At 69.3% G+C, this 57214-nt stretch carries 47 protein-coding genes, 1 pseudogene and 1 riboswitch (1 of these 49 running past the window's edge); of the genes and pseudogenes, 28 read left to right on the top strand and 20 right to left on the bottom strand.

Features of this window, described 5'->3' with window-relative positions:
• Together rocF and M1D55_RS22245 are read right to left on the bottom strand one after the other, a co-directional pair.
• Positions 1-120, bottom strand: the start of a protein-coding gene (rocF, locus tag M1D55_RS22250) for an arginase (protein WP_064572657.1). 792 nt of this gene lie to the left of the window's left edge; 120 of the gene's 912 nt are visible here — the first part of the coding sequence; the start codon lies at positions 118-120; the stop codon falls past the left edge of the window.
• A 90-nt stretch (positions 121-210) separates the two neighbouring features.
• Positions 211-636 (bottom strand): VOC family protein, encoded by a 426-nt coding sequence (locus M1D55_RS22245; protein WP_043440026.1) that lies wholly within the window; start codon positions 634-636, stop codon positions 211-213.
• 122 nt (positions 637-758) lie between these two features.
• Between M1D55_RS22245 and M1D55_RS22240 the strand changes: the two genes are divergently transcribed.
• Positions 759-1340: a TetR/AcrR family transcriptional regulator gene (locus M1D55_RS22240; RefSeq protein WP_216599700.1), complete on the top strand. Its 582-nt coding sequence runs from the start codon at positions 759-761 to the stop codon at positions 1338-1340.
• 79 nt (positions 1341-1419) lie between these two features.
• On the opposite strand, the gene ilvD (M1D55_RS22235) is transcribed toward M1D55_RS22240, so the two are convergent.
• Positions 1420-3279: a dihydroxy-acid dehydratase gene (gene ilvD, locus M1D55_RS22235; protein ID WP_456281860.1), complete on the bottom strand. Its 1860-nt coding sequence runs from the start codon at positions 3277-3279 to the stop codon at positions 1420-1422.
• A 155-nt stretch (positions 3280-3434) separates the two neighbouring features.
• Positions 3435-5108 carry a dihydroxy-acid dehydratase gene (gene ilvD, locus M1D55_RS22230; protein WP_006578834.1) on the bottom strand — a complete coding sequence of 558 codons (1674 nt, stop codon included), beginning with the start codon at positions 5106-5108 and terminating at the stop codon, positions 3435-3437.
• A gap of 159 nt (positions 5109-5267) precedes the next feature.
• Between ilvD (M1D55_RS22230) and M1D55_RS22225 the strand changes: the two genes are divergently transcribed.
• Positions 5268-6299 carry a LysR substrate-binding domain-containing protein gene (locus M1D55_RS22225; protein WP_456281859.1) on the top strand — a complete coding sequence of 344 codons (1032 nt, stop codon included), beginning with the start codon at positions 5268-5270 and terminating at the stop codon, positions 6297-6299.
• Between the two features lie 51 nt (positions 6300-6350).
• A complete protein-coding gene (gene lgt, locus M1D55_RS22220) occupies positions 6351-7154 on the top strand; it encodes a prolipoprotein diacylglyceryl transferase (RefSeq protein ID WP_456281858.1) in 804 nt (267 codons plus the stop codon).
• A 44-nt stretch (positions 7155-7198) separates the two neighbouring features.
• Here lgt and M1D55_RS22215 read toward each other — a convergent pair whose 3' ends face one another.
• Entirely contained in the window at positions 7199-8923 is a 1725-nt protein-coding gene (locus M1D55_RS22215; protein ID WP_456281857.1) for a ShET2/EspL2 family type III secretion system effector toxin, read from the bottom strand.
• Between the two features lie 205 nt (positions 8924-9128).
• Here M1D55_RS22215 and M1D55_RS22210 point away from each other — a divergent pair, with 205 nt between their 5' ends.
• Positions 9129-11174, top strand: a complete 2046-nt coding sequence (locus M1D55_RS22210; protein ID WP_456281856.1) for a hypothetical protein — start codon at positions 9129-9131, stop codon at positions 11172-11174.
• Between the two features lie 7 nt (positions 11175-11181).
• Here the strand turns inward: M1D55_RS22210 and M1D55_RS22205 are convergent, their stop codons facing one another.
• Positions 11182-12132 carry a LysR substrate-binding domain-containing protein gene (locus M1D55_RS22205; protein WP_023263818.1) on the bottom strand — a complete coding sequence of 317 codons (951 nt, stop codon included), beginning with the start codon at positions 12130-12132 and terminating at the stop codon, positions 11182-11184.
• 159 nt (positions 12133-12291) lie between these two features.
• On the opposite strand from M1D55_RS22205, the gene M1D55_RS22200 reads away from it, so the two are divergent.
• The 7 genes from M1D55_RS22200 to M1D55_RS22170 all read left to right on the top strand — a co-directional run bounded on the left by M1D55_RS22200 (position 12292) and on the right by M1D55_RS22170 (position 20503).
• Entirely contained in the window at positions 12292-13464 is a 1173-nt protein-coding gene (locus tag M1D55_RS22200) for a CaiB/BaiF CoA transferase family protein (RefSeq protein WP_456281855.1), read from the top strand.
• Positions 13465-13490: 26 nt separating this feature from the next.
• Complete coding sequence (locus M1D55_RS22195; protein WP_456281854.1) at positions 13491-14321, top strand: HpcH/HpaI aldolase/citrate lyase family protein; 831 nt, start codon at positions 13491-13493, stop codon at positions 14319-14321.
• A gap of 239 nt (positions 14322-14560) precedes the next feature.
• Positions 14561-15295, top strand: a complete 735-nt coding sequence (locus tag M1D55_RS22190) for a GntR family transcriptional regulator (protein WP_064572677.1) — start codon at positions 14561-14563, stop codon at positions 15293-15295.
• A 73-nt stretch (positions 15296-15368) separates the two neighbouring features.
• The gene (locus M1D55_RS22185; protein WP_456281853.1) at positions 15369-16883 is read left to right on the top strand and encodes a malonyl-CoA decarboxylase domain-containing protein; all 1515 of its coding nucleotides are present in this window, start codon (positions 15369-15371) and stop codon (positions 16881-16883) included.
• Between the two features lie 172 nt (positions 16884-17055).
• The gene (locus M1D55_RS22180) at positions 17056-18048 is read left to right on the top strand and encodes a Bug family tripartite tricarboxylate transporter substrate binding protein (protein WP_456281852.1); all 993 of its coding nucleotides are present in this window, start codon (positions 17056-17058) and stop codon (positions 18046-18048) included.
• Between the two features lie 55 nt (positions 18049-18103).
• Positions 18104-18886 (top strand): enoyl-CoA hydratase/isomerase family protein, encoded by a 783-nt coding sequence (locus M1D55_RS22175; protein ID WP_064572683.1) that lies wholly within the window; start codon positions 18104-18106, stop codon positions 18884-18886.
• 66 nt (positions 18887-18952) lie between these two features.
• A complete protein-coding gene (locus M1D55_RS22170) occupies positions 18953-20503 on the top strand; it encodes a malonate--CoA ligase (RefSeq protein WP_456281851.1) in 1551 nt (516 codons plus the stop codon).
• A 173-nt stretch (positions 20504-20676) separates the two neighbouring features.
• Here the strand turns inward: M1D55_RS22170 and M1D55_RS22165 are convergent, their stop codons facing one another.
• The 5 genes and pseudogenes from M1D55_RS22165 to M1D55_RS22145 form a co-directional block, all read right to left on the bottom strand.
• Positions 20677-21387, bottom strand: a complete 711-nt coding sequence (locus tag M1D55_RS22165) for an SIMPL domain-containing protein (RefSeq protein ID WP_456281850.1) — start codon at positions 21385-21387, stop codon at positions 20677-20679.
• A 127-nt stretch (positions 21388-21514) separates the two neighbouring features.
• A complete protein-coding gene (locus tag M1D55_RS22160; protein ID WP_006577390.1) occupies positions 21515-22327 on the bottom strand; it encodes a sulfite exporter TauE/SafE family protein in 813 nt (270 codons plus the stop codon).
• 80 nt (positions 22328-22407) lie between these two features.
• Entirely contained in the window at positions 22408-22854 is a 447-nt protein-coding gene (locus M1D55_RS22155; RefSeq protein ID WP_043438401.1) for an EVE domain-containing protein, read from the bottom strand.
• A gap of 894 nt (positions 22855-23748) precedes the next feature.
• Positions 23749-24069: pseudogene (locus tag M1D55_RS22150) on the bottom strand (cell division protein ZapA); the annotation flags it as partial.
• Positions 24066-24401 carry a hypothetical protein gene (locus tag M1D55_RS22145; RefSeq protein ID WP_006577387.1) on the bottom strand — a complete coding sequence of 112 codons (336 nt, stop codon included), beginning with the start codon at positions 24399-24401 and terminating at the stop codon, positions 24066-24068. The gene M1D55_RS22145 and the pseudogene M1D55_RS22150, both read right to left, overlap by 4 nt.
• 223 nt (positions 24402-24624) lie before the next feature.
• A riboswitch (cobalamin riboswitch) is annotated at positions 24625-24893 on the top strand.
• Between the two features lie 80 nt (positions 24894-24973).
• On the opposite strand from M1D55_RS22145, the gene M1D55_RS22140 reads away from it, so the two are divergent.
• From M1D55_RS22140 to M1D55_RS22110, 7 genes are read left to right on the top strand one after another with little or no spacing between them, the layout of a single operon-like run.
• Complete coding sequence (locus tag M1D55_RS22140; RefSeq protein ID WP_456281849.1) at positions 24974-26935, top strand: TonB-dependent receptor domain-containing protein; 1962 nt, start codon at positions 24974-24976, stop codon at positions 26933-26935.
• 57 nt (positions 26936-26992) lie between these two features.
• On the top strand, positions 26993-28045 hold the full coding sequence (locus M1D55_RS22135) for a FecCD family ABC transporter permease (RefSeq protein ID WP_064572689.1): 1053 nt from the start codon (positions 26993-26995) through the stop codon (positions 28043-28045).
• Between the two features lie 10 nt (positions 28046-28055).
• A complete protein-coding gene (locus M1D55_RS22130) occupies positions 28056-28880 on the top strand; it encodes an ABC transporter ATP-binding protein (RefSeq protein WP_064572691.1) in 825 nt (274 codons plus the stop codon).
• A gap of 44 nt (positions 28881-28924) precedes the next feature.
• On the top strand, positions 28925-29587 hold the full coding sequence (cobO, locus tag M1D55_RS22125) for a cob(I)yrinic acid a,c-diamide adenosyltransferase (protein WP_064572693.1): 663 nt from the start codon (positions 28925-28927) through the stop codon (positions 29585-29587).
• A 3-nt stretch (positions 29588-29590) separates the two neighbouring features.
• Positions 29591-30670 (top strand): nicotinate-nucleotide--dimethylbenzimidazole phosphoribosyltransferase, encoded by a 1080-nt coding sequence (gene cobT / locus M1D55_RS22120; protein WP_456281848.1) that lies wholly within the window; start codon positions 29591-29593, stop codon positions 30668-30670.
• 38 nt (positions 30671-30708) lie between these two features.
• Complete coding sequence (locus M1D55_RS22115; protein ID WP_456281847.1) at positions 30709-31566, top strand: adenosylcobinamide-GDP ribazoletransferase; 858 nt, start codon at positions 30709-30711, stop codon at positions 31564-31566.
• Positions 31551-32192 (top strand): histidine phosphatase family protein, encoded by a 642-nt coding sequence (locus M1D55_RS22110; protein ID WP_456281846.1) that lies wholly within the window; start codon positions 31551-31553, stop codon positions 32190-32192. The genes M1D55_RS22115 and M1D55_RS22110 overlap by 16 nt, the downstream gene beginning before the upstream one ends.
• 78 nt (positions 32193-32270) lie before the next feature.
• On the opposite strand, the gene M1D55_RS22105 is transcribed toward M1D55_RS22110, so the two are convergent.
• The 4 genes from M1D55_RS22105 to cobU are packed head-to-tail and all read right to left on the bottom strand — an operon-like array spanning position 32271 to position 36014.
• The gene (locus tag M1D55_RS22105) at positions 32271-33227 is read right to left on the bottom strand and encodes a cobalamin-binding protein (RefSeq protein ID WP_456281845.1); all 957 of its coding nucleotides are present in this window, start codon (positions 33225-33227) and stop codon (positions 32271-32273) included.
• Between the two features lie 14 nt (positions 33228-33241).
• Positions 33242-34309: a threonine-phosphate decarboxylase CobD gene (cobD, locus tag M1D55_RS22100; protein ID WP_456281844.1), complete on the bottom strand. Its 1068-nt coding sequence runs from the start codon at positions 34307-34309 to the stop codon at positions 33242-33244.
• Positions 34306-35298, bottom strand: coding sequence for an adenosylcobinamide-phosphate synthase CbiB (gene cbiB, locus M1D55_RS22095; protein WP_456281843.1), 993 nt, complete (start codon positions 35296-35298; stop codon positions 34306-34308). The genes cobD and cbiB overlap by 4 nt, the downstream gene beginning before the upstream one ends.
• Complete coding sequence (cobU, locus tag M1D55_RS22090) at positions 35292-36014, bottom strand: bifunctional adenosylcobinamide kinase/adenosylcobinamide-phosphate guanylyltransferase (RefSeq protein ID WP_456281842.1); 723 nt, start codon at positions 36012-36014, stop codon at positions 35292-35294. The genes cbiB and cobU overlap by 7 nt, the downstream gene beginning before the upstream one ends.
• A gap of 212 nt (positions 36015-36226) precedes the next feature.
• Here cobU and M1D55_RS22085 point away from each other — a divergent pair, with 212 nt between their 5' ends.
• Both M1D55_RS22085 and M1D55_RS22080 read left to right on the top strand, forming a co-directional pair.
• Entirely contained in the window at positions 36227-37684 is a 1458-nt protein-coding gene (locus tag M1D55_RS22085; RefSeq protein ID WP_456282753.1) for a cobyric acid synthase, read from the top strand.
• Between the two features lie 118 nt (positions 37685-37802).
• On the top strand, positions 37803-39002 hold the full coding sequence (locus M1D55_RS22080; protein ID WP_006579312.1) for a PepSY-associated TM helix domain-containing protein: 1200 nt from the start codon (positions 37803-37805) through the stop codon (positions 39000-39002).
• Between the two features lie 46 nt (positions 39003-39048).
• Here M1D55_RS22080 and panC read toward each other — a convergent pair whose 3' ends face one another.
• From panC to M1D55_RS22065, 3 genes are all read right to left on the bottom strand, one after another.
• Positions 39049-39897, bottom strand: a complete 849-nt coding sequence (panC, locus tag M1D55_RS22075; protein WP_006579311.1) for a pantoate--beta-alanine ligase — start codon at positions 39895-39897, stop codon at positions 39049-39051.
• 46 nt (positions 39898-39943) lie between these two features.
• A complete protein-coding gene (locus M1D55_RS22070) occupies positions 39944-40822 on the bottom strand; it encodes a segregation and condensation protein A (RefSeq protein ID WP_053821142.1) in 879 nt (292 codons plus the stop codon).
• A 67-nt stretch (positions 40823-40889) separates the two neighbouring features.
• A complete protein-coding gene (locus M1D55_RS22065) occupies positions 40890-41078 on the bottom strand; it encodes a DUF3460 family protein (RefSeq protein WP_006579309.1) in 189 nt (62 codons plus the stop codon).
• 181 nt (positions 41079-41259) lie between these two features.
• Here M1D55_RS22065 and M1D55_RS22060 point away from each other — a divergent pair, with 181 nt between their 5' ends.
• The 3 genes from M1D55_RS22060 to bamE all read left to right on the top strand — a co-directional run bounded on the left by M1D55_RS22060 (position 41260) and on the right by bamE (position 48014).
• Entirely contained in the window at positions 41260-43110 is a 1851-nt protein-coding gene (locus M1D55_RS22060; protein WP_456281841.1) for an autotransporter assembly complex protein TamA, read from the top strand.
• A 100-nt stretch (positions 43111-43210) separates the two neighbouring features.
• Entirely contained in the window at positions 43211-47413 is a 4203-nt protein-coding gene (locus tag M1D55_RS22055) for a translocation/assembly module TamB domain-containing protein (RefSeq protein ID WP_456281840.1), read from the top strand.
• Positions 47414-47465: 52 nt separating this feature from the next.
• A complete protein-coding gene (gene bamE, locus M1D55_RS22050) occupies positions 47466-48014 on the top strand; it encodes an outer membrane protein assembly factor BamE domain-containing protein (RefSeq protein ID WP_006578135.1) in 549 nt (182 codons plus the stop codon).
• Positions 48015-48123: 109 nt separating this feature from the next.
• Here the strand turns inward: bamE and metG are convergent, their stop codons facing one another.
• Positions 48124-50208, bottom strand: a complete 2085-nt coding sequence (gene metG, locus M1D55_RS22045; RefSeq protein WP_456281839.1) for a methionine--tRNA ligase — start codon at positions 50206-50208, stop codon at positions 48124-48126.
• Positions 50209-50473: 265 nt separating this feature from the next.
• Entirely contained in the window at positions 50474-51106 is a 633-nt protein-coding gene (locus M1D55_RS22040; protein ID WP_023263915.1) for an OmpA family protein, read from the bottom strand.
• Between the two features lie 366 nt (positions 51107-51472).
• Here M1D55_RS22040 and apbC point away from each other — a divergent pair, with 366 nt between their 5' ends.
• From apbC to M1D55_RS22015, 5 genes are all read left to right on the top strand, one after another.
• A complete protein-coding gene (gene apbC / locus M1D55_RS22035; RefSeq protein WP_456281838.1) occupies positions 51473-52561 on the top strand; it encodes an iron-sulfur cluster carrier protein ApbC in 1089 nt (362 codons plus the stop codon).
• Positions 52562-52572: 11 nt separating this feature from the next.
• Positions 52573-53094 (top strand): DUF3305 domain-containing protein, encoded by a 522-nt coding sequence (locus tag M1D55_RS22030; RefSeq protein WP_043438296.1) that lies wholly within the window; start codon positions 52573-52575, stop codon positions 53092-53094.
• 76 nt (positions 53095-53170) lie between these two features.
• A complete protein-coding gene (locus M1D55_RS22025; protein ID WP_456281837.1) occupies positions 53171-53821 on the top strand; it encodes a DUF3306 domain-containing protein in 651 nt (216 codons plus the stop codon).
• A 102-nt stretch (positions 53822-53923) separates the two neighbouring features.
• Positions 53924-56089 (top strand): 4Fe-4S binding protein, encoded by a 2166-nt coding sequence (locus tag M1D55_RS22020; RefSeq protein ID WP_456281836.1) that lies wholly within the window; start codon positions 53924-53926, stop codon positions 56087-56089.
• A 287-nt stretch (positions 56090-56376) separates the two neighbouring features.
• Positions 56377-57012 carry a TorD/DmsD family molecular chaperone gene (locus M1D55_RS22015; RefSeq protein ID WP_006579350.1) on the top strand — a complete coding sequence of 212 codons (636 nt, stop codon included), beginning with the start codon at positions 56377-56379 and terminating at the stop codon, positions 57010-57012.
• The last annotated feature ends 202 nt before the right edge of the window (positions 57013-57214 follow it).

Genomic DNA, 57214 nt, shown 5'->3' with positions numbered 1-57214 from the left:
CCCATTGCGCAGCAGGGCGCCGGCGATATCGGCGACGCGCATCGCCTCCGGTCCCATCGACGCGCCCCGCGTGCTGGCGCCGACATCGGTAGGCGCGCCAATCAACATCACTGTCGTCATGATCCCTCCTTGCGGTTTCGAAGGCCGCCGGGGGCCGCGCATTGCTCGCGGCCGCCGATCACCGGGCCATGATACCGCCCGCCGGCGGAATCAGCCCGGCATCGCCTGCGGGTCGTATTGGGCCGCGAACTCGGGGGAGGGCGGAATCGGCTTGATGATGTCGATCAGCACGCCGTTGGGGTCGGCGGTGATGAAATGCCGTTGGCCGAAGGGCTCATCCCGAAGCGCCAGCCGGATCGGCAGGCCGGCCTGCTGGAGCTGGACGTACAACGTGTCGACGTCCTCGACCTCGAAGTTCAGGATCGTCCCGGCCACCGGCGCGCGGCTGCCCGCCGGGATGGTCTCGTGCCGGTAGTCGAGCACGGCCAGGTTGACGCCGGCATCGTCGGCCGACTGCAGATGCCAGTACCAGTCGCTGGAGAACAACGCCTTGAAACCGAAATGCGTCTGGTAGAAGGCGGCGGTGGCGGCCACATCGGCGGTCTGGATGACGGGGTAGAAGCTGGTGATCTTCATGACGGACTCCATTTCGGTGTGGCCGCGTCGGCAAATTGTCGGGTTGCGGCCGGATTGGATTAACATGCAGTCTGTATCTTTTCTGTCGTTATAACATACAGGCTGCATGTATGCAAAGAACAATGCCACGGACCAATCGTGAACGCACCGAGGCGACGCGGGGCGCCTTGCTGGCCGCCGCGCGCGCGCTGTTCATCGACAAGGGATATGCCGATACCTCGACCCCGGAGATCGTCGCCGCGGCCGGCATCACCCGCGGCGCGCTGTATCACCACTTCGACGACAAGCGCGCGCTGTTTCGCGCGGTGCTGGAAGAGGAGGCGAGGGCGGTGGCCGACGAGATCGAGCGCGCCGCGCCGGCCACGCGCTCGCCCCGCAAGGCGCTGATCGCCGGCAGCGAGGCCTATCTCGATGCGATGTCCGTGGCCGGACGCACGCGGCTGTTGCTGCTCGATGGTCCGGCGGTGCTGGGGGCCGGCGAGAGCCTGGCCCTGGATCAGGCCCACGCCGGCCGCACGTTGCGCGAGGGTCTGGCGGCGGCGCTGGGCCCGCGCATCGCGCCGCCGCTGACGGTGGACGCGCTGGCCACGCTGCTGTCGGCGGCCTTCGACCGTGCCGCGCTGGCGATCGACGCCGGGGACGACCCGGCCGCCATCCGCGCGGCGATGGTCAGGCTGATCGAGCGGACGGTATCCGGCGGCTGAAGCCTGCCGCTGCGCCGATCCTCGATGAATCAAAAAAAAGCCGCCCCGCAGGGCGGCCTTGCGGCGCGTCAGCTCCGGCTCAGTCGTCCAGCAGCGACAGGTCGCGCACCGCGCCCTTGTCGGCCGACATCACCAGCTTGGCATAAGCCTTCAGGGCCGCGGAGACCTTGCGGGGACGCGGCTTGGCCGGCTTCCAGCCCTTGGCGTCCTGCTCCTCGCGGCGGCGTGCCAGTTCCTCGTCCGACAGCAGCACGTCGATCCTGCGATTCGGGATGTCGATGCGGATCCGATCGCCGTCGCGCACCAGTCCGATCGCGCCGCCGGCCGCCGCCTCCGGCGAGCAGTGGCCGATCGACAGGCCCGAGGTGCCGCCCGAGAAGCGGCCGTCGGTCAGCAGCGCGCAGGCCTTGCCCAGGCCCTTGGACTTGATGTAGCTGGTCGGATACAGCATCTCCTGCATGCCAGGCCCGCCTTTCGGGCCCTCATAGCGGACGATGACCACGTCGCCGGCCTTGACCTTGTCGTTCAGGATGTTCTCGACCGCCTCGTCCTGCGATTCGGTGACGTGGGCCGTGCCTTCGAATACCAGGATGCTCTCGTCGACGCCGGCGGTCTTGACCACGCAGCCGTCGACCGCGATATTGCCGGTCAGCACCGCCAGCCCGCCTTCCTTCGAGAACGCATGCTCGTACGAGCGGATGCAGCCCTCGGCCCGGTCCAGATCGAGGCTCGGCCAGCGCGTGTTCTGGCTGAATGCCACCTGGGTCGGAATGCCGGCCGGTCCTGCCAGATAGAAGTTGCGGACCGCCTCGTCGCGGGTGCGGACGATATCCCATTGCTCGAGCGCGTCCTTCAGCGTCGGCGCATGCACGGTCGGCACGTCGGTATGCAGCTTGCCGGCGCGCTCGAGTTCGCCCAGGATGGCCATGATGCCGCCGGCGCGGTGCACATCCTCGATGTGGTACTTGTTGGTGTTGGGCGCGACCTTGCACAGCTGCGGCACGACCCGCGACAGACGGTCGATGTCGGCCATCGTGAAGTCGATCTCCGCTTCGCGCGCGATCGCCAGCAGATGCAGGATGGTGTTGGTCGAGCCGCCCATCGCGATGTCCAGCGTCATCGCGTTTTCGAAGGCCTTGAAGCCGACCGAGCGCGGCAGCACGCGCGCGTCGTCCTGCTCGTAGTACTGGCGGGCCAGTTCCACGATGCGGCGGCCGGCACGCTTGAACAGCTGCTCGCGGTCGGCATGGGTCGCCACCACCGTGCCATTGCCCGGCAGCGACAGGCCCAGCGCCTCGGTCAGGCAGTTCATCGAGTTGGCGGTGAACATGCCCGAGCAGGAGCCGCAGGTCGGGCAGGCCGAACGTTCGACCTCGGCCACGTCGGCGTCGGAGTAGGACGGGTCGGCCGCGATCACCATCGCATCGACCAGGTCCAGTTTCTTGAATTCGATGGCCTTGGTGACCGGGTTGGCCAGCCGCGTCTTGCCGGCCTCCATCGGACCGCCCGAGACGAAGATCACCGGGATGTTCAGCCGCATCGCGGCCATCAGCATGCCCGGGGTGATCTTGTCGCAGTTCGAGATGCAGACCATCGCGTCCGCGCAGTGCGCGTTGACCATGTACTCGACCGAGTCGGCGATGATGTCGCGGCTGGGCAGCGAGTACAGCATGCCGTCGTGGCCCATCGCGATGCCGTCATCGACCGCGATGGTGTTGAATTCCTTGGCGACGCCGCCCGCGGCCTCGATCTCGCGCGCGACCAGCTGGCCCAGGTCCTTCAGGTGCACGTGACCGGGCACGAATTGGGTGAACGAATTGACCACCGCGATGATCGGCTTGGAGAAGTCCTCGTCTTTCATGCCGGTCGCGCGCCACAGCGAGCGCGCGCCTGCCATGTTGCGGCCGGCGGTGGAGGTTTTGGAACGGTATGTGGGCATCGTGATGGCTGCGGTAATGAAATGGCGTGAAAACGCCGCGGCGCGAGCCGCAAAAAAGAAGCCCGCGGGCGCGCAGGCTTCGGATCGGATGGAATCGGACCGGTCGGGCCGATCAGGCGGGCCAGGCGGTGCTTGCCACCGCCCGCCGCCCGGGTTCAGTCGGTGACGGCCCCCTTGCTGGCCGTCGATGCCAGCCTGGAAAACTTGGCCAGCACGCCGCGCGTATAGCGCGGCGCCGGCTGCTTCCAGGCGGCGCGGCGGCGCGCCAGTTCGTCGTCGCTGACGTTCAGCTGCAGCAGCAGCCGGTGCGCATCGATCGTGATCGAGTCGCCTTCCTGGACCAGCGCGATGGTGCCGCCGACAAACGCTTCCGGTGCGACGTGGCCGACCACCATGCCCCAGGTACCGCCCGAGAAGCGGCCGTCGGTGATGAAGCCGACCGATTCGCCGAGCCCCTTGCCGATGATGGCGGAGGTCGGCGCCAGCATCTCCGGCATGCCGGGGCCGCCCTTCGGGCCCAGGTAGCGCAGCACCAGCACGTCTCCCGCCTGGATCCTGTCGGCCAGGATGGCATCCATCGCGCTCTGCTCGTCGTCGAACACGCGCGCCGGGCCGGTAATCACCGGGTTCTTCAGGCCGGTGATCTTGGCCACCGCGCCTTCCTCGGCGAGATTGCCCTTCAGGATGGCCAGATGGCCTTCCTTGTACAGCGCCTTGTCGATCGGCAGGATCACGTCCTGGTCGGCACGCGGCTGGTCGGGCACGTGCTCGAGTTCCTCGGCCAGCGTGCGGCCGGTGATCGTCAGGCAGTCGCCGTGCAGCAGGCCGGCGTTCAGCAGGATCTTCATCACCTGCGGAATGCCGCCGGCGCGATGCAGGTCGGTGGCGACATACTGGCCCGACGGCTTCAGATTGCAGATCACCGGCACCTTGCGGCGGATCCGCTCGAAATCGTCGATCGTCCATTCGACCTCGGCCGCATGCGCGATCGCCAGGTAGTGCAGCACCGCGTTGGTCGAGCCGCCGGTCGCCATGATCAGGCTGACCGCGTTCTCGATCGACTGGCGCGTGATGATGTCGCGCGGCTTGATGTCCTGCTTGATCGCCTCGACCAGCACGCGCGCCGATTCCGCGGCGCTGTCGACCTTCTCCTGGTCCGGGTTGGCCATCGTCGACGAATACAGCAGCGACATGCCCAGCGCCTCGAAGGACGAGCTCATCGTGTTGGCCGTATACATGCCGCCGCACGAGCCGGTTGACGGGCAGGCGTTCCTCTCGACGCCCTCGAAGTCCTCCTGGCTCATCCGGCCCGCGGTGAACTCGCCGACGGCCTCGAACGAGGACACGATGGTCAGGTCCTTGCCCTTCCAGTTGCCCGGCTTGATGGTGCCGCCGTAGACGTAGATGCCCGGCACATTGGTGCGCGCCAGCGCGATCATGCCGCCGGGCATGTTCTTGTCGCAGCCGCCGATGACGACCACGCCGTCCATCCACTGGCCCTGCGCCGCGGTCTCGATGCAGTCGGCGATGACCTCGCGCGAGATCAGCGAGTACTTCATGCCCTCGGTGCCCATCGACATGCCGTCGGAGATCGTCGGCGTGCCGAAGATCTGCGGGTTGGCCCCCGAGGCCTTGATCGCGTCGACCGCGGCGTCGGCCAGGCGCTGCAGGCCGGCGTTGCACGGCGTGATGGTCGAGTGGCCATTGGCGATGCCGACCATCGGCTTGTCGAAGTCTTCCTTCTGATAGCCCAGCGCGTAATACATCGAGCGGTTGGGCGAGCGCGCCACGCCTTGCGTGATGTTCTGCGAGCGTCGGTTGTAGGCCATGGGGATCTCCGGGGGATGGAATGCGTCGCGCCCGCGGGCGCTGCCTTTGTTGTGGCCGACAGCATGCCGCTTGCCTTTTTGTGTGTCAAATATATTATTCGTGCCTTATTGAGTCGTTTTACCTATCAAGCGCGGGTCGTCCCCGCGCCGGGAGTCCGCGTGGATTTGCGCCAGCTGCGCTATTTCGTTACCGTTGCCGAGGAATTGCACTTCGGCCGCGCCGCCGCGCGCCTGGCCATGACGCAGCCGCCGCTGTCGCAGCAGATCCAGGCGCTGGAGGAAGAGATCGGCGTGCAGCTGTTCGTACGGACGCGCCGCTCGGTCGCGCTGACGCCGGCCGGGCAGCAGTGGCTGCCCGAAGTGCGGCGGGTGCTGGCCGACGCGGCGGGCCTGCCGGCGCTGGCGCAGCGGCTGGCCCGCGGCGAGGTCGGCACGCTGTCGCTGGCCTTCGTCAGCACCGCGGACTACGGCATCCTGCCCGACCTGCTGCGGCGCTTTCGCGCGCGGCATCCCGAAGTCCAGCTGCAGCTGCGCGAGGCCACCAGCGATATCCAGCTCGATGCGCTGGCCGAAGGGCAGATCGATGCGGGGCTGGTGATCCGCCCGCAGATGCCGGCCTTGCCCCACGGCCTGTCGTATCTGCCGCTGGTGCGCGAGCCGCTGGTGCTGGCCGTGCCGCAGGACTGGCGGCCGCCGGGCAGGCGCGGCCGCCCCGCGCCGGCGGACGGCGCCCCCTCGGACGCCGTTGCGTTGGCCGATTTCGCGCACGAGCCGTTGATCCTGTTCCCCCGCCGAAGCGCGCCGGCATTTCATGACATCATTACCGGTTACTATGCGCGCGACGGCTTCGCGCCGGTGATCGCGCAGGAAGCGATCCAGATGCAGACGATCGTCAGCCTGGTGTCCGCCGGCATCGGCGTCGCGCTGGTGCCCGCCTCGCTATGCAACCTGCGGCGTACCGGCGTGTCCTATCTCGCATTGCGCGGCGCGGTGCCGCAGATCGAGACGGGCCTCGCCTGGCGCGACAACGGCGCGGCCGGGCCGAGTCCGGTGCTGCGCTCGTTCATCGAGATCGCGTCGGCGCTGGCGCCGGCCGCGCGGCCGGGCAGCGGCACGGCGAAGCGCCGCTTAGCGGGGCCGGACTCGAGTCCAAAGCCGAAGCCCGAGCCCAGGCCGAAGCCCAGGCTCTGATCCCGATTCCATCCATCCGACAACTCCGACAACGCCAAGCGATAGACCCGCATGCTGATTCATCCGAACTTCGATCCCATCGCCATCCATCTGGGCCCGCTGGCGATCCGCTGGTACGGGCTGATGTATCTGGCCGGCTTCATCATGTTCATGTGGTTCGGCCGGATCCGGCTGCGCCAGCCGCATGTGGCGGCGCAGGGCTGGAGCGCGCGCGATATCGACGACCTGCTGTTCTATGGCGTGCTCGGCGTGATTCTCGGCGGCCGCCTCGGCTACGTGCTGTTCTACAAGCCGTCGTTCTACCTGTCGCATCCGCTCGATATCTTCAAGGTGTGGGAGGGCGGCATGGCGTTCCACGGCGGCTTCCTCGGCGTCGTGATCGCGATGTGGGTGTTCTCGAAAGTGCGCGGCCGGCATTGGATGGAGGTGACCGACTTCATCGCGCCGATGATTCCGTGCGGGCTGGCCGCGGGCCGGCTCGGCAACTTCATCAATGGCGAGCTGTGGGGCCGTCCGACCGATCTGCCGTGGGGCATGATTTTTCCGCAGGCGGGCGACAACATCGCGCGCCATCCGTCGCAGCTGTACCAGTTCGCCGGCGAAGGCGTCGCGCTGTTCGTGATCCTGTGGCTGTTTGCCCGCCATCCGCGGCCGATGGGCGCGGTGTCCGGCGCCTTCCTGCTCGGCTACGGCGTGTTCCGCTTCCTGGCCGAATTCGCGCGCGAACCGGACAACTTCCTCGGCCTGCTCGCGCTGAACTTCTCGATGGGGCAGTGGCTCAGCCTGCCGATGATCGTCGCGGGCGCGGCGATGATGTGGTGGACGTATCGGCGTCAGCCACAGCTGTCGGCCTGATATCGGCGGAAATCGGCCTGACAGCGGTTCAGGGCGGCTCGGCGTCAGCCCGGTTTCCGGTCCCAGCGCACCCACCCTTTGGAGGGCGCCTTGGCGCGGCCGCCGCGACCGCTGCCGTTGCCCGGCAGCAGCGACGGGGCGAACCGCTCCAGATGCGATCGCATCCTCTGTTCGACGAGCCACTGCTGGCGCCCCTGCGCGTTCAGCCGCCGAATCAGCCGCCACGCGGGCTTGAGCAGATAGAGGCAGGCCTGTGGCGGCAGCAGCGGCAGCACCTTGTCGACACTGCCGACGGTCAGCAGATCGTCGTTCCGCACGGCCGCCTCCAGGCCCGTTTCGTTGTCGGCCGAACGGGCGCACATCAGCGAAGCGAGAAGCATCGGCGGCAGCGACGACAAGGCGGCGGCATACGCCGGCGGCGTATCGAAACGCCCATGCTTGAACGCGTGATACAGGGCCGAGGTGCCGTCGGGCATGGCCGCCACCAGCATGGCGTAGTGGTGGTCCGGCGGCAGCAGCGCCTGCAGCAGTTCGAGGAATGGCCGGAACATCTCGGTGCGCCCCGCCTTCACGGCGTAACCGAACGCCGTCGTGCCGCAATCCGCCCGCGATTGCAGCAGGTGGATCCGCTGCTCCAGCGGAAGGTCGGCGATCAGCTCTCCGAACAGCCTGGCCGACGATGGCAAGCCGAGCGACATGATGTCGTAGAACAGCTGGGTGGAGCGGTTGGTACTGAGCCGCTGGATGCGTTCCTGCTCAGGTAGCGCGCGCAGGGCGGGCGCCAGCTGACGGACCGCGTCATCGCAGCCATAACGCAGCAGGTACCACAACGCATCGGCCGTCAGAGGCGGCAACGCGCCGGACAATTGGCGCGGCTGCGCGGGCAGGGTCACGTCGATGTCGCGCAGCTGCCGCAGCGTCGCCATATCCAGCTCGATCATCAGCATGGCGTCCACCGTGTTCACGGGCTGGGATTTTGGCAGGAAGGCCGGGTAGTCGGGCGCGAACTCGGTGAAGCCTCGCGCCTCCAGCGCGCGTACCGCGTCCAGGTCGTCGAAGCGCGCTTCGAGATGCGTGGCCGTGTCGTTGGGATCGTAGAAGGCGACGACATGGAGCGTGCGATGCGGCTGACGCACGATGCGCAGTCCGACGGCCATCGCATGGTCCGGTGTCAGCACCAGCAGGGTCGTGGCCGTTTCGCCGCGGCGCTCCAGGTCGGCCAGCCGCGCGACGAACTCGTTGCCCCAGTCGCCGTTCATCACCACACGCAGCTTGCCGAGCTGCACCGCGTTCGGCACCACCCTGTAGTCGTAGTCCACGGGGACGTTGTCCCGCAGTGCCTGTGCGGTTGCCAGCCGGGAGTAGTCGGGGCCGTCGGGCCGGTCCTCGATGAAGAGTCCAAGCCAGAAGACGGCCAGATGGCGGCAGGCAATCGGCCCGGACGGGCGGCCACGCGCGAAGGCGACCCGGCCATTGAGCCGCACCCGCTGGTCGGTGCCTTTTTTCCAGTGGAAGCGGTCGTCGAACCGTTCGTGATACCTCTCGGTCAGCAGCGCGGCCAACGCCTGCCGTTGCGGCTTGGTGGCTGTCGCGCTGCGCACAACGATCTGCTGGTTTTCCCAACGGATCCGGAAGCGATCGCTTCCGCACTGCAGCCAACCCCCTTGAGCCAGCAATAGCCGCCGCACGTCACGAATGCGCAGCGCCTCGGGCACGGCGCAGCGCACCACCACGGGTTGCGATTTCGCGGGGGGAAAGGCAGTCAGCATGACGTTCTCCGGAAGAGGGCGGAGGAGCAGCATGCGTCCACGGCTTGGCATGGCTCAAGAGACATGTGTCACTTATCGCGAGTTGCTTGTTGTTTTATGAAAGCCTTTGCACATAACTTGCGCGATCCTGCGGCGCATCGGCGATTGCGTTGTCGCCTTCGCCTTCGCTCCTCTTCCCTCCGTTCCGCCCGCTTCCCGACCGATCATGCCGCCGCTGTCCGCTCCCGCCATCGCCACCTCCCTGTTTCCATCCCTGACTTCCGGCATCCGGGACCATGTCGGCGATCGAACCCGCCCGCCGTCTCCCGAGGCGCCGATCGACACGCTCGCGCAGGCGGAAGGCGCGATCGGCGACACGGTGACAGCGAACTGCGCACAGCATTTGCATCGACTGGAAAGAACGATCGACGCGCTGGCCATTCCGGCCAGCCAGAAGCAGCCGCTGAGAAGAACACTCGAAGAATGCGGCAAGGACCTGGAGGCGCTGCTGAGCGCGGCGCGCGACATCGTGCAGCTCGAGCATCGAGCCACCATGCCATGGGAGGCGGGCGCGCAGGCGCAGGAGCGGCACACCGCCGTGGTGATGGCACGCAACCTGAAGCTCGCGGCGCAATGCCAGGCGCTGATGCACAAGCTTCAGTCGCTGCAAGACGAGACCGCCCCTCACGTGCAAAAACGCAGCGTCGGCAAGGCCATCGCGCTGGCGGTGGGCGCGCTGCTCGGCATTGCCGGTGCCGTCACGCTGGCGGTGATCCTGTGGCCAGTGGCCGTGACCGGCGTTGCGCTGGGCGGGTCCTTCCTGCTGACCGCGGCCTGTGCGGCGGGAACGGGGGCATCGGCGGCCGTGGGCGTGATCGCGACCATCTTCGGCGCGGGGGAAGTGTTCGCCCGGCCCGAGGCCTATCGCCACTTTCCTGACCGGCAGCCGAATCTTGCCCGGCTGATAGACGAGCTGGGCAACCGGATGAGCCGTTGGCTCGAGGCCAATCCGGGCTTCTCGGCGCCGCTGCCGCTGGACGTGCTGACGGAACTCTGTGGCAGCGACATTGGCGCGTTCCACTTTTGCACGGCAGTGCGGGACAGCAAGCTGTGCGATGCGGCCAAGCGCCTGGTCGACCAAGGCAGCGAGCGGGCGCAGGCGCAGGGCGGTCTGGCGCGCACCGTATCGTCGCAGCTGATCTCCCCCGATCGGAGCGCAGACGACGCGCCTGACGACGTGGTGGACAATGACGACAGCGATTGGGACGAAGTCCTGGATCACGATCAGATGATCGAACAGCTTTGGCACCGCCTCGGCTTCGAGCGCAAGAATCCGTCGGGCACGGCGGAGCGCCCCGCGCACGCGACGCCGGTCGACACGTCGGTCGACGCGTCCGTCGACAATGGAAGCGATCCGGCCAGCGACCGCAGGTTGAGCCGAACCGTATCCACCTCGACCATTGGGTCGTACAACTCGGTCGACATGGAGGAGGGTCCGGACGGGCTGGGCGATCCGTCCGCCTATGGCCTCGGGATCGGCGACAGCGCCTCGCAGACGTTTCACGATACCGCCCACGATACCGCTCACGTCGTCGACGACGCGGGCGCACCAGGGACCTCGGCAGTGCAGTCAGTGCAAGCGGTGCAGGCGCCGCCGATTGACGTACGGCCACAGTGGGAGGCGAGCCGGGCCTGGGCGGAGAGCCGCATACGGACGGCGGCGAGATATGTGCAGCACCTTTCGACGGCGCTCGCGCAGCCCTATCCGAACCGGATCGAAGGGGCCGGGAACAAGGAGGACGTCATGGTCGAGGCTCTGTGCGCCTTCCAGCTGCTGGAAAAGGTACGCAGCGAGATGCTGGCGCTCGAGGAAATGGGCGGCCTGCATGCCGGCCGCTTTGCCACCGCCCGGGCAATGAACCAGCTGGCCGTCACGATGTCGATGGAACGCGGCTGGTTTCTTGGCAATCACGTGACCGGGCTACGCGCGCTGTTCGACGACGGCAACAGCCTGCGCTTCGATGATCTGCCGAGTCCCACGGAGCGGGCCGAGGCCAGCCAGGTCTGGAACGCGGCCATTGCCGAGGCCGGCGCGCTGGTCCGCCAACTGGACGACGTCTGCGCTTCCGTGTTCCAGCGAACCTTCCGGGGCCTGACGCTCGAGAGAGCGATGCGGTTCTTCGCCCGGCCTATCGCCTCGCGCGCGGCCATCATGGAGCGGGAATTGAGGCAGGATCCGCCGACGGCGCCGTCGCCGTCGCCTTCGCTGTAATCCGGCACTAGGCGCGCGCGGCCTTCAACGAGCCGCCTTCCGCGATCTTGGCGGCAACGATTTCGCGCAACGCCTCGGCCACCGCTTCGGCCGCGGCGGTCCGCGGCAGCGCACGCGGCCAGCAAAGCGACAGCGTGCGGCCGAGCTCGGGGAGAATCAGCCGTGTCGGCAGGGCAGCGTCGTCCGGCTCACGGCTCAGTGACGACGCGGGCAGGATCGTGCAGGCCAGCCCTTCGCGCGCCGTCTGCAGCAGGATCGGCAGCGAGTCCAGGTCCGCGACGACTTGCAGCCGAATGCCGGCGCCGCTGGCGTGCTGCTCCAGCACTTCGCGCAGCCCCTGCGCGCCGCTCGGCAGCACCAGCGGAATATCGGCCAGAGACTTCAACGCAATGGTCGCTTCCTTGCCCGATGCGGCGCGACGCCGCTTCGATTCCACGGCGATCGGCGGCGTGCCGACCAGATACAGGGCCTCGCTGGCCAGCGGCTCGAGCTCGACCGCGCGCGACGGCGTTTCGCGAAACAGGATCGCGAAATCGAGCCGGTTGTTGTTCAGCAGCTCCGCGATATAGCCGCTCATGCTCTCGAACAGCTGCAGGCGCACGCCCGGATAGCGTTCGCGTACCGCCCGCACCAGCGGCATGCCGAAGGCCGCGGCGGCGGTGGTCGGCAGGCCGATCGCCACGTTGCCGGCGATGTCCGCCCCCGCGACCTTGACGTCGGCCCGCGCCATGTCGACCTGTTTCAGGATCGAGCGCGCGTGCCGGTACAGCGTGCGGCCGGCCTCGGTGGGTTTGACGCCCTTGGCGCCGCGATGCACCAGCGCCACGCCCAGCTCGGCTTCGAGCGCGGCCAGCTGCTGGCTCAAGGCCGGCTGCGCGACGTGGGCCACCTCGGCGGCGCGGGTCAGGCTGCCATGCTCGACGATCGCGACGAAATAGCGCATGCCCCGGATATCCATGTCCCGCCCCAATGACCAGTGAAAGCCGAAGGTATTGATTGTACTTATGGCTGGCTCGCGATTCCGTATTTCCGCGCGGCGGCGATCGCGGCTAGATTGATGCCATCGGGCCAACCCGGCCGCCCATTCCTTCCTATCGTCCTCCGCCAGGCCACCGCCATGATCCGACCGCTTGAAGGCATCACCGTCGTTTCCCTCGAACAGGCCATCGCCGCGCCATTCTGCACGCGCCAGCTGGCGGATCTCGGCGCGCGCGTGATCAAGATCGAGCGTCCGGGTGCCGGCGATTTCGCCAGGGCCTACGACGATCGCGTGCGCGGCCTGTCCTCGCACTTCGTCTGGACCAATCGCGGCAAGGAGAGCCTGACGCTGGACGTCAAGCACGACGGCGCGGCGCCGGTGCTCGAGGCGCTTCTCTCGCGCGCCGACGTGCTGGTGCAGAACCTCGCCCCGGGTGCCGCGGCGCGGCTGGGGCTCGATCATGCCGCGCTGTCCGAGCGCTTTCCGCGGCTGATTGTCTGCGATATCTCGGGCTACGGCGCCGACGGTCCCTATCGCGACAAGAAGGCCTACGATCTGCTGGTGCAGAGCGAGTCGGGATTCGTCTCGGTGACCGGCACGCCGGAGGAGGGCGTCAAGGCCGGCGCATCGATCGCCGATATCGCCGCCGGCATGTACGCCTACTCGAATATCCTGGCCGCGCTGATCGAGCGCGGGCAGACCGGCCGCGGCAAGCGCATCGATATCTCGATGCTGGAATCGATGGTCGAGTGGATGAGTTTCCCGCTGTACTACGCGTTCGATGGCGCTTCCCCGCCGCCGCGCGCCGGCGCCTCGCATGCCACCATCTACCCGTACGGGCCGTTCCCGACCGGCGATGGCAAGACCGTGATGCTGGGCCTGCAGAACGAACGCGAATGGGCGGTGTTCTGCGAATTGGTGCTGCAGCAGCCCGAGCTCGCGACGCATGCCGACTACGCCAGCAACAGCCTGCGCAGCGCCAACCGCGGCGCGCTGCGCGAACGCATTGTCGCGGCGTTCTCGCAATGGAGTGCCGACGAGGTGGGCGCGCGGCTCGAAGCGGCGAAGATCGCCAACGCGCAGGTCAATACGATGGCCGACGTCTGGGCGCATCCGCAGCTGGCGGCGCGGCAGCGCTGGCGCCAGGTCGACACGCCGGCGGGCGCGATCCCCGCGCTGCTGCCGCCCGGCATGGCCGATGCGCGCATGGACCCGGTGCCGGCGCTGGGCGAGCATACCGACGCGATCCTGGCCGAGCTCGGCATCGGGGGCGAACGGGTTGCCGCGATGCGCGCGGCCGGCGCGGTATGAGGGCGCGGATCGGGATGGCGACGACGATGACGACTCCGGACACGCGGCTGCCGCGCAGCTACCTGTTCGTTCCGGCCAACCGCCCGGAGCGGATCGGCAAGGCGCTGGCCGCCGGAGCCGATGCGGTGATCGTCGATTTCGAGGATGCGGTGGCGCCGGCCGACAAGGCCGCCGCGCGCGATGGCCTGCGTGCGTCCTGGGCCGCGCTGGCGCAGCAGGCCGCCAATGCCGGCGTGCTGCTGCTGGTGCGCGTGAACGCCACCGGCACGCCGTACCACGATGACGATATCGCCTGGTGCCGGACGCTCGGTGTCGACAAGCTGGTGCTGCCGAAGGCCGATGCCGAAGCGATGCGGACGCTGCGGCAGGCGCTGCCGGCCGTGCAATGCCACGCGCTGCTCGAGACCGCGGCCGGCTTCACCCAACTCGCGCAACTGGCCGCGCAGCCCGGCGTGGTCCGGCTGCTGTTCGGCAGCATCGACCTGATGGGAGATCTTGGCGTCGGCGACGAGGGCGAGCCGCTGCATGCGTTCCGCAGCCTGCTGGTGCTGCATTCGCGCGCGGCCGGGTTGCCTGCGCCGGTGGACGGCGTCTGCACCGCGCTCGGCGATACCACGGTGCTGGCGGCCGAGACCGCGCGTGCGCGCGCCTTCGGCTTCGGCGCCAAGCTGCTGATCCACCCGGCCCAGGTGGCGCCGGTCCACGCCGGTCTCGCGCCGACCGAGGCGGAACTGGCCTGGGCCAGGCGCGTGGTCGAGGCCGCCGCGGCCGCAGACGGCGCCGCCGTCGCGGTGGACGGCAAGATGGTCGATCGCCCGGTGCTGGAGCGGGCGCGACGCATCCTGGCCGACGGTTGAAGCGACCGAAGCAACCGAGCGACTGAAGCATCCGAAACGACTGAAGCAACGGAAGCGACAGAACCCCTGAGCCGTCGCCCGTCAGTGCCGCTGCAAACGCGGCGCGGCGAGCATGACGCTGTGCAACATCGAAACGCCTTGCCATTCCCTCGCCGTTATTCATAATTATGAATTATTGCGAGGGCCTGCCTGGCTGGTGCGCCCATCGCAAAGTCCATGCATCGCACCGGGAGGCACCCATGCGCATCGTCCAGCAGGCGCTGTATCTCGAAGTTGCCGATCGCCTGCGCGCCATGATCGACGAGCACACGCTCGTGCCCGGCGCCTGGATCGACGAAGCGGCCCTGGCCACCACGCTCGGCATCTCGCGCACGCCGCTGCGCGAGGCGCTGAAGGTACTGGCCGCCGAAGGGCTGGTGCGGCTCGAGCCGCGCCGCGGCTGCTTCGTCAATGAGCTGTCCGAGCAGGATCTCGACGAGATCTTTCCGCTGATGGCGCTGCTCGAAGGCCGTTGCGCCTACGAGGCCGCCCGCAATGCCACCGCCGCCGACCTCGACGCGCTCGAGGACCTGCATCGCGATCTGGCGCGCTATGCCCGCGCCGGCCAGATCGACGCCTACTACGAAACCAATTACCAGATCCACGAGGCGATCCAGCGGCTTGCCGGCAATCGCTGGCTGTCCGGGTTGATCGGCGACCTGCGCAAGGTGCTGCGGCTGTCGCGGCACAAGAGCCTGCAGCTGCCGGGCCGCATTGACGAATCCTGCGCCGAGCACCTGTCGGTCTTCGCCGCGCTGAAGGCGCGCGATCCCGAAGGCGCCGAGGCGATGATGAAGACCCACCTGCTGCGCCAGCGCGCCGCGTTGAAGGCGCTGGACGCGGACGCGCAGGCCGCGGCGCCCGAACCCGAGGTCCCCGCGCGGCGGCGCCACAGCCGGCTGCGCCTCGCCGCCAAGGCCGCGTCGGACCACTGACCCGATGATCACCTGAACCACGCACACCATCCCGTTCCGAGTTCGCTCCATCCTTTGCCCAACAGGTAGTTCGATGACTTCTTTCGAGACCGGAGACAAGACCGTCAGCGCGCCGCTCGGTGCCAGCGAAACCCTGGGAGACGCCCGTCCCGACGCCGCCGGCGGCACGCTGCTGGCGCGCTTCGGACGCTGGTGGAACCGCAAGGGGACCCCGGCCGATGCGAGCGCGGCCAACGACGGCAAGGCCCGCGCCGCCGAGCCCGCCACGCTGAGCGCGCGCGTGCAGCGCCGCCAGCGCGAGGAGTTGCGGCTGTGCTTCGATGCCCGCCTGACCGATGGCGCCGCCAACGCGGCCGCGCAGGCCTGGCGCAACGAATACGAGGCCGCTGATGAGCCGACTCGCCAGGCGATGCTGACGCTGCTCGCCGAGGTCGCCGGCAACGGCGCGCAGGGCGGCGGCGATGGTGCCGCCGCGGCCGAGGGCGGCAAGGCCGGGCGCAACGGCTCGGGCCTGAGCCATGCGCTGTCGAGCGCCCGCATCCGCTTCTTCAAGCGGCTGGCCGGGCTGCACGGCCCGAGCGCGAAGTCGGTCTGCGGCCTGCATTTCATCATTCACCTGCGCGCGGACATGCTGCGCTGGTACAAGAAGATCCCCGGCCTGCGCGCGCTCGACGAAGACCTCGAGGGCCTGCTGTCGAATTGGTTCGACGTCGGCCTGCTCGAGCTGCAGCCGATCACCTGGGATTCGCCGGCGTCGCTGCTGGAAAAGCTGATCCGCTACGAGGCGGTGCACGAGATCGCCTCCTGGGCCGATCTGCGCAACCGGCTCGATTCGGATCGCCGCTGCTACGCGTTCTTCCATCCGCGCATTCCGCGCGAGCCGCTGATCTTCGTCGAAGTCGCCTTCGTGCCGGAGATGGCGGCCAACGTGCAAAGCCTGCTCGACGAAGCGGCGCCGCAGGAAGACCTGCGCCGCGTCAAATGGGCGATCTTCTATTCGATTTCGAATACACAGCCGGGCCTGCGCGGCGTCAGCTTCGGCAATTTCCTGCTCAAGCGCGTCATCGAGGAATTGCAGCGCGATTTTCCCAAGGTCAAGCAGTACGCCACGCTGTCGCCGATACCGGGTTTCGCCGACTGGCTGCGCAAGCAGGACGGCGATACCGTCGCCAAGGTGCTGGGCGGCAAGTGCATGCAGCGCTGGAGCGCCCGCGCGCCGGCCGCGGGCGAGACCACGCCGCCGGCGGTACCGGCCACCGGTGCCGAATGGCTTGCCGCGTTGGGTGCGGGCTCGGACGACGCGCTGGTGCGCGACAGCGGCCTGGCGCTGGCCGCGCACTTCCTGGTGCACGCGCGCAACGGTGCGCTGCCAGCCGACCCGGTGGCGCGTTTTCACCTCGGCAATGGCGCCTGCGTCGAGCGGCTGAACTGGGGTGCGGACCTGTCGAGCAAGGGGCGCGCGCAGTCGTGCGGCATGATGGTCAATTACCTGTACGTGCCGGAGGCGCTCGACGACAATCTGGCCAAGCTCGGCGAGGGCAATCCGCGCATCAGCCGGTCTGTCGCCAAGCTGCTGGCGCGTTCCTGAGCGGAGGGAGCCGGCGGGCATCGACGTGCCGGCTCGCATTGCGCGCCGCATCGCATCACCGCCTCATCCACATCATCCAGTTTCGGCAGTGCATTTTCGACGGGAAGTTCCAACGCGGTTGACACCAGCAGTTCACATCGCATTTTCATAAGACAAAGCGAGGAGACACACCATGGAACGTAGTCAGTTCAAGCGGACGGCAACGATGTTGGCAGTGGCCGGCGGCATCGCGATGATCGCGCTCGCCCCGGCGGCGGCGCAGGAACCGTGGCCGTCCAGGCCGGTCACGATCGTCGTGCCGTTCCCGGCCGGCGGCGGCACCGATGCCTTTGCCCGCCCGTTGGCGGCGCAATTGTCCAAGCAGCTCGGCAAGCAGTTCGTCATCGACAACCGCGGCGGCGCGGGCGGCACGGTCGGCGCCAGCCTCGCCTCGAAGGCCGCGCCCGATGGCTACACGATCTTCATCGGCGGCGCGCACCATGTGATCGCGCCCTCGTTCTACAAGAAGCTCGACTACGACATCGAAAAGGACTTCGTGCCGATCACCGTGATCGCGCAGCCGCCGCAGGTGGTGGTGGTCAACCCGACCAAGGTCCAGGCCAGGACGCTGCAGGAACTGATCGCCTACGCGCGCCAGAATCCCGGCAAGCTGAACTACGGCTCGGCCGGCAACGGGTCGTCGCACCATCTGGCCGGCGAGCTGTTCAAGATCCAGACCAAGACCTTCATCACGCATATCCCGTACAAGGGCGCGGGCCCGGCGCTGTCCGACCTGATCGCCGGCCAGGTCGACATGGTGTTTGACGGGCTGGGTTCGTCGGCCCAGCATATCCGCGGCGGCCGCATCCGCGCGCTGGCGGTGGCCGCGCCCAAGCGCTCGCCGGCGTTCCCCGACGTGCCGACCGCGGCCGAGGCGGGCGTGCCGAACTACGAGGTGTCGACCTGGTATGCGCTGTGGGTGCCGAAGAACACGCCCAAGGAGATCAGCGACAAGCTCTACGCCGAGGTCAACAAGGCCCTGAATACGCCGGAGCTCAAGCAAATCTGGCTGAACAACGGCTCGGAGACGCCGTCGTACACGCCGGACCAGTTCGCGCAGTTCCAGCGCGCCGAGATCAAGCGCTGGGCGCAGGTGGTGCAGCAGTCCGGCGCCAAGATGGATTGATGGCGATGATGTGCGCGACGACGTCGATGGCCACGCCCGACCCGCGGAGGGCCCTGTGAGCGGCGCGGTCAGCTTCGAGCGCGATGGCGACATCGCGCTGGTCACGCTGTCGAATCCGGGCAAGCTCAACGCGATCTCCGAGGCGATGTGGCGCGCGCTGGCCGATGGCTTTGCGGGCCTGTCGGCGGACCGCACGCTGCGCTGCGTGGTGCTGCGCGGCGCCGACGGCAACTTCGCCGCCGGCGCCGATATCGCCGAGTTTCCGCGGCTGCGCGGCGATCCGGCCTCGGTGCGGGCCTACCACGTCGACCTGCTGGCGCCGGCGCTGGCCGCGATCGCCGGCTGCCTGCATCCGACCGTGGCCTGCATCGAGGGCGTCTGCGTCGGCGGCGGGCTGGAGATCGCCTGCCATTGCGATCTGCGGATCGCGGCGACGGACAGCCGCTTCGGCGTGCCGATCAACAAGCTGGGTTTCCCGATGGCGCCGGGCGAGCTGCAGGGCTTGCTGGCGCTGGCGGGCCGCGCGGCGACGCTGGAGATCCTGCTCGAGGGCCGGGTGTTCGATGCGGCCGAGGCGCAGGCCAAGGGTTTGCTGACGCGCGTGGTACCGCGCGGCGACGTCGCCGCGGAGGCGATGGCCACCGCGCGCCGCATCGCCGCCGGCGCGCCGCTGGCCGCCCGCATCAACAAGGCCACCATCGCGCGGCTGTCGCCGCAACCGGCGCCGCTGTCGTACGCCGAGCTCGATGCCCATTTTTCGTACGCGGCCAGCCGCGACCATGCCGAGGGCGTCGCCGCCTTCCTGGCGCGCCGGCCGCCCCGTTTTGAAGGGCACTAGGGCGCCTGGCGCCGCCACTGCCGTTCCCCGTTTTTTATCCCCCCAAGCTTTTTATCCGCTGATCGCATGAACGCCAATCTGTTCGCCCTGTTCGAATCCCGCTTCCCCGCCAAGCGCGAGGCCTGCTGCATCGAGACGCACGACGGCCTGTACTACAGCTGGGACGATCTCGATCGCGCCACCGCCAAGCTGGCCAATCTGCTCGCCTCGCTCGATCTGCCCGAAGGCTCGCGCGTCGCGGTGCAGGTCGAGAAGTCGCCGGAGGCGCTGTTCCTGTACCTGGCCACGCTGCGCGCCGGCTACATCTATCTGCCGCTGAACACGGCGTATCAGGAAGCGGAGATCGACTATTTCATCGGCAATGCCGAGCCCGCGGTGGTGGTCTGCAGCAGCGCCAATTTCGGCTGGGTGTCGAAGCTGGCGTTCCGCCATGGCACCGGGCATGTATTCACGCTCGACGACGACCGCGGCGGCACGCTGCTCTCGCGCGCCGCCGCGCAGCCGGACCGCTTCGACACCGTGCAAAGCGGGCCCGACGATCTGGCGGCGATCCTCTATACCTCCGGCACCACGGGACGCAGCAAGGGCGCGATGCTGACGCATCGCAACCTGTCGTCGAATGCCGAGACGCTTCACAAGGCCTGGGGCTGGCGCAGCGACGACGTGCTGCTGCACATGCTGCCGATCTTCCACGTGCACGGGCTGTTCGTCGCCTCGCACGGCGCGCTGCTGGCAGGCGCCAAGATGATCTGGGCGCCGAAGTTCGACATGGAGCAGGTGTTGCGCTTCCTGCCGCGCTCGACCGTGATGATGGGCGTGCCGACCTATTACGTGCGGATGCTGCAGGATCAGCGCTTCGACGAGGATACGTGCCGCCGCATGCGGCTGTTCGTGTCGGGCTCGGCGCCGCTGCTGCTCGAGACCTTCGAGGCGTTCCGCGAGCGCACCGGCCATACGATTCTCGAGCGCTACGGCATGAGCGAGACGGTGATGCTGGTGTCGAATCCCTATGACGCCGGCGAGGGCGAACGGATCGGCGGCACCGTCGGCCGTCCGCTGCCGGGCGTGTCGGTGCGCGTGGTCGATGGCGACGGCAATCCTTGCGCGGCCGGCGACATCGGCGCGGTCGAGGTCAAGGGGCCCAATGTGTTCAAGGGCTACTGGCGCATGCCGGAGAAGACGCGGGAGGAGTTCACCGCGGACGGCTGGTTCAAGACCGGCGACATGGGCCGCTTCGGCGGCGCGATCGTCGGCATGTCGGGCGAGCGCAAGGTGCCGGACGACTATCTGACCATCGTCGGCCGCAGCAAGGACCTGATCATCTCCGGCGGCTACAACGTCTATCCGAAGGAGATCGAGAGCTTCCTCGACGAGATGCCCGGTGTGCAGGAGAGCGCGGTGATCGGCGTGCCCCATCCGGACTTCGGCGAAGCGGTGGTGGCGGTGGTGGTCGGCAAGCCGGGCGCCGAACTGAACGAGCAGGCGATGATCGGCACGCTGAAGCACCGGATCGCCAACTTCAAGGTGCCCAAGCGGATCCACCTGGTCAATGAATTGCCCCGCAATACGATGGGCAAGGTGCAGAAGAATCTGCTGCGGGAGCGGTTCAGCGGTTAGAGCCGCGTTCCGCTCGGTTGGCTCCCCTCTCCCGCCTGCGGGAGAGGGGCTGGGGGAGAGGGCAACGGCGCTGGTCATGCCTGCGCCGCTTGAAACCACCTCCCTCCCCAACCCTCTCCCCCTGAGAGGGAGAGGGAGAACACCATGGGGCGGTGTCCTGTCTTGGCGGCGCCTTACTTGAGCATCTGCACCGAACCATTGACCGTCACGGTGACCTGGGCCTTGCCGCCCTCCATCGGCACCGGCGCGGCCTCCGCGGCGGCCATCGCGGCCTTGGCGTACATGCGCGGCATCGGCGTCACGGCACCGGCCTCGCCGACCTGCACGCTGCGGATCGTATAGCTGCCATAGCCGAACAGCCGGGTCGTCGTCTGCGCCTTGTCGCGGAACGCGGCGACGGCCTGTTCGGTCAGCTTGCTCTCCGCCGCCAGGCGCGCCTCGCGCGACAGCGAGAAGCTGATGTTCTGCACCTGCATCTGGCTGGCCAGGTCGCCGGCGAGCTTCGAGGCCGCGGTGAAATCGCGCGACTGCAGGATGACCTCGGCGCGTCCGCGCCAGGTACTGATGCGGCCATTGCGGTCGGTGCTCGGATAGATCGTGAAGCCGCCCGATTCCGCCTGGATGCCCGATACGCGCTTGGCGCGCTCGATCACCTGCTGGGCCTTGGCCGACAGCGCCGACGAGATCGCGGACGGCTCGGCGCCTTCCTGCTCGGCGGCCAGCGTCACGCGCACCACGTCGGTCGGTACCTCGGCCGCGGCCTCCGCCGACAGCGACAGCACGCCCGCGGGGGGCTGCCAGCCTTCCGGCGGCATCGGTCCGCCCTGTGCGGAGGCGGCCAGTGCGGTGGTACCGAGCAGGGTAGCGGCGAGCAATTGCTTCATCGAGTTCTCCATGACAATGTGATGGTGATCAGACGGTCACTGGCAGCGCGGGGTTCCCTTGACCCGCGGGGCGCTTGTATCGGCGTCTTACCGAGCCAGCACCCGCATCGCGCCGCCGCCGGCTCGTTCAGAATGCCTGCCAGGCCTTCCACAGCATGTAGGCGGCCAGGCAGAACAGCATGCCGGCGAAGATCCGCTTGAGCTTGCGGACCTCCATCCGGTGCGCGGTGCGGGCGCCCAGCGGTGCGGTCAATACGCTGGCGATCGCGATTACCGCCAGCGCGGGCAGATAGACGTAGCCAAGCGAGCCGGCCGGCAGCCCGGTCATCTGGTAGCCGCTCCAGACATAGCCGATCACGCTGGCCGCGGCGATCGGAAAGCCCAGCGCGGCGGAGGTGGCGACCGCATGGTGGATCGGTACGTTGCACCAGGTCATGAACGGCACCGAGACGAAGCCGCCGCCCGCGCCGACCAGGCTGGACAGAAAGCCGATTGCCGAACCCGCGCCGAACATGCCGGGAAAGCCGGGCAGCTGCCGGCTCGGCGACGGCTTGCGGTTGCGCAGCATCTGCGAGGCCGAAAAGCCGACGAACAGCGCGAACAGCAGGGACAGCCAGCCGGTCTTCAGCGCGGCGAACACCTTGCCGCCGCCGATCATGCCGCCCAGCAGGATGCCGGGCGCCAGCGCCAATACGATCTTCCAGCGCACCGCGCCCTGCTTGTGGTGGGCGCGCACCGACGACAGCGAGGTGAACAGGATCGTGGACATCGAGGTGGCGATCGCCATATGGACGATCGCCTGTTCGGGAAAGGCCAGCCAGCTGAATGTCAGGGTCAGGAACGGCACCATCATCATGCCGCCGCCGACGCCGAGCAGCCCGGCGCAGAAGCCGGTGAACGCGCCGAGCAGCAGCAGCGCGGGAATCAGGGAGAGAGTCATGCGTGGATCGCTTCGTGATGTTTTTCGTTATGGTTATTGCGCGGGCGGCTCGTGTCTTGCCCGCGTGGATCGCACGCGGTTCAGCGGCGTCCCATCAGCCGCGTGGTGATGAACTGCCATTCCTGCGGCGTGACCGGCGTGATCGACAGCCGGTTGCCACGGCGCAGCACGACCATGTCGGCCAGCTCCGGATGCTCGCGCAATGCCGCCAGAGAGATCAGCTCGCACTTGTCGACGAACTTGACGTCGACCAGCTCCCAGCGCGGATGCTCGGGCCTGGACGCAGGGTCGTGATACTTGCTGTCGGGGTCGAACTGGGTGGGATCGGGGTAGGGCGTCGAGCAGACCTCGGCGAGCCCGGCGATGCCGGGCTGCGGGCATGACGAGTGGTAGAACAGCACGCCGTCGCCGATGCGCATCGCGTCGCGCATGAAATTGCGCGCCTGGTAGTTGCGCACGCCGGTCCAGGGCAGACGCCCCTGCTCGGCCAGCGTATCGATGCTCGCCTCGTCGGGCTCGGATTTCATCAGCCAGTATTGGCGCGCGCGGGACGCGCCGGCGGCCGGTTTGTCGGCGGCTTTGGTGGCCGCCTTCTTGTCGGAGGGACTCATGCTCGCACGTCTTGGATGGTCGGAACGGCATCGCGAGCACGCGGCAAGGGCTCGGCAGCGGCGGCGCGACGCGGCAAGCATACCGTGAAAGCGCCATCATCGTCCGCATTGGCATCGCAGGCAAAATCGCAGGCCACTGCGCGGGCAAAAAAAGAGGCGATGGTCCAAAGACCATCGCCTCTTGCATGGGGTCCCCGCCTCGGCCGTTGGGTCGGCATCCTGAACCCAAGTGAGGTTCAGTGTGGCTGCGGAAGCCGCATTTCGGGTACATCACCTATTCAGGGAGCCCAGGTTCGAGACCTGCGCTATGAACACTGTGACGCGCTCGCCCACACGGCATCATCCCGCACCATGCAATGCATATCGGTTCAAGGAGTTATGACCTTCGCGAACCAGGCAGGGAAACTGTCAAACGTCTGACTATCCGGTTTGACCCGGACTCGAAGTCCGGGGGAGGTCAGACGTTTGCCGTTTCTAACTAGGATGGGAGGAGAACGGCGGCCGGGCGCGATAACCCGACCATGCTTCTGCACCTTGGTACCCCGTGCAGTGGCTCCACTATACACCGGGGTTTCGCGCATACCAAGCGTGTCCTGGCTTGTCGTTACATTTTGCGCGGCAGGCGCGGCACGGTCTTCACATCCCTTGTATGGCCGTATATCGCCATGGTGAAGGCCCTTGCACAAGGACCCATATGCGGGTCCCTGGATGCAATTCAAGGGGTCACGATTGCGCCGGCGAAACAGTATGTCCGGCCGTATGGCCAGCGGTATGGCCACCGGTATTGGCCGCAATACCGCCGACCATGCTGGTGCCGACATGCGCGTACTGGCGCAGCGCCTCGTCGGCGCGCTCGTTCAGTTCGCGGATGCGGGCACGTACCGCGTCCACGGGGATCGCGCCGTCCTCCTGCTGCTTGCGCTTGAGCGCGAGCAGATCCGAGGCGATGCTGATCGCGGCCATCACCGCGACCCGTTCGACGCCCTTGGTGGAAGCGCCGGACTTGATCCGCGTCATCTGGTCGTCGACCAGGGCCACCGCTTCGAGCAGTGCGGCCTCGTTCTCGGGGGCGATCGCGAAGCGGTAGGGCTGCCCCGCGATATGGACTTCGACTTGCTTGTTGCCGCTCATGCGTGTTCTCCGGAAGGCTGGGCGCCGCGCGGTTCTCCCTGGATGCGCTCGGCGGGAAGCTCCCCTTCCTCGAGCAGGTCCAGCTGGCGCGCATCGGTGGCCGTGGGCAGCTTGTCCAGGATCGACTGGATGCGCAATTGCGCTTCCTCGATCTTGATGTTCAGCAGTTCGCGATCGGCAGCCATCGCTTCGCGATCGCTGCGCAGCTGCGCGGCCTCCGCCTGCAGGCGTTCGATCTCCTCGCGCAGCCGCTGGTTTTCCGCCGCCAGCGTATCCGCGTGGTGCAGCACGCGGCCGATCTTGGCGGCCAGTTGTTCGAGTTCGGTCAGCATGGGCCTGTCGTGTCTCAGGGTGTCAGGTAACGGGATTCTAGCCGATGCATGATCCGCGTCATCACTGCGGGAAGCGATTGTGACCGTGCATTCCCCTCGAAGTTGCATCGATCGTCGGTCATTGGCCGCAATGCGCGCCGCGCAGGGGCACGCGGCGGCGCAATGAGCCGCAGGCGCCGCCGATTTGACGGGGGCCGTCAAACTGCCTACACTCACGCGCGTTTTCAGGTGCTCGCGATCCGGTCCCCATCGGATTGCAGTTAAACGGGAAACAGGGAGTCCGCCACGCCGCCGCGCGATGCCGGTCCAACCTGTGCTGCCCCCGCAACGGTAAGCGATTGCGATCGCCGCCGCGCCCGAGCCGATCGGCACGATCGTCTCCACGCCCGCCGGCCTCGCCTCACCGTCCCACATGCCACTGGACCGATGGTTCCGGGAAGGCGGACGGTGCCGATCGCCAGCCCGGATACCGGCCTGGATGCGGGCATGCCGGCCGCCATCGCGCTCGCGCAGCCTCACCGCCAGACGGTCCGCGGGGGAACGGGCCAGGCTATCACTTCCGCTCGAGCACCATGCTTTCATCGTCTTCGAGGTCGCGTCGCCCGGCACTGCCGGCCCCGCGCCCGACCGCGCGCGCCCGCGCCCAAGCCATCGCCTCCGATATTGTCCGCGTCGCTGTCCGCGCGCCTGTCCGCTCCCCCGCGCAGGCCGCACTGCTGTCGGCCGCCACGCTGTGCGCGTGGCCCGCGCTGGCGCAGCAGTCCTCGCAGTCGCCGGACACCACGCTGGCCCCGGTCGTCATCAGCGCCACGCGCACCGCGCAGCCGCTGGACGAGGCGCTGCCCCATACCACCGTGATCACGCGGCAGGAGATCGCGAACAGCCAGGCGCCCGACCTGCGTTCGCTGCTGCGCACGCAGGCCGGCGTGGAACTGGCCGCCACCGGCGGCATGGGCGCCAACACCACGCTGTTCATGCGCGGCGCCAATTCCAACCAGACGCTGATCCTGATCGACGGCGTGCGCATTGCCTCGGCCAGCAGCGGCACCGCGCAACTGGCCAATATCCTGCCCGACGAGATCGACCGCATCGAGGTCGTGCGCGGCAACGTATCGGCGCTGTACGGCTCCGACGCGATCGGCGGCGTGGTGCAGATCTTCACCAGGAGCGGCGCCGGCAAGCCGCCCGCCGCCAACGCGCAGGTCGAATACGGCAGCGACAATACGCGCCGCGCGACGGTCGGCTACGGCGGCCAGGTCGGCGATACCTCGTTCAACCTGACCGGCTCGATCTTCAAGACCGATGGCTTCTCGGCGGTGAACACGCGCCTGCAGCCGCGCGCCAATCCGAACGACAACCCGTACGAGAACAAGAGCGTCTCCGGCCAGATCAAGCATCGCTTCGCGCCGGACTGGGAGGCGGGCGTCGCGGCCTACTACAGCAAGAGCAAGCTGTCCTACGACAGCACGTTCGGCCGGCCCACCGACGACTGGCGCAGCGACAGCGAGCTCTATACGCTGTCCGCCTTCGTCAACGGCAAGCTGGCACCGGACTGGACCACGCGCTTCAAGGTCGCGCAGAGCGAGGACGACAGCGACAACACGCTGAATGGCGTGTTCGACAGCCGCTTCAAGACCCGCACGCGCCAGTTCACCTGGCAGAACGAATACGCGCTCGCCAAGGGCCACCAGCTGATGTTCGGCACCGAGTACCTGCAGCAGCAGTTCGACTCGAACTCGTATGCCGCGCCCAGCCGCAACGTAGTGTCGGTGTTCGGCGGCTACGACGGCCGCATCGGCAAGCACCAGCTGCAGCTGAACCTGCGCAACGACCACTATTCGGATTTCGGCGACAAGGGCAGCTATTTCGCCGGCTACGGCTACTACGTGACCGAGCAGTTCAAGCTGCTCGCCAACGCCAGCAATGCGTTCCGCGCGCCGACCTTCAACGAGCTGTACTACCCGAACTATGGCCAGCCGAACCTGCAGCCGGAGCGGGCGCGTTCGGTCGAGATCGGCGCGCAGTACGACAGCAAGGGCGCGGGCCTGCTGCGCGTGACGGCCTTTCGCACGCAGTACGACAACCTGATCACGTCGGCGCTGCAGCCGAGCGGCCTGTTCCTCGCGCAGAACGTCAGCAGCGCCAAGGTCGAGGGCGTCGAGGCGTCGTGGCGCGCGCGGCTGCTCGGCACCGACGTGACCGCCAGCGTCACGATGCAGAACCCGGTCGACGAGCAGACCGGCACGCAGCTGTTGCGCCGCGCGCGCCGGCATGCGGCGCTCGACCTGGGCCGCGACGTCGGCAACTGGCGCTTCGGCGGCCAGTGGATCGTGTCGTCGTCGCGCCGGGACAGCGGCTCGCGCACGCTGGGCGGATACGGTATCGTCAACCTCAACGCGCGCTACAACATCGACAAGCAATGGTTCATCGCCGCCCGCGTCGAGAATCTGTTCGACAAGGACTACCAGCTGGCCTACCCCTACAACACGCAGGGCCGGGCCGGCTTCATCACGCTCGGCTGGCGCCAGCGATAGGCGGCATCGATGCGGACAGCGGCCCCGGCAACGGCGCGTACGACGGCAGGCAGACCGATGCGCGGCGCCGCTGAGATGCGGCGCGCGCTGGCCGTCTGCGCGCTGCTGGCCACTGCCGCGGTGGCGGTGTTCCTGCTGTCGCTGGCGGTCGGCAGCGTCGGCCTGTCGCTGTCGCAGGTCTGGCACGCGCTGTTCGGACTCGCCGGGCTGGCCGATGCATCGGGCGGGCATGGCGCGGCCGACCCCACCGCGGTCGCCATCGTGCGCGAGCTGCGGCTGCCGCGCGCCGCGGCGGCGTTCGCCTGCGGCGGCCTGCTGGCGCTGTCCGGCGCGCTGATGCAGGTGCTGCTGCGCAATCCGCTGGCCGAGCCCTATGTGCTGGGCGTGTCGGGCGGCGCGGCCACCGGCGCGTTGCTGGCGATGCTGACGCTGGCGCCGCTGTGGACCGTGCAGGCCGGCGCCGCCGGCGGCGCGCTGATGTCGATGGTGCTGGTCGCCACGCTGGCGCGGCGCGATCTGCTGCATCCGCAGGTCCAGGGCGGCCATCATGAAGCCGGATCGCGGCTGCTGCTGACCGGCGTGATCCTGGCCGCCGGCTGGGGTGCGGTGATCACGCTGATCCTGAGCATCGCGCCCGAGGCCCGGCTGCGCGGCATGCTGTTCTGGCTGACCGGCGATCTGGGCGGCACCGCCAGCTACGGGCTCGCGCTCGGCACGCTGGTGCTGGCGCTGCTGCTGACGCTGCCGATGGCGCGCGCGCTGAACGTGATGCTGCTCGGCGAGACCGTGGCCCGATCGCTGGGCGTGCGCGTCGGCCGGCTACGGCTGTCGGCCTACCTGGTCGCGTCGCTGGCGATTGCGGCGTCGATCACGACCGCCGGTTCGATCGGCTTCGTCGGCCTGGTGGTGCCGCATCTGGTGCGGCTGGCGTGGGGCAACGACCAGCGCCTGCTGCTGCCGGCGGCAGCGCTGCTGGGCGGCACGCTGCTGATGGCGGCGGACCTGATCGCGCGCACCGCGATCGCGCCGGCGCAATTGCCGGTCGGCGTGATCACCGCGTTGCTGGGCGTGCCGACCTTCCTGTTCCTGCTGCTGCGCCGGCCGCGATGAAGGATCCGCAATGACGACCGCTGCCGACTGGACCGTCCAGACCGTGCCCTGCCCACGGCTGTCGCTGCGCGGCCTGAGCCTGCGTGCCGGCGGCAAGACGCTGTTCGACGCGCTCGATCTGACCATGCGGCCCGGCGAGCTGTGGTGCGTGCTTGGCCCCAATGGCGTCGGCAAATCGACGCTGATGGCGGTGCTGGCCGGGCTGCGCGAAGCCGAGCGGGGCGACGTTCGGCTCGACGACGAGCCGCTCGCCACGCTGGCGCGCCGGCGGCCCGAGGTACTGGCCCGGCAGCGCGCCTATCTGCCGCAGGCCATCCACGACACCTTTTCGATGACCGTGCACGACGCGGTCGCCGTCGGCCGCCATCCGCATCTGTCGGGATGGGGCTGGAGCGGCCGCGACGACGACGCGGTGGTGGCGGATCTGCTGGAAGCCCTCGATCTGGCGGGCCTCGCCGGCCGCGATGTGCTGACGCTGTCCGGCGGCGAGCGCCAGCGCGTGTCGCTGGCCGCGGTGCTGGCGCAGCAGGCGCCGCTGCTGCTGCTCGACGAACCGCTGGCGCATCTGGACCTGCGCCATCAGATCCTGGTGCTGGACACGCTGGCGCGCCTGACGCAAGCCGGCCGCCATGCCGCGATGCTGATCCTGCACGACCTGAACCTGGCACGCCGCTATGCCACGCATGCGCTGCTGATGGCCGAGGACGGCCAATGCCTGCACGGCCCGGCGGACCAGATCCTGACGCCCGCGCACTGTTCGCGCGCGCTGCGCACACCGATCGTCGCCGTCGCGCAGGGCGCGCATACGGCGTTGATCGCCAATGGCCCGGCATGAGGCAGGGCCGGGCCGCTTACCTCTCACCGATACCGCTCCGCGCAATGACGAGCCATCACGACCCCGACCCGACCGACACCCACGACACCCACGACACCAACGACACCGAGGGCCGCGACGAACGCCACAAGGCCCGCATGGTCCGCAAGAAGGCGGTCGTCGATGCGAAGATCGCGGCCGCGCAGGACGAGCGCGGCGTGATCGTGATCACCACTGGCAACGGCAAGGGCAAGTCCAGCTCGGGCTTCGGCATGGTGATCCGCGCGCTGGGCCACGGCATGCAGGCCGGCGTGGTGCAGTTCATCAAGGGCGCGTTTCCCAGCGGCGAGGAAATGTTCCTGCGGCGCTTTCCCCAACAATGCGCGTTCCACGTGATGGGAGAGGGCTATACCTGGGAAACCCAGGACCGTGCGCGCGACGTGGCCAAGGCCGAGGCCGCGTGGCAGGTCGCGCGCCAGCTGCTGCGCGATCCGTCGATCGGCCTGGTGCTGCTCGACGAACTGAATATCGCGCTGAAGCTGCATTACCTGGACGTCGAGACCGTGATCGCCGATCTGCGCGCGCGTCCGCCGATGCAGCATGTGGTGATCACCGGCCGCGGCGCGCCGCAGGCGCTGATCGACGCGGCCGATACCGTCACCGAGATGACGCCGGTCAAGCATGCATTCCAGCAGGGCATCAAGGCCCAGCGCGGCATCGAGATGTAAGCCATGAACACTGGACCGAACCCCGCATCGAAGTTCACGTTGCCCGCGATCGCCCCGCTGGACGAAACGCTGCGTCCGACGCTGCAGGCCGCGATCGACGACAAGACCAAGCCGCTCGGCGCGCTGGGGCGACTGGAATCGCTGGCCCTGCAGATCGGGCTGATCCAGCGCACCGCGCAGCCGGTGTTGCGGCGGCCGGCGATGATCGTGTTCGCCGCCGACCATGGCGTCGCCGATGCCGGCGTCAGCGCCTATCCGGCCGACGTCACGGTGCAGATGGTCCGCAATTTCGCCGCCGGCGGCGCGGCCATCAATGTGTTCGCGCGCCAGCACGGCATGGCGCTCGAGGTCGTCGATGCCGGCGTTCGCGTGCCGCCGGGCGCGGCGCCGGGTCTGGTGGACTGCCGCATCGATGCGGGCACGCGCAACTTCCTCGACGAACCGGCGATGGGGCCGGAGCAGGCCGAGGCCGCGTTGGCGGCCGGCATCGCACGCGTGATGCACCATGCCGGGCAGGGGACCAATGTGATCGGCTTCGGCGAGATGGGCATCGGCAATACCTCGGCCGCCGCCTGCCTGGTCAGCCGGCTGGCGGGGTTGCCGATCGCGGCCTGCGTCGGGCGCGGCACCGGTCTGGACGATGCGGGACTCGCGCGCAAGCTGGCGCTGCTGGAACGGGCGCTGGCGCGGCATGCCGATGCGGTCGAACCGCTGGATGCGCTGGCCGCGCTGGGCGGCTTCGAGATCGCGATGATGGCGGGCGCGTTCCTCGCCGCGGCGTCGCAGCGGATGGTGATCCTGGTCGACGGTTTCATCGCGTCGGCGGCGCTGCTGGTCGCGAGCCGCCTCGATGCCGAGGTGCTGTCGTACTGCGTGTTCTCGCATTGCTCGCACGAGCAGGGCCACCGCGCGCTGCTGGAGCACTTCGGCGCGCGGCCGCTGCTGGCGCTGGACCTGCGGCTGGGCGAGGGCAGCGGCGCTGCGCTCGCGTATCCGCTGGTGGCATCGGCGGTGGCCTTCCTGCGCGAGATGGCGACCTTCGGGGCGGCGGGCGTCAGCACGGCCAGCGCGCTGCCGCAATAGACTCGCGTCGACCTGCCGCCATCCGCACCATGACGAACATGCCGACCGAGCCCACGCCCGAGCCGCTGCAGGATCGGCGAGACCAGCAAGCCGGCCAACCCCGGCGGCCGACCCATCCGCTGCTGCAGCGCGCCTGCGACGAACTGCGCTACCTGCTGACCGCGGTCGGCTACTTCACGCGCATACCGGTGCCGGCCTGGGTCGGTTTCGCCCCGCACTATCTGCATGCCGCCGCGCGCTGGTTTCCGCTGGTCGGCCTGATGGTCGGCGCCGTCGGCGCGCTGGCGACGCTGGCCGCGTGGCTGCTGTGGCCGCCCGCGGTCGCGGTGCTGATCGGCATCGGCGCGACGCTGCTGCTGACTGGCGCCTTTCATGAGGACGGCCTGGCCGATTGCGTCGATGCGTTTGGCGGCGGCTATCGGCGCGAGGACGTGCTGCGCATCATGCACGATTCGCGCATCGGTGCCTTCGGTGCGCTCGCGCTGGTGCTGGCCCTGCTGCTGAAATGGCAATTGCTGCTGGCGCTGGGCCAGCGCGGCGGGCTGCGCGAACTGCTGCTGGTGCTGGTGGCCGCGCATGCCGCCAGCCGCGCGATGGCGGTCAGCTATCTGGCGACGCTGGACTACGTACGTGCCGAGGGCAAGGCCAAGCCGGTCGCGCAACGGCTGTCGCCGCGCGGACTGGCGCTGGTGCTCGCCTGCGGCGCGCTGCCGTTGCTGGCGGTCGCGCCGGGCTTCGGCGTCGCCGCGATCGCCGCGCTGGCGCTGCTGCGGCTGTTGCTCGGCCGCTATTTCGTGCGCCGCATCGGCGGCTATACCGGCGACTGTCTCGGCATGGCCCAGCAGCTTGGCGAACTGTTGATCTATCTGCTGGCGGCGGCATGGATCTGGTCCTGATCCGGCACGCGCATCCCGCGGTCGACGACGGGGTTTGCTATGGCCGGCTCGACCTGCCGCTGGCCGAGCCGATGTCGCCGGCGGCCGATGCGATCGTCGACGCCGCGTCGGCGGCCGCATCGGCCAACGGCGTGCCGGCTCCCGCGCGGATCGTCTGCAGTCCCGCGCAGCGCGCCCATGTCACCGCGCAGCGGATCGTGCAGGCCTGCGCCGCGCAAGCCGGGCGAGAGGGCCTCGCGATCGACGTCGATCCGCGCCTTCGCGAACTCGATTTCGGTGCCTGGGAGGGCCAGCGCTGGGACGCGGTGCCGCGCGCCGAGCTGGACCAATGGGCGGCCGACCTGATGGATGCGTGCCCGCACGGCGGCGAATCGGCGCGCACCGCGTACGCGCGCGTTGCAGAATGGGCTGACTCGCTGCAGGCGCCTGCCGCCGCCGCCGAGCGCTGCCTGTGGGTGGTCGGCCACGCCGGCCCGATGCGGATGCTGGCCGCGCATTGGCTCGGTCTGCCGCTGTCCGTCACGCTGGGCTGGCAACTCGGCTGGGGCGCGAGCTGCGGCGTCCGGCTCGATCGGGGCGCCGCGCGGCCGGGACGTCTGTTGTGGTGGAACCGCACGGCGGGTTGAGGGCCAACGAGGGCCAACGAGGGCCGACGCACCGGGCTCCGCACTGCCCCCCGCACTGAAGGCCAGGCCCGCGCCGTGTTACTGCGCAGGCCGCCGGCTCCGTGCGACCTCCAGCTGCCGGCACACGATCTCCGCGGCATCGATCGCACGCGGTCCCGCGCGATTGATCAGGTCGCCGTCGATCGTGAACAGATTGCCCCGCGCCACCGCCGTCAGCTGCGGCCAGCGCTGCCATTGCGCGAAATCCGCCAGCGGCCGGTCCGCCGGCGTCGCGCCCATGCTGGCCGTGATCATCGCCTCGGGATTGCGGGCGATCACCGCTTCCACCGAAATGGTCGGCACCAGCGGCGTCTCGTCGGCGAATACATTGCGGCCGCCGCACAGCGCCAGCATGTCGCTGACCATATGCTGGCCATTGAGCGTCATCAGCGGCTGCTGCCAGACCTGATAGAACACCGACACCGGCGGCCGTGCAGCATGGGCCTTGCCGAGCGCGGCGATGCGCGCGCGCAGCCGCTCGGCCGCGGCATGCGCGGTCGGCCCGGTGCCGAGCAGCACGCCGAGCTTCTCGATATTGTCGGGCACCGCCGCCAGCCGCCGCGGCTCGCTGTGGAACAGCGGCAGGCCCAGCGCGCGCAGCCGCTCCGTCTGCTTCTGCGCGTTGCCATGCCGCCAGACCACGATCAGGTCGGGCTTGAGCGCGGCGATCCGTTCGAGATCGAGCGCCTTGTTGTCGCCGACCCGCGGAATCGCGCGCGCCTCGGGCGGATAGTCGCTGTAGTTGACGGTGCCGACGATGCGCTCGCCCCCGCCCGCCGCGAACAGCATCTCGGTGACATGCGGGGCCAGCGACACGATGCGGCGCGCCGGCTGCGCCAGCGTGATGGTCTGGCCGGCATCATCGACGACGGAGACCGCGGCGCGTGCGTCGGCGGGCAGGACGGCGGCGAGCGCCGCGGCAAGCGACACGATGGCGGCGAGGCGCGTGGCGGCGAGCGGCCAGCGCCGGCGGAACGGGAACGGCAAGACGGGCATGTCGGATCGGAACGTCAGAGCGGAACAGTGGTAGCGAGGGCGTCGGCAAGCCGCTGCCAGCAGGGCTCCCGGTCGGGCGGCAATCCGAAGCGCAGGCTCGGCAGGCCGGTGGAAGGCGGCGACGCCAGGGACGGCGCCGGTGCATCGAACAGCCGGGTCCAGACGCCCGCATGCGCCAGCGCCTGATGCAGCCGTGCGGCGTCCGCATGCGGCACCCAGGCGAACAGCGGCAGGGTGACCGGCGCCAGGCCATGCCGGCGCAGCAGCCCGTCCAGACGCGCGCTGGCCAGGCGCAGACGGGCCCGCGTGGCGGCCTGCCAATCGGTGTCGCACAGCGCCAGCCGCGCCACCGCGCGGGCCGGGCCCGACACGGCCCAATGGCCCAGGCGCTCGGCCAGTGCCTGCAGCAGTTCCGGCTGCGCCAGCACGAAGCCGCAGCGCACGCCGGCCAGTCCGTAGAACTTGCCCAGCGAGCGCAGCACGATCAGGCCGGCGCGGCCGCTGTCCGCCGCCAGCGAGGCACCGCCTTCATCGGTAACCGAGGCGTCGGCAAAGGCCTCGTCGACCAGCAGCGTGCCGCCGCGCGCCGCCAGCGCGGCATGCCAGCCCAGCAGGCGCTCGCGCGGCACGATGCGTCCGGTCGGATTGTTCGGATTGACGACCACAAGATGATCGAGGCCATGGGCCAGCGACGGGCGCGAGAAATCCGCCTCGTCCAGCGGCACCACGCGATGGCCGGCGGCGGCGAAGGCCGGCGCGTACTCGCTGTAGCCGAGCGCGGCGATGCCGACGCGCCCCGCCGGCAGCAGCGCGGGCAGCGTGCGGATCGCGGCCTGCGAGCCGGCGACCGGCAGCGCGCGCGGCGCACCGTAGGCGCGGGCAGCAATCTCCGCGAGACCATCGTCGTCCTGCGGCAGCCGTTGCCAGCAATCGGCCGGCAATGGCGGCACCGGATAGCCGTCGGGATTGATGCCGGTGGACAGGTCGAGCCAGTCGGCCGGGTCGCGGCCGTAGCGGCGGGCGGCGGCCAGCAGATTGCCGCCGTGGCGGATCGGAGGGGGAAGCGGATGCGGGTGATTCATCGCGACAGCGCCAGCAGTTGGTCGACGATGCCGTACGCGACGCAGAGCGCCAGCCACGACCATAGCGTTCGCCGCACCAGCCGCAGGCTGGCCAGCACGTCGGCGGCGCCGGGCGGCTCGCCCTCACCGAGCGGCGGGCGCGCTTCCCACTGGCCGTGGTAGCGGGCCGGGCCGCCGAGCGCGACACCGAGCGCACCGGCGCCCGCGGCCATCACCGGGCCGGCGTTCGGGCTGGACCAGGCCGGCGCCTGCATGCGCCAGCAGCGCAGCGCGCGCCCGGTCGAGCCCAGCAGCGCGTAGGACAGCGCGGTCAGCCGGGCCGGCACCAGGTTCAGCAGATCGTCGAGGCGGGCCGCGGCCCAGCCGAAGTGCAACAGGCGCTCGGTCCGGTAGCCCCACATCGCATCGAGCGTATTGGCCAGCCGATAGGCGATCGCCGCCGGGGCGCCGCCGATCAGGAACCAGAACAGCGCGCCGAAGATCGCGTCGTTGCCGTTCTCGAGCGCCGATTCGCAGGCGGCCCGGGCCAGCGCCGGCGCATCGGCGTCCGCGGTGTCGCGCGAGACGATGCGGGCGGTCAGCTGGCGCGCTTGCGGGAGGTCGTCCTTGGCCAGTGCACTGGCGATCGGTTCGATATGCTGGCACAGGCTGCGCGCGCCCAGCGCGGCGTACAGGCCCAGCGCATGCAGCAGCCAGCCCAGCCACGCACCGGCGAACTCGCTGGCGGCCGCGATCAGCAGCGCGGCCAGCGCCGCCGGCCCCAGCACCAGCGCGGACCAGGCCGCCAGGCCGATGCCGCGTTGGCGCCAGCGCGGTCCCGGCCGGTTCAGCGTGCGTTCGGCAGCATTGGCGAGCCGGCCGAAGCCAACCAGCGGATGCCAGCGGCGCGGCTCGCCGAGCCAGCGGTCGAGTCCCGCCCCGGCGAGGGCCGTCAGCGCAATGGCGGCTCCCGGCGCCAGCGGCGCCGCGGGCCACAGCGAGTTCACCATGCCGGGTCCGGTCCCTTGATCGCGACCGGCAGACCGGCGACCAGCAGCCGCACGCGGTCCGCCGCGGCGGCCAGCTTCTGGTTCAGGCGGCCGAGCTCGTCGACGTAGAAGCGCGTGATCGCGCCCATCGGCACCACGCCGAAGCCAATCTCGTTGGAGACCAGGATCACGTGGCCCGGCAGCGTCGGCAGCGCGGCGAGCAGCGCGTCCATTTCCTCGGTGAAGGCCGGCGGCGGCGTGATGACGCCGTGCTCGGGATACGGACGCTTGTCGAGAAAGATCAGGTTGTTGAGCCAGACCGTCATGCAGTCGACCAGGATGCAGCCGTCGCGGCGCGCATGCGCGTACAGCGCGTCGGCCAGGTGCAGCGGCTCCTCGACCAGGTTCCAGTCGGCGGGGCGCCGCGCGCGATGCAGCGCGATGCGCAGCTGCATCTCCTCGTCGGTGCCGTCGGGATCCTCGCGCGCGGTGGCGATATAGGTCACCGGCCCGCCGGTCGCCACCGCATGATCGGTCGCCAGCTGCTCGGCGTAGTGGCTCTTGCCGCTACGGGCGCCGCCCAGCACCAGCGTCAGTTCGCGCGGGCCGGGCCTGGGCAGGCCGACGGCCGCCTGGGTCGCCACCGCGATGGCCGCCTCGCCGGCGGGCAGCGCGACATCGGACGGCGTATCGGCTGGGCCGGTGCCGGCGGCGTGAGGAGGGGCCTTGGGTTCCATCCGGGTATTGTAGCGGCCGCATCGCGTGCCGACAGGGCGGATCCGCGCAGGGAACGGCGCGCATCGAGCCGGCGCCGGCAATGGCCGCTCGGGCCGATGCGATAATCGCCGCGATGCAAGCCCTTCCCCAATCCGCCACGCCGGCCAAGCCCGCCGACCCTGCCGGCCCTGCACCAGCCTGCGTGCCGTGGTCCGCGCTGCGCGGCACGCTGATGATCCAGGGCACCACCTCCGACGCCGGCAAGAGCACCGTCGTCGCGGGCCTGTGCCGGCTGCTGGCGCGCGCGGCCGTGCGGGTCGTGCCATTCAAGCCGCAGAACATGGCGCTGAACAGCGCCGTCACCGCCGACGGCGGCGAGATCGGCCGCGCGCAGGCGCTGCAGGCGCAGGCCGCCGGGCTGGCCCCGCACACCGACATGAATCCGGTGCTGCTCAAGCCCAGCAGCGACACCGGCGCGCAGATCATCATCCACGGCCGCGCGCGGCTGGACCTCGATGCGCGCGCCTATCACGAATACAAGCCGGTCGCGATGCAGGCCGTGCTGGCCTCGCACCGGCGCTTGCGCGAGGGCTACGACGTGGTGCTGGTCGAAGGCGCCGGCAGCCCGGCCGAGATCAATCTGCGCGAGCGCGACATCGCGAACATGGGCTTTGCCGAGGCCGTCGATTGTCCGGTGGTGCTGGTCGCCGATATCGATCGCGGCGGCGTGTTCGCGCATCTGGTCGGCACGCTCGATTGCCTGTCGCCGAGCGAGCGCGCGCGCGTCAAGGGCTTCATCATCAATCGCTTCCGCGGCGATCTGTCGTTGCTGGAACCGGGGCTGGACTGGCTGCGTGAACGCACCGGCAAGCCGGTGCTGGGCGTGCTGCCCTATCTGCACGGGCTGCATCTGGATGCCGAGGACGCGGTGGCGGCCACGCAGTCGGCCAAGGACGACGGCGCGCCGCGGCTGCGCGTGATCGTGCCGGTGCTGCCGCGCATTTCGAACCATACCGATTTCGACGCGCTGCGCGCCCATCCGCGCGTGGACCTGCGCTGGATCGGGCCAGGCACGCCGATCCCGCCGGCCGATCTGATCGTGCTGCCGGGCAGCAAGAGCGTGCGCGCCGACCTGGCCTTCCTGCGCGAACAGGGCTGGGAGCGGGCGCTGCTGCGACATCTGCGCTATGGCGGCAAGGTCGTCGGCATCTGCGGGGGCATGCAGATGCTGGGGCGCCGCATCGAAGACCCGGACGGACGCGAGGGCGCACCCGGCGGCAGCGACGGCCTTGGCCTGCTCGATTTCGCCACCGTGCTGGCGGCCGACAAGCAGCTGCGGCAGGCGCGCGGCACGCTGGCGCTGCCGGGCGCGAATGCCAGCGTGGCCGGCTACGAGATCCATCTGGGCGTCACCGAGGGCCCCGCGCTGGCGCGGCCCGCGCTGCGGCTCGACGACGGCCGCGCCGACGGCGCGCTGTCCGACGATGGCCAGGTGCTGGCCACCTATCTGCACGGCCTGTTCGACGATCCGGCGGGCTGCGCGGCGCTGCTGCGTTGGGCCGGCCTGGATGGCGCCGACGGGGTCGACCTGGCCGCGTTGCGCGAAGCGTCGCTCGAACGGCTGGCCGATACGATGGCCGAGCATCTGGACCTGGCGGCCCTGCTGGCGCCGCTGCGGCCGGCGGGCTGAGGCTCGAGGCGAAGGCCCCGGGTGACACGGTCCCGCAAGGACCGGCCTGCTACACTTGTCGGCTTTGTCAGCCCTCCAGCGCGGCGGTCATCGGCCGGCCGCGCCATCGTTCCCCACCATGGTTACCGGCCGCCTGCGCGTCCTGCTCGTCAAACTCCATCTGTATATCGGCCTGTGGCTCGGCTTGCTGTTCGTGCTGCTGGGCCTGACGGGCACCGTGCTGTCGTGGCGCCACGAGATCGACGCCGCGCTCAATCCCGAACTGCTGGTCGCCTCCGAATCGGTCACGCTGCCGCTGCGGGCGGACACCGTGCAGCAGGTGGTGGCGCGGCTGAAGGCCGATCCGCAGTACGGCAAGCCCAGGATGCTGATGCTGCCGGTGTCCGAACGCGACGTCTTCATCGCCTGGTACCACGTCAAGGAGCCCGGCACCGGCAGCGTGGTGCCGGGGCGCTCGCGGCAGGTGATGGTCGATCCGGCCACGCTGGCGATCAAGGGCGAGCGCGTCTGGGGCGAGCCCGGGCTGTCGCGTCCGCTGCTGATGCCCACGCTGTTCCATCTGCATCACTATCTGCTGGCCGGCGATACCGGCAAGACCGTGGCCGGCGTCGGCGGCATGCTGCTGCTGTTCACGGTGCTGGCCGGCATCGCGCTGTGGTGGCCGAAGCTGAAGGCGCGCGCGATCGTGCAGGCGTTCCGCATCACGCACGGCGGCTCATGGTGGCGGCTGAACTATTCGCTGCATCGCGCCGGCGGCATCCTGGCCGCGCCGGTGCTCGCGACCATCGCGTTTTCCGGCTGGTATCTGAATTTGCCGAAGTGGGTCACGCCGCTGGTCGGCAGCGTGATGACAGTCACCGCGCCCGCACGGCCGGCTTCCACGCCGCCCTACGAGGGCGCCATGCCGATGGGCGTGCAGCAGGCCGTGACGGCGGCCCAGGCGCTGTATCCGCAGGCGATCGTGTCGCGCGTGTCATTCCCGCGCCAGCCGACCGACGCCTACGAGATCCGGCTGCGCCAGCCGGGTGAGGTGCGCCAGGGCAGCGGCGCGACGCGGCTGTGGCTCGATGCCTATACCGGTGCCCGCCTCGGCGTGCGCGATCCGCTCGCCGCGCCGGCCGGCGACACCGTGCTGAACTGGATGTACCCGCTGCATACCGGCGAGGCGTTCGGCATGCCGGGGCGCATCTTCATTTCCGCGTTCGGGCTGGCGCCGCTGCTGTTCGCGCTGACCGGCGTGCTGATCTGGTGGAAGCGCCAGCGCGGCCACCGGCGCCATCTGAAGAAGACCGAGCAGCGGCAGGCGGCGCGCCGCTGATGCCGCTGCGCCCGTGCGAGCTCGCGCGGGCGATGCGGTCCGGCGGCTAGATTTCCAGATTGTCGATCAGCCGCGTGGCGCCGAGCTTGGCGGCGGCCAGCACCACCAGCGGTTCGCCGGCCGCGTATTCGTCGCGGCTCGGCGCCTGCAGGTTGCTGCGCTTGCGGATCGAAACGTAGTCGGGCTTCCAGCCGCGCGCCTTCAGCGCGTCCAGCGCCTGCGCCTCGACCGCGTTCAGCTCGGCGCCGCTGGCGGCGTTGGCCAGCACCTGGTCGCGCACCTGATGCAGCGTGCGGTACAGCGTCGGCGCCTCGGCCCGCTCGTCCGGCGTCAGGTAGCGGTTGCGCGACGACAGCGCCAGGCCGTCCTCGGCCCGCACCGTTTCGGCCGGCACGATGTCGATCGGCAGCGCGAACTGGTTGGCCATGCGCCGCACGATCATCAGCTGCTGGTAGTCCTTCTTGCCGAACACCGCGACGCGCGGCTGCGTGCACGAGAACAGCTTCATCACCACCGTGCAGACGCCGTTGAAGAAGCCCGGGCGGAACTCGCCCTCGAGGATGTCGCCCAGGTCGTGCGGCGGATCGACGCGGTATTCTTGCGGTTCCGGATACATGTCGCGCTCGGTCGGGGCGAACAGCACGTACACGCCTTCCTTCTGCAGCTTCTCGATGTCGTCCTGCAGCGTGCGCGGGTACTTGTCGAAATCCTCGTTCGGACCGAACTGCAGCCGATTGACGAAGATCGAGGCCACCACCGGATCGCCATGCTGGCGCGCCAGCCGCATCAGCGACAGATGGCCTTCGTGCAGATTGCCCATGGTCGGGACGAAGGCGATCCGGTTCTGGCCGCGCAACTGGTCGCGCAGCTCGTGAATGGAGGAAATGACTTTCATGGATGCGTGTACTGCTCGTCAGGAAAAGCGCGCGGCGGTGCCGGTGCTATGCGGGGGTATAGGCCAGGCGCACGTAGATCGGCGCATAGGGCTCGGCCTGGGTGATTTCGACCAGGGACTCGCGCGACAGCTCCAGCATCGCGATGAAATTGACCACCACCACCGGCACGCCCTTGCCCGAGCGGATCGCATCCTCGAACAGCTCGGTGAACTCCATGAAGCGGGCATGCTGCAGCCGGCGCAGGATCTGGCTCATGTGCTCGCGCACGGACAGTTCCTCGCGCGAGATCTTGTGGTGCTGGTTCAGCTTGGCGCGCTTGAGCACGTCGGCCCAGGCGGCCTGCAGATCGGTGGTGTCGACGTCGGGGAAGCGCGGCGCCAGGCTCTGCTCGATGAAGACCTGCGAGCGAAGGAAATCGCGGCCCAGCTGCGGCACCTGGTCGAGCTTCTGCGCGGCCAGCTTCATCTGCTCGTATTCGAGCAGCCGGCGCACCAGCTCGGCGCGCGGGTCCTCGGCGTCCTCGTCGCTGTCGGCCTTCTTGACCGGCAGCAGCATGCGCGACTTGATCTCGATCAGCATCGCGGCCATCAGCAGGTACTCGGCCGCCAGCTCCAGGTTGCTCTTGCGGATCTGCTCGACATACGCCAGGTACTGGTGCGTGACCTGCGACATCGGGATGTCGAGCACATTGAAGTTCTGCTTGCGAATCAGGTACAGCAGCAGGTCCAGCGGCCCTTCGAACGCCTCGAGGAAGATCTCGAGCGCGTCGGGCGGGATATACAGGTCCTGCGGCAGCTGGAACAGCGGCTCGCCGTACAGGCGCGCGAACGCCATGCCGTCGACCGTCTCCGGCGAGGTGCCATCGGGCGCCACGCTGGGCAGCTCGAGCGCGAGCGCGAGCTTGTCCTGTTCGCTATGGTTCATGAGTGGGGCGGATCTGCACGCATCGCGGTCGTCGGCAGGGACTGCGGCGCCGGGATGCGTGCCGGCATCAGTCCAGCGAGTAGACGTAGGGCTTCTGCGGGACCCGCGATGCCTCGGCGCGCTGGCGTTCCTCGAGGTCGATCGGGGCCTTGTCCCACAGCAGGGCGCGGCCTTGGCGCTGTTCCGCCTCCAGCGACGGGCGCTCCTGCTTGAGCGCCTTCAGGAACTGGGTGATGTCGGATTCGTACATGGCCATGGCAGGAAAGCTATACAGAATGCAAAAGGGGAATGGAAAACTGCCGCGATTCTACCGTATTGCCATGCCGCGGCGGGCTTTGCCGGCCCCGGGCGCTCGGGTTTGCGGATCGGGCGGCCGGGTGTGGTCAAATAACGACTTTGCCGGATCGCAACGACGGATGATATTGGACCTCGGGATCATGCGCCTCGGATTCCGCCGCCCCCGGGCCTGCGGCGCGGCGGCGCCCGCGCCCATCTCGGCGGCCTCGCCGGCCTCGCGGCGGCTGGCCCCGATACTGGCGTTCCCGCTGGCCCCGCTGCTGGCGCTGCTGTTCGCCATGCTGCCGGCGCCGGTCCAGGCGGCCTACCGGGTCCAGGTGGAGGCGCCCGAGCCGTTGAAGGACATCCTGGAAGAGCATCTGGACCTGATTCGCTATCGCGAGCGCGCCGACCTGGGCGAGGACCAGATTGCCTACATGATCGAGACGGTCGGCGACCAGGTCCGGGCCTTTGCCGCCACCGAGGGCTGGTTCGATCCGCAGACCACCACCCGCGTCGAGGGCAGCGGCGACAGCCGCGTGATCCACGTGACGGTCGACCCCGGCGCGCGCACGCTGATCCGCGCGGTCGATGTCGATGTGCGCGGGCCCGCCGCCACGCGCTCGCCCGAGCAGGTCGCGGCGATGCGCGAGAAGTGGGGCCTGCCGGTCGGCGAGCCGTTCCGCCAGTCGGACTGGGACAAGGCCAAGGAAGACGCGCTGGTCGAACTGCAGAGCAACGCCTACTACGGCGCCAGGCTGGCCGCCTCGCAGGCGCGCATCGAGCCCGAGGAACGCGCCGCCGATCTGAGCGCGACCTACGACAGCGGCCCGGCCTACCGCATGGGCGCGCTGACGGTGCGCGGCACCCGCCGCTATCCCGAGCAGATCGTCCACAACGTCAATCCGCTGTACGTCGGCGAACCCTATCGCGTCGAGCGGCTGCTGGAACTGCAGCGGGCGATCCAGAATCAGCCGTATTTCTCCAATGTGCAGGTCGAGCTCGGCGATCCGGTCGCCGACGCCGACGGCAATGGCGAGACGGTGACCGCGCCGGTCAATGTGCGGGTGCGCGAATATCCGACGCACCGCGTGGTCTCGGGCGTCGGCTACAACACCGATACCGGTGCGCAGGTCGAGGGGCGCTACGCCTACTACAACCTGTTCGACCGCGCCTGGATCTTCGATTCGCAGGCCCGCATCGAGCAGAAGCGCCAGTACGCGTTCGCCGAGATCGCGATGCCGCCGGACAGCAAGACCTATCGCAACAGCGTCTACGGCAGCTACGAGCGCACCACCGACATCGAGAACACCGATACCCGGAGCTGGCGCACCGGCGTGCGCCGGTCCCGCACGCGCGAGCGCTACGACACCGTGTTGTCGCTGGATTTCTACTACGACGACCTGCGGCCCTACGATCAGCCGCGGCAGCTGAGCAAGGCGCTGGTGCCGCAATATGCGTGGACGCGGCGCGATGTCGACAACCCGGTGTTCCCGCGCCGCGGCAACATCATCAACACGCAGGTCGGCGCGGCGGTCGAGGGCTTCCTGACCGACCAGACCTTCGTCCGCCTCTACGGCCGCATCCGTCAATACATCCCGGTGCGCACCCGCGACCTGATCGTGGCGCGTCTGGAGCTCGGCGCGGACCTGACCAGCGGCAGCGCCGACAAGATCCCGGCCACGCTGCGCTTCCGCGCCGGCGGCACCGATTCGATCCGCGGCTACGGTTACCAGTCGATCGGCACGCGGCGCGGCGCCAGCGTGCTGCCGGCCAAGTATCTGGCCACGACCAGCCTGGAGTACCAGTACTGGTTCAAGCCCGACTGGGGCGCGGCGATCTTCTGGGACGCCGGCACCGCCACCAACAACCTCGACGGCGTGCGCATCTACCACGGGGTCGGCATCGGCGCGCGCTGGCGCAGCCCGGTCGGCCCGGTCCAGCTCGACGTCGGCTACGGCATCCAGGAGCGGCAATTCCGCCCGCATATCTCGCTGGGAGTGGCATTCTGATGGCGATGCGTCCTTCGTGCCGGCCGGCACCGGTGCATCGGCCGATCGCCTGGATCGCTCCGCTCGCTACCGTCCCCGACGCTTTCCCGAGTCCTGGCGCATGAGCACGCCCGACCTGCCTTCCGTTCCTGCCCGCGGCAGCGAGTCGCCGCGCGCGCCGCAGCCGCGGCGCCGGCGCTGGCTGCGCGTGTTCGCCGGCGTGCTGCTCGCGCTGGTGGCCCTGCTCGTGCTGCTGGCGATCGCGCTCGGCGCGGCGCTGCGCACCGAGCGCGGCTCGCGCGAGCTGTGGTCGCTGGCGACCCGGATGTCCGCCGGCGTGCTGGCTGGCCAGTATCAGGGCGGCACCTTCGCGCACGGCCTGCAGCTGCGCGACGTGGTGTTCGCGCAGGGCGATACCCGCGTCAGCGTCGACCGTCTCGACGGCAGCTGGTCGCTGGCCTGGCATCTGGGCCCCGGCCGGCCGCGGCTGCATGTGGCCGCGCTGCGGCTGGGCAACGTCGACGTCCGGCTGCCGCCGTCCGCGGACGAGCCCGACAAGCCGCCGCCGACCTTACCCGACTCGCTGTCGCTGCCGCTGGCAATCGACGTCGATGCGCTGACGGTGGCGCGGCTGTCGGTGCTGCGCGGGCCCGAGGCGACCGCGTCGCCGCTGGTGTTTTCCGATCTGTCGGCCGCCTTGCATACGGACGGCAGCCGGCATCGGCTGACCGTCGATCGGCTGGTCACGCCCTACGGCAAGCTGTCGGCCAACGCGCAGGTCGCCGGCGAGGCGCCGTTCGCGCTGAACGGCGAGGCGCTGCTCGAAGGGGAATGGCAGAAGGAAGCCTACAACGTCAGCGCGCGCGCCGACGGCACGCTGGAGGCGCTGCGTGCCGATATCGAGGCGAGCGGCGACCGGCTGCGCGGCCGCGGCGAGGTCGAGCTGACGCCGTTCGGGCCGGTGCCGTTCACGCGCCTGCGGGTCGACGGCGAGCGCATCAACCCGAGGCTGTTCAATCCCTCCGCGCCGCAGGCCAATCTGTCGGTCCATGCGGAACTGCGGCCGGTGGACGGCAGCGGTGCGGCGCCATCGGCGCCGGCCAGTGTTCCCGCGGCGCCGGCCAGCGTTCCGGCCACGCCGGCCAGTGTTCCGGCGGCCTCGGCGCCGCAGGCTTCGGCCCCCGCCGCGTCCGGCGCCGCGCCGCTGACCGTGGCCGGCGAGGTGTCCATCCGCAATCACGAGGCCGGGCCGCTCGACGCCGAGCGGCTGCCGGTGCAGTCGGTGCGCGCGACGGTCGAGCTGAGCCAGGCGGCACAGCATGTCCGCGACCTGCACGTGGCGTTGGCGGGCAATGGCGAGATCGCCGGCAGCGGTTCGCTGCGCGACGGCCGCGGCGGCTTCGACCTGGACGTGCGCCGGCTCGACCCGCATGCGCTGCACGGCAAGCTGCGCAGCGCGCGGCTGTCCGGCCCGGTGATCGTGCGGCTCGAGCCCGGCCGCCAGAGCGTGGCGCTGGACCTGGGCGGCGGCGAGCTCAAGCTGTTCGCCGACGCGCGCATCGACGCCGATGCGGTCACGCTGGCCGCGCTGCGCCTGGGCGTCGCGCAGGGCAGCGTGCACGCCGAGGGCAGGCTCGGACTGAAGGAGCAGCAGCCGTTCAGCTTCAAGGGCCGGATCACCGATCTGGACCCGGCGCGGCTGGCCAGCGTCGCCAAGGGCCGCATCAACGCGAACTTCGACGCCTCCGGCACGCTGGCCGGCGAGCCGCGCGTGGCGGCGGATTTCTCGATCGGCGACAGCGAATACGCCGGGCTGCCGATGACCGGCGGCGGCAAGATCCGGCTGGCCGGCCAGCGGCTGCTGCCGAGCGAGGCGACGCTGTCGATGGCCGGCAACCGCGCCGACCTGCGCGGCAGCTTCGGCGCGCGCGGCGACCGCATGACGGTGGCCGTCGACGCGCCGCAGCTCGACCGCCTGAAGTTCGGCGTGGGCGGCACGCTCAAGCTCGATGGCCAGGTCAGCGGTACCTGGCAACGGCCCGAGGTCACCGCGACCTACGAGGCGCGCGCGCTGTCGATGGGCCCGCATCGGGTCGACAGCGCCAGCGGCAACGCCGATCTGCGCGGCGGCATCGACGGGCCGCTGCGACTTCGGCTCGATGCGCGCGGCTATCGCGGCCCGCAACTGACGATCGGCACGCTGCAGGCGAGCCTGGACGGCACGCAGGCCAGGCACAGCTTCAGCGTCCAGGGCGAGGGCCGCGTTCGGCGCCGGCCGCTGCAACTGCAGGCGGCGGGGCAGGGCAGCTGGAAGAACGGCACCTGGACCGGCACGGTCAGCACGCTCGAGGAGCGCAGCACCGTCGAACTGCGGCTGCTGACGCCGGTGGCCGTCAGCGCCGGCGCGCAGCGGCTGACGCTGGGCGCTACCCGGCTGCAGCTGGAGCGCTCGACCCTCGTGCTGGACAGCCTCGATTGGGACCGCGGCCGCATCCGCTCGAAGGGCCAGCTCAGCGGCCTGCACGTCGGCCATCTGCTGGAACTGGCCGAGGTCTTCACTGGCGACGCGCCGCCGCTGCGCTCGGACCTGGTGCTCGATGGCGAATGGAACCTGAATCTGGCGGAGACCGCGTCGGGCTTTGCGGAGCTGCGCCGCCGCAGCGGCGACCTGTCGGTCAATGCGGGCCGCGGCTACACCACGCTGGGACTGGGCCAGACCGTGCTGCGCGCCGACGCCGCCGGCAACCGCCTGCAGCTGCGCGGCAACGTGGTGTCGTCACGCCTGGGCAACGCCAAAGTGGACGCGTTCGCGGGGCTGATGCCGGAGCAGGGCGTGCTGACGGTGACGCCGGCCTCGGCGCTGGGCGGCCAGGTCGCCTTCGACGTGCCGCGGCTCAAGGCGCTGGAGGCGCTGACCGGTCCACAGTACGCGTTCGAGGGCCGGCTGGCGGCGGCGATGCAGCTGGCCGGCACGGTCGGTGCGCCGGTGCTGACCGGCACCGTCAACGGCGACGACCTGGGCGTCACGCTGTACGACCTGGGCATCCGGCTGACCGACGGCATCGTCCGCATCGTGCTCGACCGCAACGTGATCGAACTGCGGCAGGTGGTGTTCCGCGGCGGCGACGGCACGCTGACCGCCAGCGGCAACGTGCGGCTCGGCGAGGCGGACCCCACGCTGCGCGCGCGCATCGTGGCCGAGCGGCTCGAACTGTTCGCCAGCCCGGAGCGCACGCTGGTGGTGTCGGGCAATGCCGATATGGCCAACGAGAACCGGCAGTTCGTGATCCGTGGCAAGTTCCGCGTCGACCGCGGGCTGTTCGACCTGCCCAAGGCCGGCGCGCCTGTGCTCGGCGACGACGTGGTGATCGTGCGCAAGTCCGACCGGCGCGCCGAGCGCGACGTGCGTACCGCCGCCACGCCGGCGGTGCCGGAGTCGCAGCCGACCAGCCGCTTCGCCCCGGTGATCGACCTGTCGATCGACCTCGGCGACCGCTTCCGCTTCCGCGGCGCGGGTGCGGATTTGCTGCTGGCCGGCCGCCTGGGCGTCAACAGCGAGCCCTTGACGCCGCTGCGCGTCACCGGCACCGTGCGGGTGGTCGACGGCACCTACGAGGCCTTCGGCCGCCGGCTGCAGATCACGCGCGGCATCGTCAATTTCAACGGCCCGGTCGGCAATCCGAACCTGAATATCCGCGCGATGCGGCTGAACCAGGAAGTCGAGGCGGGGGTCGAGGTCACCGGCACGGTACGGTTGCCGCGGGTGCGGCTGGTCTCCGAGCCCAATGTTCCAGACGAGGACAAGCTGTCATGGCTGATGTTCGGTTACGGCGCCGAGAGCGCGGCGGCGGGGCAGCAACAGCAGTTGAGCGGCGGCGCGCTGGGTGGCGCGGCGCTCGGCATGCTCGGCTCGAAGGCGGGCAAGGGTATCGTGCAGCGATTCGGCATCGACGAGTTCTCGATCGGCCCGAGCACGGCGGGCCTCAGCGACCAGCAGGTGGTCAGCGTCGGCAAGGCCGTCAGCGAGAAGATCTCGGTCGGCTACGAGCAGAGCCTGACCTCGGCGGCCAACGTCGCCAAACTGACCTGGGCGTTCTCGCGGCGCTGGTCGCTGATCGCCCGCGGCGGCTCGATCAATGGCCTGTCGCTGCTGTTCAATCGCCGCTTCGACAGCTGGAGCCAGCTGTTTTCAGGATCGACAACACGGCGCGAGGGCGCCAGGAGAGAGCAGGATGCAAGCACCGGAAGCACCGGCGGGGACGCCGACAATCCGCCCACGCCACCCGCGCCACCGGCAGGGCCCACCGAGGCCATCAAGCGATGACGGCGGCAATGGTGCCGGCGGGGGGCGCCGGTCCGCGCGCGGGGTCGCGGCGATGGGGTTGATCGCTTCGGTGCTGGCGCTGTTCGGCTGCGACCAGCGCAAGGTCGATGAAGCGCTGAACAAGGCGGGCGACGCCGCGCGCTCGGCCTGGCAAACGATCCAGCCCGACAGCCAGCTGTTCAAGGGGATCGAGCCCGGCGTCTCCAGCGAGGACGACGTGCGCCGCCAGGCCGGCAAGCCCGAGATCGTGTGGGAAGAGGAGAACGGCGCGCGCCGCCTCGAGTATCCGCGCGGGCCCGAGGGCGCGACCACCTGGATGGTGACGATCGGCGCCGACGGCAAGGTCGGCGCGATCGAGCAGGTGCTGACCGCGGAAAATTTCCAGCGCGTGCGCGCCGGCATGAGCCAGGACAGCGTACGCCGCATGCTGGGCAAGCCGACGAAGATCGAGGCCTTCCGCCTGAAGCAGGAGACCGTGTGGGGCTACCGCTGGTGGGAGACCTCGCAGGACAAGGCCTTCTTCAACGTGCACTTCGGCACGGACGGGCTCGTCACGCATACGTCGCGCAGCGACGACCCGTCGAAGGTGCAGGGCGGCTGAACCAGGTCTGTCGCCCCCTCGCAGGCGGGGGCCCAGCGGCTTTCGACGAGCGCCTGGTCAGACACTGGGTCCCCCGCTGCGCGGGGACGGCAGCTCGATGCGCTGCTGCTCAGCGAATCCGCATGCCGGGCACCGCGCCCGCGTGCGGTTCGAGGATATAGAGGCCCGGCGCCGCCTTCTCGTCGGCCGCCGACGCGGCCAGCACCATGCCTTCGGACAGGCCGAACTTCATCTTGCGCGGCGCCAGGTTGGCGACCACCACGGTCAGCTTGCCGACCAGCTGTTCGGGCTGGTAGGCCGACTGGATGCCCGAGAACACGTTGCGGGTCTTGCCTTCGCCCAGGTCCAGCGTCAGCTGCAGCAGCTTGTTCGAGCCCTCGACCTTGCGGCATTCGACGATGCGCGCCACGCGCAGGTCGACCTTGGCGAAGTCGTCGATCGTGATGGTGTCGGCGATCGGCTCGATGCCTGCCGGCGCGGCATTGCCCGCCTGCGTTGCACCGGCACCGGCCGCGGGGGCGGCCTGCAGCGAGTCGCGGTTGGCCGCCAGCAGCGCCTCGATCTGCTTGCCGTCGACCCGGGTCATCAGGTGCGAGTACGGCTTGATCGGGCTGGCGCTGCTCAGCTGGCGGTCGATCGCGCGCCAGTCCAGCGGCTCGATATTGAGGAAGGCCTCGACGCCGGCCGCGACGTTCGGCACCACCGGCTTCAGGTAGACGGTCAGCAGCCGGAACGCTTCCAGCGATACCGAGCAGGCCGCGTGCAGGGCGGCCCGCTTGGCCTCGTCCTTGGCCAGCTCCCACGGCTTCTCGGCATCGACGAAGGCGTTGACCGCGTCGGTCAGCTCCATCACCAGGCGCAGCGCCTTGCTGTATTCGCGCCCCTCGTACAGCTGCGCGATCTGCGGCGCGGCCTGGCGCAGCTGCTCGAGCAGCGGATGGGACAGCGCGGCGTCGTCGACGCGGCCGTCGAAGCGCTTGACCAGGAAGCCCGCGGCCCGGCTGGCGATGTTGACGTACTTGCCGATCAGATCGCTGTTGACCCGCGAGACAAAGTCGTCCAGGTTCAGGTCCAGGTCTTCCATGCTGGCGTTCAGCTTGGCGGCGAAGTAGTAGCGCAGCCATTCCGGATTCATGCCGGTGTCGATATAGCTCTGCGCGGTGATGAAGGTGCCGCGCGACTTGCTCATCTTGGCGCCGTCGACGGTCAGGAAGCCGTGCGCGAACACATTGGTCGGCGTCCGGTAGCCCGAGAAGCGCAGCATCGCCGGCCAGAACAGCGTGTGGAAGTACAGGATGTCCTTGCCGATGAAGTGGTATTGCTCGGCGGTCGAATGCGGGCCGACCCAGGCGTCGAAGTCGATGCCCTTGCGTTCGCACAGGTTCTTGAAGCTGGCGTAATAACCGATCGGCGCGTCCAGCCAGACGTAGAAGAACTTGCCCGGCGCGCCCGGGATCTCGAAGCCGAAGTAGGGCGCGTCGCGCGAGATGTCCCAGTCCGACAGCGTGGAGGCCTCGCCGTCGCTGCCCAGCCACTCCTGCATCTTGTTGCTGGCCTCGGGCTGGGCCAGGTCGGCCACCCACTCGCGCAGGAAGCTCTCGCAGCGCGGATCGGACAGCTTGAAGAAGTAGTGGGTCGAGGACTTGCGCACCGGCGTCGCGCCCGACACCACCGAGTACGGGTTCTTCAGGTCGGTCGGCACATAGGTGGTGCCGCAGACCTCGCAGGAATCGCCGTACTGGTCCTTGGCGCCGCACTTCGGGCATTCGCCCTTGATGAAGCGGTCCGGCAGGAACATGTTCTTGACCGGGTCGTAGAACTGCTCGACCTCGCGCTCGGCGATCAGGTCTTCGGCCTTCAGCGCCAGGTAGATCTTCTCGCACAGCAGCCGGTTCTCCTCGGAGTCGGTGCTGTAGTAGTTGTCGAACGAGACCAGGAAGCTGTCGAAGTCGCGCTTGTGCTCGTTCCAGACGCGGTCGATCAGCTGCTTCGGCGTGATGCCTTCCTTCTCCGCGCGCAGCATCACCGGCGTGCCGTGCGTATCGTCGGCGCCCACGTAGTAGACCTCGTTGCCCATCATGCGCTGGAAGCGGACCCAGATATCGGTCTGGATGTATTCCACCAGGTGGCCGATATGGATCTGGCCGTTGGCGTAAGGCAGGGCAGATGTGACGAGGATGCGACGTGCTGTCATGGGGAATGCCGGTCGGGAAGCGGTTGAATTTCGGTGCTGCGCCGCGCGGGCGGCGCCGGCGCGGAAAACCGCCATTCTAGCAAGCGGGGCTGGAGGCCACCGGCGGCGGCGCCTGCCTGGTCCGCGCAGCCAAAAAAAAGCGCCGGTCAGAGCCGGCGCAGCTTTCCACAACGGAAAAGGAGGAGAAATCAGGTACCGCCCGGGAGGTCAGCCACCCATCGCGAGCCAGCAACGGTGGCAAGCGGTACCTGTTTCTATGACTCCATCATCCTTGAATTGGTTTCAAAAAAATTTCGACCCGGCGATTTTGGGCCCGGCCGGCCTCGGTGGCGTTGTCCGCAATGGGCTGGGACTGGCCCCGGCCCTCGGCGCTCAGGCGGTTGCGGGCGACGCCGCGGTCGCCGAGATAGCCGGCCACGCTCTGGGCGCGGCGCTGGGACAGCTGCATGTTGTAGGTCGGGTTGCCGGTGCTGTCGGTATGGCCGATCACCGTGGCGTTGACATCCTGATGCTGGCTCAGCGTCTGGGCGACCTGGTCCAGCACCGAGCGGAACGACGGCTTGATGGTGGCGCTGTCGGTATCGAAGGTCACCTGGCTCGGGATATTGACCTTCAGCGAGCCGTCCGGCTGCTCGGTGATCTGGGTGCCGGTGCCCGCGGTATCGCGGCTCAGCTTGCCCCGGATCGCATTCCAGTTGTAGCCCAGCGCACCGCCCGCGGCCGCGCCGACGGCGGCGCCGATCACGGTGCCCTTGGTATTGCCGCCGATCAGGTTGCCCAGGCCGGCGCCAACGGCGGCGCCCGCGCCGGTACCCACGGCGGTGTGCGTACCCTGTTCGGTCGCACAGCCGGCGGCCAGTGCGGCGACGATCGAAAGGCTGACGAGCTTGAGTTTCATGCTTTCTCCTTCTGTCGATTGTTGTGCTTCCACTGCGGCTGCCTGCGCCTCGGGTCGAGGCATTGTGACGCACTGGCCTAATTGCGCCAGCAGCCTCCAAAAAATGCAAGCACCAAGTGGCGTTGCAGGCAGCTTTGAGGCTCGGCCGAAGTCCCTGACCGGATCCCGGGCGAGCCGACGTATCGGCGCACTACAATAGGGAGATGCCGCCCCGTGCACAAGCGCGACGCTGTGAAAGTTGTAAGCGCGTGTAATCCCTTGTACATCGCAGGGGTAATCGAGGCCTTCCAGGCGATTGCCGGGCCGCGGGGCCACTCTTTGATACAGTACGCGCCTTCCCCCACATATCAAGTAGCGGAGATTGTCTTGAGCCTTACCGTTGACCAGGTTACCGAAGCCCTGCGTACCGTGATCGATCCCAACACGGGCAAGGATCTGGTGAGCACGCGCTCCGCCCGCAATATCCGTGTCGATGGCGGCGATGTCTCGCTCGACGTCGAACTCGGCTATCCGGCCAAGAGCCAGCTCGATCCGATCCGCAAGCTGGTGATCGCGGCGCTGCGCCTGCTGCCGGGCGTCACCAATGTCAGCGTGACGGTGACCATGCACATCGTCGCCCATGCGGTGCAGCGCGGCGTCAAGCTGCTGCCCGGCGTCAAGAACGTGATCGCGGTCGCCTCGGGCAAGGGCGGCGTCGGCAAGTCGACCACCGCCGTCAACCTGGCGCTGGCGCTGGCCGCCGAGGGCGCGCGGGTCGGCATGCTCGATGCCGACATCTACGGGCCGAGCCTGCCGATGATGCTGGGCATCGACGGCCGTCCCGAGTCCGCCGACGGCCAGACCATGGAGCCGCTCGAAGGCCACGGCCTGCAGGCCAACTCGATCGGCTTCCTGATCGAGCAGGACAACCCGATGGTCTGGCGCGGTCCGATGGTGACTTCGGCGCTGGAGCAGCTGTTGCGGCAGACCAACTGGCACGAGCTGGACTACCTGATCGTCGACATGCCGCCGGGCACCGGCGACATCCAGCTGACGCTGTCGCAGAAGGTGCCGGTCACCGGCGCGGTGATCGTCACCACGCCGCAGGACATCGCGCTGCTGGACGCGCGCAAGGGCCTGAAGATGTTCGAGAAGGTCGGCATCCCGATCCTTGGCATCGTCGAGAACATGGCGGTCTACTGCTGCCCGAACTGCGGCCACGTCGAGCACATCTTCGGCGAAGGCGGCGGCGAGCGGATGTGCGAGCAGTATGGCGTCGACCTGCTGGGCAGCCTGCCGCTGAACCTGTCGATCCGCCAGCAGGCCGATTCGGGCCGGCCCACCGTGGTGGCCGAGCCGGACAGCCCGATCGCCGAGCTCTATCGCGGCATCGCGCGCAAGGTGGCGATCAAGGTCGCCGACAAGGCGCGCGACATGACCAGCAAGTTCCCCAGCATCGTCGTGCAGAACACCTGACCATGGAACCGATGCAGTCCGAGGTCCCGGAGCCGGCCGGCAGCCGCCCCGCCGTCACGATGGCGGTGGTGATGCGCAAGGTCGCGCTGGCCAGCCGCTGGCAGCCCTGGAAATGGGAACTCGAAGCGGTGGTGCCCGACCTCGGCGCATTCGGCGCCGAGCCGCACTGCCTGCACGAGGACGACCAGGGCGCGCGCTGGCTCTATCCCGGCTATCCCGTCGAGCTGTTCCGCGACGAGGCCGAGGGCTACTATCTGAACCTGAGCTCCACGGCGCCGTGCTGGTTCGTGCTGTGGCGCATGGACGAGACCCAGCCCGAAGACGGGCGCCGGCCGCTGCCGGTGACCGTCTCGCTGTCGTACAACGAGGCCGGACGCTGGCTCGATGCCGGCGAGACCGTCGAGAACGTGCCGCTCGCGCCCGAACAGCTGGCCTGGCTGCAAGCCTATGTGGCCGAGCACTACCGGCCCGAGCCGAAGAAGCGCCGCCGGCCGGAGTCGTTCAAGTCGCCGCAGGACCGGGCGCGCTATTGAACACCCTGCTGAACGCGCTACTGAAATCCGCGGCGGGGATGCCGTTATCGGTATCCCCACCGCCTGACCCCGCATCATGAGCGATTCGACCGAAACGTCCTTCCTGTCCCGCTGGTCGCGCCGCAAGGCCGCCGTGCGCGAGGGCAAGGCCGTGCCGGCGGCGCCGGCGCAGCCGGTCGCCGTGCCGGTAGCGCCGGTCACCGATCCGGCGAAGGCCGACGCGCCGGCCGCTGCCGTCGCCCCCGCGGCCGAAGCGCCGCCCCTGCCGACCCTGGCCGACGTGGCGACGCTCAAGCCCGGCGACAGCGTCGCCCGCTTCGTCGCCCAGGGTGTCGACGAGACCGTCAAGCGCGCCGCGCTGAAGACGCTGTTCGCCGACCCGCACTTCAACGTGATGGACGGGCTCGACATCTATATCGACGACTACAGCAAGCCGGACCCGATTCCGCCCGACGTGCTGCGGCGCCTGCGCCAGTCCGAGACGCTGGGCCTGTTCGATCCGATCGAGCAAACGGAAGAGGCCGGCACCGCCGCCGCCGGCCAGCAGGCCGCGCCCGCCGACGCTCAAGACGCTCAAGACGCTCAAGCCCAGGCCGAATCGTCCGTTGATGTCCCGGAGGACGGCACCGCCGAGCCGGATGCCGCCGCGCAGGCCGCCACGGCCGAGAACACCCAAGCCACCGCCGCGGTGCCTGATACCGAACCAGCTACGGACAAACCTGCGTAGCCCCGGCCCGGCATCGGGCCCTACAATGTCACTCCCCCACAAATCGCCGGCGCGGACCCGCTCGACAGAAGCGGACCGACAAGCCGGCCAGCTGTACCGACCATGCCGACGCTGATCTGCAATTGCAACGACACCATGCCGCTTGACGGGGCGGCACTGTCGGATGCCTCCAACCAGCCGGGCGCCGCCCCGCTGAAAGTCCACCGCCTGCTGTGCCGCCGCGAGGTCGGCGCCTTCACCGCCGCGCTCGACGGCACCGAAGACGTGATCGTCGCCTGCACGCAGGAACGCCCGCTGTTCACCGAACTGGCCGCGAAGACGCAGGCCGGCGGCGTCGTCACCGCGCCGGTGCGCTTCGTCAATATCCGCGAGACCGGCGGCTGGTCGCGCGGCGCCCACAAGGATCCGCGCACCGCCAACGCCAAGATCGCGGCACTGCTCGCCGCCGCGGCGCTGCCCGATCCGGACCCGGTGCCGGTGGTCGAGTACCGCTCTGCCGGCAGCGTGCTGGTGATCGGCCCGGCCGCGCGGGCGCTGCCCTGGGCCGACCGCCTCGGTGAGGCGGGCCTCGAGGTGACGGTGCTGCTGAACGCGGCCAGTGCCAGCGCACTGGACGGCGCGACGCCTCCGGCGATGCGTGACTACCCGGTCCACAGCGGCCGCCTCGACAAGCTGACCGGCTGGCTCGGCGCCTTCGAGGCCAGCTGGGAAACCGGCGCCGGCCGCGCCAATCCGATCGACCTGGACCTGTGCACCCGCTGCAATGCCTGCATCGAGGCCTGCCCCGAAGGCGCGATCGACTTCAGCTACCAGATCGACCTGAGCCGCTGCACCGCGCACCGCGATTGCGTCAAGGCCTGCGGCGCGGCCGCGGCGATCGACTTTGACCGGCCCGCCGCCAACGTCAGCGAGCGCTTCGACCTGGTCTTCGACCTGAACGACAGCCCCTTCTTCGGCCGGCATGCGCCGCCGCAGGGCTATCTGCATGCCGGCGCCGAGCCGCTGCGGCAGCAGCAGATGGCGCTGACCGCGACGCAGATGGTCGGCGAGTTCGAGAAGCCCAAGTTCTTCCAGTACAAGGAATCGCTGTGCGCGCACGGCCGCAACCGGACCACCGGCTGCTCGGCGTGCATCGACGTCTGCTCGGCCGAGGCGATCGGCTCGCGCTGGCAGGACGGCAAGGGCCGCATCGAGGTCGCGCCGAACCTGTGCGTCGGCTGCGGGGCCTGCACCACGGTCTGCCCGACCGGCGCGATCAGTTATGCGTATCCGAAGCCCGACCATCAGGGCCGGCGCCTGCGCACGCTGCTGTCGACCTACCGGCAGGCCGGCGGGCGCGATGCCGTGCTGCTGCTGCATGGGCAGGAGCATGGCGACCCGCGCATCCTGGCGCTCGGCCGCGAGGCGCGCGCGGGCCGCCTCGGCGGCATCGCGCCGAACGTGATTCCGGTTGGCCTGTTCCATCCGGCCTCGGTCGGCCTGGAGCTGTGGCTCGCGGCAATCGCCTGGGGTGCGGACCGCGTCGCGGTGATGCTGACCGGCGACGAGGCACCGCAATATCGGACCGCGCTGGCCGAGCAGATGGCCGTGGCGCAGGCCATCCTCGCGGGCCTGGGCTATCGCGGCGAGTTCTTTACGCTGATCGACGCGCCCGATGCCGGCTCGCTCGATCGTGCGCTGGCGCGCCTGGCGCCGAATTTCTCGACAAGGAGCGCGCTGCCGCCGGCGGCCTTCCATGCCGCTGCGGCCAAGCGCGAGACGCTGGGCTTCGCGCTCGATCACCTGGCCGCGCATGCGCCGGTGCCGGCCGAGACCGTGCCGCTGCCGGCGGGTGCCCCGCTGGGCGCGGTGCAGGTCGACGCCGGCCGCTGCACCTTGTGCATGGCCTGCGTCGGCTCCTGTCCGTCGCAGGCGCTGCGCGACAACAGCGAGCGCCCGGTGCTGTCCTTCCTCGAGCGCAACTGCGTGCAGTGCGGCCTGTGCGAGCGGACCTGCCCCGAGGACGCCATCACGCTGGTGCCGCGCCTGCTGACCGGCGAGGGGGTGCGCCAGCCCGTCACGCTGCACGAGACCAGGCCCTTCCACTGCATCCGCTGCGCCAAGCCCTTCGGCACCGCGCAGATGGTCGAGGCGATGCTCGGACGCCTGGCCGGCCATCCGGCCTTCGCCGGCGCCGCCGCCGACCGCCTGAAGATGTGCAGCGACTGCCGGGTCGTCGACATGATCGAGAAAGACACCGGCGCCGCGACTGGCGCGACGCTGCAATAGTACGATCCGCCCGCGGCGCACCCTCTCCCCCGGCCCCTCTCCTCCGGCCCCTCTCCCGCGAGCGGGAGAGGGGAGCGAAAAGCAATCCGAGGGCGGCATGCCCTCTGCCCCCGCCCCTTTCCCGCGAGCGGGAGAGGCGAGTGAAAGACCATCCGACGGCGCATGCGGATGCATCCTCTCTCCCGCGGGCGGGAGAGGGGCAGGGGAGAGGGGCAGGGGAGAGGGCAGCTCCGCCGACGACACGCGCCAACGTTTCCAACACCGCCTACGATCCGACCCGCCGAACGATGAGCGATACCCGACCGATCCGCCTTACCGAATCCTCCGCCCCCGCGGACCAGGCCGAAGACACCGCCCGCGCCGACCTGTACGGCCTGCTGGCCACGCTGTTCTATCGCGCCCCCGACGCTGCGCTGCTGCACCATATCGCCGCCAATCGTGCGCATGCCGACGATGCCGGCAGCCCGCTGGGCCAGGCGTGGAATGCGTTGGGCGAAGCGGCGGCGGGCACCACCGAGGCGGAGGCGGCCGACGAATACCAGCAGCTGTTCGTCGGCATCGGCAAGCCCGACATCTTCCTGTACGGCTCGTACTACCAGACCGGCTTCCTGCATGAACGCCCGCTGGTGGCGGTGCGCGAGGACCTGGCACGCTACGGGCTCGAGCGTCATGAAGGCGTCAGCGAACCCGAGGACCATATCGCGACGCTATGCGAGGTGATGCGCTTCCTGATCGCGGGCGACGATCTCGCGGTGTCGAACCTCGGCGAGCAGCAACGCTTCTTTGCGCGCCATCTGCAGCCGTGGGTCGAGTCGCTGTGCGATGCGGTGATCGCGCATCCGGGCGCGCGCTTCTATGCGCGCGCGGCGGAGTTGCTGAAGTCGTTCGCGGCCGTCGAGGCGGTCGCGATGGAGATGCATTGATGGCGCGCGGCGCTAAAGCGAATGGCTCAGGGAGCCGATAAACGCGAGTTGGCGTGCAGATCGAGATGTCGCGACGCGGGTCGCGCGGCGTGCAACGACATGTCTCAAGACATTTGATGCACAGCGCCATGATTACGGAAAATCAGGATAAACCCGCGGTCAGCATGGTCATTGCGTGCATATCGATCTACAATACGCAAAA

This window comes from Cupriavidus sp. JZ107 (assembly GCF_053903255.1).
This window is presented reverse-complemented; position numbering and strand designations above follow the sequence as displayed.

Bases quoted from the DNA above. Each gene is read 5' to 3' on its own strand.
- M1D55_RS22155 (WP_043438401.1), bottom strand. From the start codon at position 22,854: ATGAAATCCGAGCCCGACGAGGCGAGCATCGATACGCTGGCCGAGCAG.
- M1D55_RS22195 (WP_456281854.1), top strand. From the start codon at position 13,491: ATGACGACTCCGGACACGCGGCTGCCGCGCAGCTACCTGTTCGTTCCG.
- M1D55_RS22085 (WP_456282753.1), top strand. From the start codon at position 36,227: ATGATCCAGGGCACCACCTCCGACGCCGGCAAGAGCACCGTCGTCGCG.
- M1D55_RS22240 (WP_216599700.1), top strand. From the start codon at position 759: ATGCCACGGACCAATCGTGAACGCACCGAGGCGACGCGGGGCGCCTTG.
- cobO (WP_064572693.1), top strand. From the start codon at position 28,925: ATGACGAGCCATCACGACCCCGACCCGACCGACACCCACGACACCCAC.
- cobU (WP_456281842.1), bottom strand. From the start codon at position 36,014: ATGGAACCCAAGGCCCCTCCTCACGCCGCCGGCACCGGCCCAGCCGAT.
- metG (WP_456281839.1), bottom strand. From the start codon at position 50,208: ATGACAGCACGTCGCATCCTCGTCACATCTGCCCTGCCTTACGCCAAC.
- M1D55_RS22245 (WP_043440026.1), bottom strand. From the start codon at position 636: ATGAAGATCACCAGCTTCTACCCCGTCATCCAGACCGCCGATGTGGCC.
- ilvD (WP_006578834.1), bottom strand. From the start codon at position 5,108: ATGGCCTACAACCGACGCTCGCAGAACATCACGCAAGGCGTGGCGCGC.
- M1D55_RS22065 (WP_006579309.1), bottom strand. From the start codon at position 41,078: ATGGCCATGTACGAATCCGACATCACCCAGTTCCTGAAGGCGCTCAAG.
- M1D55_RS22025 (WP_456281837.1), top strand. From the start codon at position 53,171: ATGAGCGATTCGACCGAAACGTCCTTCCTGTCCCGCTGGTCGCGCCGC.
- M1D55_RS22185 (WP_456281853.1), top strand. From the start codon at position 15,369: ATGACTTCTTTCGAGACCGGAGACAAGACCGTCAGCGCGCCGCTCGGT.
- M1D55_RS22105 (WP_456281845.1), bottom strand. From the start codon at position 33,227: ATGCCCGTCTTGCCGTTCCCGTTCCGCCGGCGCTGGCCGCTCGCCGCC.
- M1D55_RS22140 (WP_456281849.1), top strand. From the start codon at position 24,974: ATGCTTTCATCGTCTTCGAGGTCGCGTCGCCCGGCACTGCCGGCCCCG.
- M1D55_RS22060 (WP_456281841.1), top strand. From the start codon at position 41,260: ATGCGCCTCGGATTCCGCCGCCCCCGGGCCTGCGGCGCGGCGGCGCCC.
- M1D55_RS22110 (WP_456281846.1), top strand. From the start codon at position 31,551: ATGGATCTGGTCCTGATCCGGCACGCGCATCCCGCGGTCGACGACGGG.
- bamE (WP_006578135.1), top strand. From the start codon at position 47,466: ATGGGGTTGATCGCTTCGGTGCTGGCGCTGTTCGGCTGCGACCAGCGC.
- M1D55_RS22080 (WP_006579312.1), top strand. From the start codon at position 37,803: ATGGTTACCGGCCGCCTGCGCGTCCTGCTCGTCAAACTCCATCTGTAT.
- M1D55_RS22135 (WP_064572689.1), top strand. From the start codon at position 26,993: ATGCGCGGCGCCGCTGAGATGCGGCGCGCGCTGGCCGTCTGCGCGCTG.
- M1D55_RS22200 (WP_456281855.1), top strand. From the start codon at position 12,292: ATGATCCGACCGCTTGAAGGCATCACCGTCGTTTCCCTCGAACAGGCC.
- M1D55_RS22210 (WP_456281856.1), top strand. From the start codon at position 9,129: ATGCCGCCGCTGTCCGCTCCCGCCATCGCCACCTCCCTGTTTCCATCC.
- M1D55_RS22040 (WP_023263915.1), bottom strand. From the start codon at position 51,106: ATGAAACTCAAGCTCGTCAGCCTTTCGATCGTCGCCGCACTGGCCGCC.
- ilvD (WP_456281860.1), bottom strand. From the start codon at position 3,279: ATGCCCACATACCGTTCCAAAACCTCCACCGCCGGCCGCAACATGGCA.
- panC (WP_006579311.1), bottom strand. From the start codon at position 39,897: ATGAAAGTCATTTCCTCCATTCACGAGCTGCGCGACCAGTTGCGCGGC.
- M1D55_RS22165 (WP_456281850.1), bottom strand. From the start codon at position 21,387: ATGAAGCAATTGCTCGCCGCTACCCTGCTCGGTACCACCGCACTGGCC.
- M1D55_RS22205 (WP_023263818.1), bottom strand. From the start codon at position 12,132: ATGGATATCCGGGGCATGCGCTATTTCGTCGCGATCGTCGAGCATGGC.
- M1D55_RS22055 (WP_456281840.1), top strand. From the start codon at position 43,211: ATGAGCACGCCCGACCTGCCTTCCGTTCCTGCCCGCGGCAGCGAGTCG.
- cobT (WP_456281848.1), top strand. From the start codon at position 29,591: ATGAACACTGGACCGAACCCCGCATCGAAGTTCACGTTGCCCGCGATC.
- M1D55_RS22190 (WP_064572677.1), top strand. From the start codon at position 14,561: ATGCGCATCGTCCAGCAGGCGCTGTATCTCGAAGTTGCCGATCGCCTG.
- cbiB (WP_456281843.1), bottom strand. From the start codon at position 35,298: ATGGTGAACTCGCTGTGGCCCGCGGCGCCGCTGGCGCCGGGAGCCGCC.
- M1D55_RS22015 (WP_006579350.1), top strand. From the start codon at position 56,377: ATGAGCGATACCCGACCGATCCGCCTTACCGAATCCTCCGCCCCCGCG.
- M1D55_RS22115 (WP_456281847.1), top strand. From the start codon at position 30,709: ATGCCGACCGAGCCCACGCCCGAGCCGCTGCAGGATCGGCGAGACCAG.
- M1D55_RS22170 (WP_456281851.1), top strand. From the start codon at position 18,953: ATGAACGCCAATCTGTTCGCCCTGTTCGAATCCCGCTTCCCCGCCAAG.
- M1D55_RS22180 (WP_456281852.1), top strand. From the start codon at position 17,056: ATGGAACGTAGTCAGTTCAAGCGGACGGCAACGATGTTGGCAGTGGCC.
- M1D55_RS22215 (WP_456281857.1), bottom strand. From the start codon at position 8,923: ATGCTGACTGCCTTTCCCCCCGCGAAATCGCAACCCGTGGTGGTGCGC.
- M1D55_RS22070 (WP_053821142.1), bottom strand. From the start codon at position 40,822: ATGAACCATAGCGAACAGGACAAGCTCGCGCTCGCGCTCGAGCTGCCC.
- M1D55_RS22020 (WP_456281836.1), top strand. From the start codon at position 53,924: ATGCCGACGCTGATCTGCAATTGCAACGACACCATGCCGCTTGACGGG.
- M1D55_RS22030 (WP_043438296.1), top strand. From the start codon at position 52,573: ATGCAGTCCGAGGTCCCGGAGCCGGCCGGCAGCCGCCCCGCCGTCACG.
- lgt (WP_456281858.1), top strand. From the start codon at position 6,351: ATGCTGATTCATCCGAACTTCGATCCCATCGCCATCCATCTGGGCCCG.
- cobD (WP_456281844.1), bottom strand. From the start codon at position 34,309: ATGAATCACCCGCATCCGCTTCCCCCTCCGATCCGCCACGGCGGCAAT.
- M1D55_RS22145 (WP_006577387.1), bottom strand. From the start codon at position 24,401: ATGCTGACCGAACTCGAACAACTGGCCGCCAAGATCGGCCGCGTGCTG.
- M1D55_RS22160 (WP_006577390.1), bottom strand. From the start codon at position 22,327: ATGACTCTCTCCCTGATTCCCGCGCTGCTGCTGCTCGGCGCGTTCACC.
- M1D55_RS22130 (WP_064572691.1), top strand. From the start codon at position 28,056: ATGACGACCGCTGCCGACTGGACCGTCCAGACCGTGCCCTGCCCACGG.